The sequence below is a fragment of the Clostridium sp. CM042 genome (assembly GCF_055080995.1).
On the sequence record NZ_CM143646.1, the window covers coordinates 1,440,618 to 1,498,288 of the forward strand.

The window sequence follows — 57,671 nt, forward strand, 5'->3', positions numbered from 1 at the left end:
TAGAATATATAGGCGAGGGAGAGGAAAAACAAGTTTATATTAAGGGGATGGTGTATAATCATTATCCTGATGTAACAAAAAACAGAAGCTTAAATCTTCCATTATTAAAATTAGCTATTAAAGAAAATCCTAATAATAGTAGAAATCTATATTATCTTGGAAGAGAATATATGTTTGATAGCAACTGGGATGATTGCATTTTAACCTTAAAGGAATATTTAGCACTCCCTACATCAAATTGGGAGGATGAAAGATCCTCTTCTATGAGGTTTATTGCAAAATCATACTCTGAAAAAGGAGAAATATTAAACGCTAAAAAATGGTTTCATAAAGCAATAAGTGAATCTATTTTATTAAGAGAACCCTATGTAGGCTTATCTCTATTAGCTTACGCAGAAAAAGATTGGATTAGTGTTTATTATTATGCAAATGAAGCATTAAAAATCAAAGAAAAATCATTTGAGTTCGCTAACGATGCCAATTCTTGGGACTTCACTCCTTATGATTTAGCAGCTTTAGGCTGTTATAATTTAAATATGATAGCTAAAGCCATAGAATTTTCTGAGCAAGCTATTAAGCTTTCGCCTAATGATGATAGGTTATTAAATAATCATAAAATTTATTTAGATAGTTTATAAATACATTCATTTCACTTATATAGATTGAAAATATAGATTATATTTTTAATCTATATTTTTTTTCAAATTTAATATATATGTTTAACACAAAAACAAAGTATCTGAATACCATGTATAGAAAGTAAAAACTCAAATAAAAAAGTACAAGCAATTTAATAAAAAAAAATATAAGTATTTTAAATAAATAAAACACTATTAATAAGGAAGGTGTCTATATTGAGTAACTACAAATCAGATGAATCTTATGACTATTTCATTTCTAGAAACCACGATTGTGATGACAAACACGATTGTTGTGACGAACACGATCGTTGCGACAAACACGATTGCTGTGACAAACACGATTGCTGCGAAAAACACGATTGCTGCGAAAAACACGATTGCTGCCATCCTTGCCAAGTAAAATGTATAGTTGGACCAACTGGTCCTACTGGTCCTACTGGTCCTACTGGTCCTACTGGACGAACTGGACCAACTGGGCCAACTGGCCCAACTGGTGAAACCGGTCCTACTGGACGAACTGGACCAACTGGTCCTACTGGTTCTACTGGTCCTACTGGCCCTACTGGCCCTACTGGTCCTACTGGTCATACTGGTCCTACTGGTCCTACTGGTCCTACTGGCCCTACTGGTCCTACTGGTCCTACTGGTCCTACTGGACGAACTGGACCACTGGTCCTACTGGTCCTACTGGTCCTACTGGTCCTACTGGTCCTACTGGAGCTAATGGAACTAATGGAACTAATGGAGCTACTGGTCCCACTGGTCCCACTGGTCCTACTGGCCCTACTGGCCCTACTGGTCCTACTGGCCCTACTGGTCCTACTGGTCCTACTGGTCCTACTGGCCCTACTGGAGCTAATGGAACTAATGGAACTAATGGAGCTACTGGTCCCACTGGTCCTACTGGTCCTACTGGTCCTACTGGTCCTACTGGCCCTACTGGCCCTACTGGTCCTACTGGTCCTACTGGCCCTACTGGTCCTACTGGTCCAAGTTTTAATTCGTATGCAAATGGTGTTATAAGAACAAATAAAATATCAATTCCAGTTGGAAATACTATTATTTATGATACTGTAGATATCGTAGGACCTGATTTAAGTTATAATTCAGGAACAGGTATATTTACAGTTAATACAACAGGTGTTTATGTAATCGACTGGAAGATGTCTGTTACTCCAAATCCTTTAACCACTGCTATAGAAATAGATTTACAAAAATCACCTTCAACTTTTATTGCTGGTATATCTATTACAGTAACAAATCCAACGATAACCGGCTCTAGTATAATTTACGCTGCAACAGCCGGAGATGCTTTGAGATTTACTAACAATTCAAATGGTCCTATTAGTATCGTACTTGCAGGTCTAGGGGGACCTATTGGAACTGTATCTATTTTTAGAATTGTTTAATAAGATAAAGCTTTATCTTAAACAGTAGCAGATTATAAAATAATTTCATTACCCTAACTGGCTGCCTATCGACGGCAGCCTTTTTACGTAATGAAAAATATTTTAGGAATGGCATACTTACATAAAGTTCACATATTAATTTGATACCGCTGATACAATCAGACCTTTATATATAGTCGCATGTGTAACTCCTGCTTAACCCATTTATTTGAAATACATCTTTTCATTGTAACAGTCAAATGCTAAAAATCCTGTTAACAAAGTAAGTTAACAGGATTTTCAGTCTAATATTTATTAATTTTTAATGTAAATTTTTAATGTAAATTCTAAAAGCATGCTGTTCTATAAAATTATACACACTTGTAGTTATTAGTAACAGTTACTATATATCCATATTATCAGATTTAGTCTCAGTACTGAATATTTCCTTTTTCTTCCAAACAAAGAATCCCATAAGTGCAGGCATTATTAAACTAACAAGTATCATCCAAGGTTTAGTTCCACCACCTACAATTGAATATGATATTTGGGCAACTATAGCAATAAAATAAATATATATCCCTAATTCCTTTTTCATTAAAATCAAAATAACACTTATAGCTAATATTACTGAGAATACCAACCCAATAGTTATACTTAAATTCGTGACTTCTGGAAGAACCATATTTAATACTTCACCCGCAGCTTTATTCGCAGCATTAAGCTCATCTTTCTTAGAAAAGTTTCTTATACTAAATAATCCAAACACACTAACAACTAATTGAATAATCGACATTGTTTTTATCCCTGCGCCTACTTTTGGTTTTTGAACATTTTCCATAATTCTACCTCCGATAAATATATTTTTAAAATAATATAATAATGGCTTTCACCAAGATTTAATTGTAAATCGCCTCAATTGGATCCATTTTCGATGCATTAATTGCTGGTATAATTCCAAAAATTATTCCAATAATAACAGATATTGCAGTTGCTCCTATAACGCTTTCTCCACTCATAACTGGAGGGAATGGCATAAATATACCAATTATTTTACAAAAAATAAATCCGAATAATATGCCAAGTAAACCACCAAGCCCTGTCACCATAATCGCTTCTATAAGAAATTGGAGTAATATACTTTTAGGTTTTGCTCCAATCGCCCTACGTATACCAATTTCTCGTTTCCGCTCAGTTACAGAAACATACATTATATTCATTACACCTATTCCCCCAACAAATAAGGAAATACTACTAATCAATGCTATGAAAGCAGTTAAATAACCAATAACTTGTTCAAATATCTTAGTACTTGCCTGAGGATCCTGAAGCTTATACTCACCTTTTAAATTAGGATGAGCCACTATAAGCTCCTTTTTTACGTTTTCAAAAACCTTATTTTTATCTTCACCAGCTTTAAGATAAACATCTAAGCTTGAAATAGCGGCCTCTGTATTCATATCTTCTTTTGACTCCTTTGAAATTAAACTTGTTCCCCCTGTTAGAGAGAATGCACCCTCTTTTTCTAGAACTCCTGCTACCTCGTATATAATTCCATTTACTGTTATTCCACTACCTATTGCCTTTTCTGGAGATTCGAAAAGTTTTTCTGCTGATTTATAATCCAACATAATTAACTTTTTAGAATTTTCACTTTTTTTGAAAGAACGACCATACTTAATATTTATTTCTTTATCATCATAATCTTCTAGCCCAATGTATGCTTTTTTATCAAAATACACAGCCTCGCCTGATGTATATCCGCCCATTCCTTGCATATCCTTTGATTCCTCAACCTTTTCTACTCCAGCCACTGTTTTAAGAGAATATGGGTCGGATTTGCTAAAGGGTTCAATCAAGGTTAAATCCGCATCAACGTTTTCTGGTTCAAAATTAACATTTATTTTATTTGCGCTTGTATCCGCCATAGATTCATTCATTTTTACCTTTAACCCATTACCAACTGACATAATGGATATTACAGAGCTTATACCTATGATTATTCCTATCATTGTGAGAAAAACCCTTAATTTATGTGATTTTAGACTGTATACTGAAGTTTTGATTAAATTTATTATAGACATATCTAATCCACCTTTGTTATCACTCCATCTTTTAAATGGATTACTTTGCTAGCATATTTAGTTAAATCATCATCGTGTGTTACCATTATTATTGTTTTATTTTCTTCATTAAGTTTCTTTAGTATATTCATAATTTCCTCTCTGGTTTTACTGTCTAGAGCGCCTGTTGGCTCATCAGCTAAAATCACGTAAGGATTGTTAATGAGAGCTCTTGCTATTGCAATACGCTGTTGCTGTCCTCCAGATAATTGTGAAGGTGATTGCTTCTCTTTATGAAGCAATCCTACCGTATCTAAATATTTTTCTACAAGGTGTGCTCTTTCTTTTTTGGGTACATCAGTGCCTTCTTTATAAAGCAAAGGAAGTTCAACATTCTGACCAATAGTCAATGAATCTATCAAATGAAACTGTTGAAATATAAACCCCAGATAACTATTTCTAAGTTCTGATCTTTCATTTTCACTAAGATGAGTAACGTCCTTGCCATTAAATGCATATTTTCCATTATCAAAATGGTCAAGGAAACCAAGAAGGTTTAAAAGTGTAGTTTTTCCGCTACCTGATTTCCCCATTATCATAACAAAGTCACCTTGCTCTATAGTTAAATTTATATCCTTCAATACATGTAATTTGGAATCCTTTAGTTTATAATACTTATTAATATTTGTTAACTCAATAAGATTACTCAACAGAAATACCTTCCTTCATATCTTTAGTAGTTTTTGCTATCCTGTCATTTTCTTTTAACCCGCTAAGCACAACAACTTCTGGCGTTGTAGCTTTTTCATAAGTGATTGCTTGTTTTTTTAACTTTTTATCCACAACTTTAAACACGTATTGCTTTCCAGCTTCCTCAAGTATTGCACTCTTTGGTATTTTCATCTCTTCTTCTTCTTTAAGCTCCACTGTTGCTTGTACATGAAACCCATTGACAACATCTTTTTGTGAATCCAAGGATACATTTGCATCATAATAAGATATAGCAGAAGCTCCACCTGTAGCACCTTGCGCCCCAGCCGCTGCATCTGGCGCTGCTGGACTATTTCCTACACTTTTCACCTTTCCTGTTATGGTTTTATTTATAGCGAATATAAGTATATCCACTTTTTGATTTTCCTTTACCTTTGTTTGATCCTTTTCATTAATACTTCCTTTTACATAAACTGTAGTAGACTCTATTACAATATATGGTTTCGTCATATCTTTAGAATCATTTAATATTACTTTTCCATTTATCGGCGCTTTTATATAAGTGTATTCTTTCTCTTTTGAATTTTTCAACATACCTTTTGAAGTATCAATTTGAGCTTGCACAGCATCTATTTGATCTGAGTAGCCACTAATTTGAGCCTCAGTACCTGCTGCAGCCGACGCACCCATGGCAGCGGGATCGACACCAGCCTGTTCTGCTTGTTGTTTTGCTTCTTCCTTCTGCTTTTCTAAAAGTTTTTTTGCTTCTTCTTGTTTATCAACTAATTTCTTTTTTTGATTGTTAGCATTAGTAATTTCTTGGTTTCCCTTATCTATCTCATCCGTAACCAAACTGTTCCTGTATGTAAAAAGAGCATCACCCTTATTTACTACTTGTCCATTCGTAACCGAAACCTTATTTATAGTTCCTTTTGTTTCATCTCGATATATATTTTCCGTTTTTTCAGGAACAACAACACCATTTACAAATATTTTCGCTTTAGCCGGTATTGTATATAAAGCTACTTCTTTACCTTTATTACCTGCTGAATCTTTATTGTTTTTAACTACATAGGCAATAATTCCAGATAGTATTATTACACCAATAATGCTTAAAAAAATAATATGTTTCTTTTTCATAGATTTCCCCTCCTATAAATGCACTTTAAATAAAAAAATTTGTTAAATTACTAACAACTTTTAAATTTAGTTTACTACATTTTTCTTTAATTTACAACATTTGCAGTAAAAACTTTGTTTAATGATTTTTATGTATACTTAAATATGGTTTTTATTCCTTGTTTAAACAAACTTCATTCGTATTATATTTCATGAAAAGCTATAATTCAATACAAAATGCATTAATCATCATTATTTGGACATAAACGGAAAAATGATTAACTGTATTGGTTATTTTTTTCTCTTATTAATATAATATATAGACATCTAAAGCCCAACCCTTTAAAATGGAAGGAGGAGCTACAATAAATAATTTTATATGAGTATATAAGGGATATGAGGAGACAATATGAACAAAATAGTTATCAAGCCTGTGAAAAATAAAAAAGCATATTTTCAAATAATTGAGACTTTTATTAATTTAATCATTACTAACCAGGTTGAATATGGAGAACGGCTATATAATGAAATAGAATTAATGGAAATTTTAAATGTTAGCCGTCCAACTTTACGTGAAGCCTTGCGAGTTATGGAGTTTTTAGGAATCATAACTGTATCACCAAGGAAGGGAATTATCATTAGTGATCCCAAAAACAATAACTATTATTTACCACTTTCCTATATTTTAGCCTTCGAAAAAACAAGTAATACAGATCTTTTTGAACTTAGAATGGCTATAGAACTGCAAATGGTAAGCCTTGCAACCTCTAGGGGAACAGATGAAAATTTTGCTGAGTTAAAGCAGATTTTCGATGAAATGGTTAATCTTCCTGATGGAGATATTATAAATTTCACTAGATTAGATCAATTATTTCATACCCAAGTCTTGAATTGCGCTAAAAATGAACTATGCTCTAAATTAATGAATACTCTTGATGCGTTAATTTATAATCAATTAGAACAAATCCATAAAGCTCTAACAAATGATGATAGAAAAAACACCATACAAAAACACTATCGTATCTATCAATCATTAATAAATAGAAATGAAGAATCGGCAAGGCTTGCAATGAAAGACCATCTAGAGCATGCCTATAGTGTTACTAAACAACTCCCAAGCATTTTTTTAGGTACCTTTGAAACAAAGTAAAGTTTTATTAAAAAGCCTTCTTTTCACTTATTTAAATGAAAAGAAGGCTTTTTATATATTTTTTATTTTGTTTCATATGTCTTATTAAAGGAGTATTTTATATATAGGAATTATAAATAGACTTAACAACGTGGATAGAGCAATCATAATAGCAGCATATTGGTAATCTGCATCGTAAGATTTAGACACTATTGCAGTAGTAGTCATTACTGGCATAGCTGCTTGAATAATAAATATATTTTTCATGATTTGAGGCAAAGGGATGAATTTACATATTAACACTACCAATAGTGGCGATATTATAAATCTTCCCAATAAAATGCCCCACATATCCTTATTAAAACGTATTCCTTTTAAATTTACATAAAAAATTGTGTTACCTATAAATAACATAGATAGTGGAGTAGTTAAATTCCCCAAATATTTACAAGTGTCCATTAAGAATGTAGGTACAGGAATAGCTAAAAGTATTAATATTATAGCTACTATAAATCCCATTAGAGGAGGTGAAAATATTCTTTTTAAAGTATCCATTGATGCAAATTTATTAGATCCTCCATTTCCATCTTTACTTATTTCAAAAACACCTATAGTCCAAAAGAATGTAGTATTAACTATATAGTATATCAAAACATAAGGAACACATTTTGAACCAAATAAAGCTAGATTTACTGGCAATCCAATAAATATACTATTAGATACAAAGAACATAGATGCAAAAGAACCACGTCTATTTTTCGTAACATTAAAAACTTTTACAAAGATCTTGCCAATTAAATAAGTAAGAGCTATTGAAATTATTGGAACTATAATACCTTTCCCTAAACTTAAAAGCTTTGCCCTGTCAAAGTCCTTCATAAGATTGCTAATCATCAAAGCCGGTAACGCTACATTGATAACAATTTTTGCGAATAGCTTTGCACCGGACTTATCCATCCAATTTTTTTTCGTTAGCCACCATCCAATAGCTATCATTATAACAATACTAAATATACTACCAAAAGCATTTAAAAGTTCCATAAATACCCCCCTTTTAATTGTCGTATTAATTATAATGATTTATTTCTTACATATAGACTTTGTAGCAATAATATCTACGCCAAGCCCTAACACATTGTTAATAATCACTTGTTCAATTTTTATAGGTGCATCAGCTTCTATATTCTTAATTTCTTTCATAACATCAAATATTTTGTTTTTAGGAATAGCTGTTGTTGTCCTTACACTAACCAGTGGCATTTCTCCATTATTTACTTTAACTAATGATGAAATAGTTCTCTTAGGATTTTGTATTTCTTGCGTTGCATATGCTATGCCTTTTTTACAGGAAGCTCCAATTACATTTTTAATAATGTTTTCTTCTAGTTCTAAAGTTAATTCACAACCATTAGGACAAACTATACATGTCATTTCTCTATTCATTGTGACACCACCACCTTAATGTTTTCTTCACTAATAATATCCTCTTTTTTTAGTGTTAAGCGTATCATTTCTGCAGGATTCAATTTTTTAAAGTTCCTTGATTTAATCACTTTTTCGCCCTGCACAATTTCTATAACTCCATCTCTTGAAGGCCTACTAACCCTTAAAGTTATTTCTACATCTTTCTTCCCACTTATTTTTTGTGGAACTACATTATTAATAGTTTTATCTGTTGTTATTAAAATATGGCTTTCATTTTGTTTTTCATTTCTTATATATTTTGCGGCTGCCTCTGCAAGGTTTTCTCCTTCATCAGATACAAAATCCACTAAATCATGCACATGAAGCACATTGCCAGCTGCATAAATTCCTTCTACGTTAGTTTGTAAATTTTCGTCCACAATAGGTCCTTTAGTTCGTCCATCAATTTTCACTCCAGCTTTAAGAGATAACTCATTTTCAGGAATAAGTCCAACAGATAATATTAATGTATCACATTGATATTCTTTCTCTGTTCCTACAATAGCTTCTCCATTCTTATCTAATTCACTTACGTTTACTGCTTGCAATCTTTCTTTTCCTTTAATCTTTGTTACTGTATGACTTAAATATAATGGAATATTATAGTCATTTAAACATTGTTCTATATTTCTTGGTAATCCACTAGGATAAGGTAGTTTTTCTATTACAGCTAGTACTTTTGCTCCTTCTAGTGTAAGTCTCCTTGCCATTATAAGTCCGATATCTCCAGAACCTAGTATAACAATTCTTTTTCCAACCATAATATTTTTTATGTTCATATAGCTTTGAACTACTCCAGCAGTGAATACACCTGCTGGTCTTGTGCCAGGTATACTTATAGCTCCTCTTGTTCTTTCTCTACAACCCATGGTGAGCACTACTACTTTAGCTTTATATTTTTTTAGTCCTTCTCTTGTAACCGCTGTGACCTCTTTGTTATTTGTAATATTTATTACAGTTGCTCCTGTTTGTAATTCAATATTTGCTTTTTTTACCTGTTGCACAAATCTATCCGCATATTCAGGACCGCTAAGCGCCTGCTTAAATCTTTGTAAACCAAAACCATCATGAATACATTGTTTTAATATTCCACCAAGTTTTTCTTCTCTTTCTAATATTAAAACATTTTCTATTCCTTTTTCTTTTAGTTTTAGAGCTGCTGCAAGTCCAGCTGGGCCACCACCAATTATAATCGCTTCCTTTTGAATTACTTCCATTGTCTTACCTCCCCAGAAAACATCTTTCCATTTTCTCTTAAATAAGTTACTTCATTTACTTTTTTATTTTTTTCTTTCATAATTATTTCTGCAATTCTAGTTTGACAATATCCACCTTGGCATCTTCCCATCATTGATCTTGTCCTATATTTAATTCCTGTTAATGTATCTACTCCTAATGGATTCCTTACTGCTTGTAGAATTTCTGCTTTTGTAACGTTCTCGCATCTACAAATAATTTCTCCATAATCAGAATTTTCTTTTATTAGTGAGTCTTGTTTTTCTTCAGATTGTTCTATAAACTTTATTACTGCGTTTCTTATAGGATTGAAATTTTTATTTTCTTTTAAGGTTTCCTTGTTCTTAATTTTTTCTACTACATATTCTGCAATTGGAACTGCTGACGTGAGTCCTGGAGATTCAATTCCAATTAAATTAATTACATTAGGGATTTCTTTTCTTTCTTCTATTACAAAGTCTGCATATCCACCTTTTTCTTTACTAACAAGTTTTGGTCTAATGCCTGTGAAATTTCTAATGAAATGTTCACTTTTAATTTGAGGCAATATTTTTGTACCTTCTTTTATAAGCATGTTCATAACATCCTCAGTTGATGAATAATTATCATTTTCATCTATATACTGAGCACTTGGTCCAATAAATATATTGCCATGGATTGAAGGAGTAAGATGTACCCCAAGACCTCCCTCTTTCTTATTAGGAACTGGATAAGCTGGAATTTCAAGAAACTTGCCTATGCTTTGGTCAAGAATAAAATATTCTCCTCTGCATGGATATATTGTATAATCTGTAACACCAACCAGTCCTGCTATTTTATCAGAATTTAATCCAGCACTATTAATTACCCATCTACTATAATAAGTTTCTCCATTTTTTGTAGTAATCTCATAACAATCTTCTTTTCTTTCAATGTTAGTTACTTCTCTACCTAAATAAAAATCCACACCGTTTTGGCAAGCATTTTCTGCTAATGCAATTGTATATATAAATGGATCCAATACTCCTGTCATTGGAGAATATAAAGCTGCTGTCCCTTCTACATTAGGTGCTAATTCTTTAATTTTTTCACGACCTACAATTTCAAGACCTAGAACTCCATTTTTTTCTCCTAGGGCTTTTAAATCTTTTAATCCTTCCATATCTTCTTCACTAAATCCTATTACGAGTTTACCTGTTCTTTTAAAGGGTATATCTAATTCTTTTGCAACTTTATCAAATCCTAAGCATCCTTGTACACAAAATTTTGCCATAAGTGTTCCAGGTTTGCTGTTAAATCCTGCATGAAGTACGCCACTGTTTCTACCGCTTGTCTCACATACTACATCTAGTTCTTTCTCCAATACACCTATTTTCATTTCATATTTTGAAAGCTCCCTTGCAATTGCACTACCAACTACTCCTGAACCGATAACGATTACATCATATTGTTGCTTTTTCAATTACATCACCCCTTACTCTATTTTCAATAATATAAATATTTAAGTTTTTAGTATTAAGTTCATTGAGTATACTCAATGAACTTAATACTATTTTAACTACTTAAGAATATATTGTCAATAATTTTTTTGAATATTTACCCAATTACGACTATTCAACTAACCTTGTTATCAATAAAAGAAAAACCCTCAAACTAATTAAATAGTCTGAGGGAATGTAATATTAACAATAGGTTGATCCTATTATATTTTAAGAATCTTTTCAAGTTGTATTTGCATCTCATTCTTTGCGCATACAGTTTTATGAAGTAGTGGTCTTGTTTCTATATCCTTTATCCCTGCTGGAATATCCCCCCTTGTTATTTTACTAAGTTCTGCTATTAATTCAAAGTCATTTAGCCCTGTGTATTTTGCATCTATTGATTTCATAACATCTGGCGTAAATTTATATGGACTTGCGGTTGACACAATAACTGTCTTCGCACTATCCTTTGATGCTTTTAAATATTTTTGATATACCGCATAGGAAACTGCAGTATGTGTATCAATTACATAATTAGTAGTTTTATATACCTCGGTTATTGCCTTTGCCGTATCCTCCTCGGTTGCATAACCTCCAAAGAAGTCCTTTAACTCTTTTTTCATATCATCATCAATCTCATATTTACCATCTTTTTTAAGCTTATCCATAAGATCTTTTATTTTTAGCGAATCTTCCCCACTTATAGCATATAAAAGTCTTTCGAGGTTACTTGAAATCAATATATCCATTGAAGGTGACATAGTAATTACAAAATCCCTTACTCTATCATATGTACCTGTATTTATAAAATCAAATAGCACTTTATTTTCATTTGAAGCACAAATTAGCTTTTTAATTGGTAATCCCATTTTCTTTGCATAGTATCCTGCCAATATATCGCCAAAATTACCAGTAGGAACACAGAAATTTATCTCTTCCCCTATTTTGATGTCTCCCATATTACAAAGCTGAGCATATGCATAGAAATAATATACAACCTGTGGTATTAGTCTCCCAATATTTATTGAATTAGCTGATGAGAACATTTTATTGTTTTCTTCTAATCTCTTCAGAAGGCCCTCATCTATAAGCATCTGTTTAACTCCATTTTGTGCATCATCAAAGTTTCCCTCAATTCCTATTACAAAAGTATTATCCCCAGATTGCGTTAACATCTGCCTTTTTTGAATCTCACTAACACCTTCTTGTGGGAAAAAGACTATTATCTTTGTGCCTTCTACATTTGCAAAACCCTCTAGTGCTGCTTTGCCTGTATCCCCAGATGTTGCAGCAAGAATAACCATTTCTTTATCAATGTTTAATTTCTTTACCGCGTTTTTTAAAAGATAAGGTAATATTGATAAAGCCATATCCTTAAATGCTAAAGTTGGTCCATGGTATAATTCTAGAAAATATGATTCACCATGCTTTGAAAGCGGAGCAATAACTTTCGTATCAAACTTTTCATTATAAGCCATATCTATAGACTCTAATAAATCCTTTTCCTCGTAATCAGTTAAAAATTCTTTCATTATAGTAAATGCTAATTCTTTATAATTCATATGACATAATTCAGCAAGTCCTATAGTTAACTTTGGTATTGATGTTGGTACAAAAAGTCCTCCATCTTTGCTAAGTCCTCTTGCAATCGCTTCTGCTGATTTTACTTCCTTTTCATTTCCTCGAGTGCTCTTATAATATATTTGTTTCATAAATTTCTTTCCCCCTATATACTACCTTTTATAAAGTAATCCATTAACTTATATCCTTCCGGAAAATATAGTCCTGTCTCTTTAGCTGTGAATTCATTATAAGCGCCATTTAGGTTGTCCTTTTCTTTATTACTTTGGTATATTAAAAATGGAACCGGCTCACCTGTATGAGTCCGAAGCGACAGTGGTGTAGGATGATCTGGGAGTATTATCATTTTATAATCTTCACCAATTCTATCCATTTCATCTTTTATAACCTTTACTATTTGGTTATCTATATACTCTATGGCTTTATATTTATTTTCTATTTCATATCTATGGCCACATTCATCTGGAGCTTCAACATGTATATAAACAAAATCATTACCCTTTGCCATTTCACCTAGAGCGGCCTCTGCTTTACCTTTAAAATTAGTATTAACATTTCCAGTAGCCCCTTCTACATCAATAACATCCATCCCTGCACACATTCCTATTCCTTTTATTAAATCAACAGCAGAAATTACTGAACCTTTTAAATTATATTTTTCATAAAAACTAGATAAGAGTGGTTTCTTTCCTTCCCCCCAAATCCATATTGAGTTAGCTGGCTTTAGTCCTCTTGCTACTCTCTTTTTATTTATATCATGACTTGCTAAAAATTTGTAGCTTTTTTTCGTCATTTCTTCAAAAATTCCACTACCAAGTCCCTTAGGCATATAGTCCTTTACTTTTTTACCTAGAATATCATGTGGCGGTGTAAGTTTCCAAGAGTATGGTCCATTAGCCCATATCATAAGATGTCTATAGCTAATACCTGGATAAAACTTTATTGCCTCAGTGCTTAAATACTCACTTAATTCTTTTATTAATACCTCTGCCTCAGCAGTTGTGATTTCATCAGAACTATGATCAATCATAGTTTTTTCTTCATATGATAATTCTTCAGATACCGTTACCAAATTACATCTAAATGTTACATCTGTATCTAACATTTGGACTCCCATGCTTGCTGCTTCAAATGGTGAACGTCCACTATAGTACACAAATGGATCATAACCAAAAACGCCCATGTTTGCTGTATCGCTTCCTGCCGGCATACCCTCTGGCACAGTTTTAACCAAGCCTTGAGTGCCGTGCTTTGCCATATAATCCATAGTAGGCGTATTAGCGTATTGAAGAGGTGTTTTGTCGTCAAGCTCCTTCACAGGATAATCTGCCATTCCATCTCCTAGTACTACAATATATTTCATATATACACTCCTTATTATAATTTTTTATTATAATATTTCATAATTAAGCTAATATTTTTGATATATATATAGAAGAACTGCTTTCTTGTAAGAAAGCAGCGCTTTATATTACGATAAGTAAAAAAAAGAGATTTATCAAATTATTGTTTTTCATTATAACTCATATAGAATTAAATTTCAATACAAATATGCACTTTACAAATATTTGTAAAATATATTATATTTGCAATTGTTGTATTTATACTTTATTCTATTATAAAACAGATTGGAGCGTACTATGATAATTGATAAACAAGAAGTATTAAGATATGTGGGCTATAAAAATCAAATTATTAATAAGAGTATTATTGATTTAGTTGATGAATGTTGCTGCGAAATTATTGATATATGTAAAGAAAATTTTGTATATGAAACTTTTGATATTGAAAGAAAAAACGGTCAAATTTTTCTCTTAGGTAGTACGTTAGTTTTAAAAGATACGGACATAAAAAATCTTCTAGTAAATTCAAAAAAATGTGTGGTTATGGCCGCAACATTAGGGATAAATGTGGATAGTAGAATATCTTACTATTCAAGATTTAATATTACAAAAGGTTTAATTATGGATGCCTGTGCAACCACAGCAATAGAAACCTTATGTGATGAGTTGCAAGATGAGATTATGAAAAATGCCTTAATAGATAATTTATATATTACAACTAGATATAGTCCAGGTTATGGAGATTTCTCTATTGATAATGGGGCAGAAATATTAAATGTTTTGGATGCTTATAAAAAAATAGGCTTATCCATTACTGAAAATAGTGTTATGTTACCAAGGAAATCGGTAACCGCACTTATAGGACTTAGTGAAATTGCAAATTTAAAACCTATTAATAAATTTGAAAAATGTAAAAATTGTAAAAACAAAAATTGTGAATTCAGAAAGGATGGTAGATATTGTGTGTAGAAAAATAAACTTTAATGACTTTTTATTATTTGATGGAGCTATGGGAACAATGCTCCAAAAATACGGAATTAAGATGGGTGAATTACCAGAAAGCTATAATATATTACACCCAGAAATCATTGAAAAAATACATGGAGAATACTTAGCTGCAGGAAGTGACGTTATTACCACAAATACATTTGGTGCAAATAGTTATAAGCTTAAAAATACGCAATATACTGTTGAGAGTATTGTTGGAAGTGCTGTTAAAATTGCAAGAAAAGCGGCTGGTGATAATCTTGTTGCACTTGATATTGGGCCTATTGGTCAATTAATGGAGCCACTTGGAACATTATCATTCAATAATGCATATGAGACTTTTGCAGAGCAGATTAAAATTGGCGCTAGGGAAGGTGCTGATATAATTCTTATTGAGACAATGTCAGATATTTATGAAGCGAAGGCTGCTATTCTTGCGGCAAAAGAAAATAGTTCACTTCCAATAATATGTACAATGTCATATCAAGGTGACGGGCGTACATTAACGGGAACAGACCCAATAACTATGGTGAACGTACTTCAGGGTCTTGGAGTAGATGCAATTGGAGTAAATTGTTCCTTAGGACCAAATGAAATGCTTCCAATAATAACAAAAATACTTAAGTACTCAAGTATTCCTGTTATAGTTCAACCTAATGCAGGGCTTCCTAAACTTGTAAATGGAGAAGCAGTTTTTGATGTTGAGGCACAAGAATTTGCGCAGTATGCAAAAATTATGGCAGAAATGGGTGTTACGCTTTTCGGAGGATGCTGTGGAACCGCTTGCGAGCATATAACAGCTATAAAGGCCGAGCTTAAAAAATTAAAACCTGTAAAACGTGATATTAAAAGAATAACAGCCGTAAGTTCTCCCTCTTTAACAGTAGTCCTTGGAGAGAAAATAAAAATTATTGGTGAGCGAATAAATCCTACTGGCAAAAAAAAGTTAAAAGAGGCTTTAAAAAATAACAATATGGACTATATACTTACAGAAGCTATTAATCAAAGAGATGCAGGCGCAGATATCCTAGATGTAAATGTAGGACTTCCTGAAATCGACGAGCAAGACGTTATGATACGAACAATAAAAGAACTACAAAGTGTTATAAACCTTCCCCTTCAAATTGATAGTGTACGGTGTGACGTAATTGAGTCAGCAGTAAGAATATATAATGGAAAACCACTAATAAACTCTGTTAATGGTAAAGAAGACGTAATGGCTTCCATATTCCCAATTGTTAAAAAATATGGTGCGTGTGTAATAGGCTTAACTATTGACAAGGATGGCATTCCAAAAACGGCTGAAGGCAGACTTAAAATAGCCGAGAAAATTGTACAAAAGGCTGAAGAGTATGGAATAGATAAATCAGATATTATAATAGATTGTCTTGTTTTAACTGCATCAGCGCAACAAAGTGAAGTTAAAGAGACAATTCGCGCAGTTGAACTTGTTAAATCTAATCTAGGAGTTAAAACTATTCTTGGAGTAAGCAATGTTTCATTTGGTTTACCACAAAGAGAACTATTAAATAGAACGTTCCTTGCTGCAGCATTAACAGCTGGCCTTGATGCACCAATACTCAATCCTCTATCACAAGATATGATGGCGACTATTAATGCATTTAATGTTTTATGGAATAAAGATAAAGCTTCAAATAAATATATAGATATTTATTCATCCTTTGAAGGAAACCCAACTATTGAAAAAGTTGTCAATGCTAAAGATTTAAATCAAATTATTGTTGATGGTTTGAAAGAAGAAGCTTCGAAAATAACAAAAGAACTTTTAAAAACTATGTCTGAAATAGAAATTGTAAACAAATATCTAATTCCATCACTTGATATTGTAGGTCAAAAATATGAAAGCGGAGAAATATTTCTTCCTCAATTATTACAATCTGCAGAAACCGTAAAGAAATCTTTTGAGGTAATCAAAGAAAGAATGATGGCAAGCACGGATAAAAAACTTAGCAAAGGTACAATTGTGCTTGCAACTGTTAAAGGCGACATACACGATATAGGAAAAAATATAGTAAAAATCCTACTCGAAAACTATGGATTTGAGGTAATAGACCTTGGTAAAGATGTACACGAGGATGTAGTTGTTAATGCAGTTCGCAGCGGAAACATTAAATTAGTTGGTTTAAGTGCACTTATGACCACAACAGTTAGTAGCATGGGGGAAACAATAAAAGCACTTAGGGACAATAATTTGGATTGCACTGTCCTTGTTGGAGGAGCAGTCTTAAATGAAGAGTATGCAAAAATGATAGGAGCAGATTATTATGCAAAAGATGCAACTCAAACTGTAAAATTTGCCAGAAAACTATTCAAATGTGAATAAGGGATGCATACCGTATGAACTATCGACCGCGTGAAGTGAAATAAGAGCTTGAAACGTGAAATTCCATTAAGAAATTCTAATCTTTTGCAAATATTAAATTCTCTGGCGCTCACATTCGGCTAGCGAGAATTTAATATTGGCAAAACAAGAATTTCTAAATGGAATTTCAATGTTTCTGCGCTTCTTATTTCGAGTCACTCTGGTAGATAGTTCATACCATTATGCATATCTATATTCAATGTCGTGACTCTTGCTCGACCCTGGAAGGAAATCGAAGGACGGAAAAACATAATTTAATTAAATGATTCTATTCTTATTATACTTTCTATTTTATTTACATTTCCAAGTTCTTTTATTTTTTCTAATGAATTTCGTATGTTCTTTTCTTCACTCTTATGCGTAATAAATGCTAATATTACATAATCTTCAAGCATTACATCTTGAGTAACTGATACTATGCTAACATTGTTGTTTCCAAAAACTTTCGCTGTATCTCCTAAAACTCCCGCCTTATCTTTAACATTAAGTCTGATATAGAATTCTGATTCATTTTCTTCTGATTTTTTCACTTGTTTAAAATCATCTTTATCACTTAGGTCCCTTGCATCAGAAGGCTTTACATTGTTTCTTAATATGGATATTATATCACCTACAACTGCACTCCCAGTTGGTAAATCTCCAGCTCCTTTTCCATATAGCATTAACTCTCCAACTGCATTTCCTTTTATCATAATCGCATTAAATGCATCGGCTACATTTGCCATTGGGTGGCTCGAAGGTATCATTGTTGGATGTACTCTTAGCTCTAATTTGTTATTTTCTTCTTTAGCTATTGCTAAAAGCTTTATTGTATAACCAAATTTTTCAGCATATTCTATATCTATATCACTAATATTTCTTATTCCTTCTCTATAAATACAATCATGATCAACCTTAGTTCCAAATGCTAGAGAAGACATTATCGCAAGCTTATAAACAGCATCAAAACCATCAACATCAGAGGTTGGATCTGCTTCAGCATAACCCTTTTCTTGAGCCTCTTTTAGTGCCTCATCAAAGCTAATTCCATCCATTGTCATTTTGCTTAATATGTAATTAGTTGTTCCATTTATAATTCCAATTATCTGTTCAATCCTATTTGCTGTAAGGCTCTCATTAATTTCACGTATTATTGGAATTCCACCAGCTACACTTGCTTCATAATAAAATAATACGTTTTCTTCCTCAGCTGTTTTAAATAACTCTTCACTCCAGTTTGCAATAACTAATTTATTAGCAGTTACAATATGTTTTTTAGCTTTCATTGCGCGTATCATGTACTCCTTAGCTTCTTTTCTTCCACCAATAAGTTCAACCACAATTTTTATGCTTTCATCATTTATAATATCATCAACATTATCTGTTAATATTTCCTTAGGTACATCGATATCTCTTTTTTTATCTATATCTTTTACGAGTATTTTAGCTACCTCTATTTCATAATTTGAACGTTTCATTATTTCTTTTCTATTTTCATGGAGTATCTTCCATACACCTGTCCCAACATTGCCAAAACCTAAAATCGCTATTTTTACCTTTTCCATACTAATTTCCTCCTTTTAAATCATCTCATGCAGATCTTACATATTATTGCTTCTCCACAGGTAATGATTAATTTTCAAATGCTTTATAAACTGCCCTAATTGCATTTTCAAGATCCTCGTTTTCTACACCAATAATTATACTTAACTCACTTGCCCCTTGATTGATCATTCTAATATTTATATCATATTTTGATAATGCACTAAGTACTTTAGCAGATATACCCTTCGTTCTTATAATCCCTTCTCCTACCACTGACATTAAAGCCATATTGGGATAAATTATTAATGAATCCGGACTACATTGATTTTCAATTTCTTCTAATATTTCATCAATCTTATTCTCTAATTCGGAATCGTCAATTACCAATGAAATTGAATCTATACCTGATGGAATATGCTCAAAGGATACATTATTACTTTCAAGAATTGAAAGAATCCTGCGACGATATCCTATATCTTTATTCATAAGTGTCTTCTCCATCGCTATTACTGTAAAATCTTTTTTTCCTGCTATCCCTGTAATATTTCCAACTTTAATTTCTGATTTATTATTTAAAATAAAGGTTCCATTGTCTGTTGGCTTATTAGTATTTTTTATGTTTATTGCGATTCCATGATTTTTAACTGGAAAAACTGCCTCTTCATGAAAAACATTTGCACCCATATATGAAAGTTCCCTAAGTTCTTTATATGTTACTTCCTCAATAAGTTTGGGGTTACTAACAATACTAGGATCCGCCATTAAGAGACCTGACACATCTGTCCAGTTTTCATATAGCTTAGCACCTACACCTCTAGCAATTATTGCCCCGGTAATATCTGAACCACCTCTTGAAAATGTTCTTATTTCACCATCTTTGGAAGAACCATAGAATCCTGGTATTACCGCTTTTTCTACTTTTGATAACCTAGTCTTTACGGCATCGTAGGTTGCCTTTTCATCCAAACGTCCACTTTTCTTAAAAAAAATAATCTCAGCAGCATCAATAAATTCGTACCCCAAATATTCAGCTAATATTAAAGCGTTAAAATATTCTCCCCTACTTGCTACAAATTCTTCTGAAGCTCCATTAATTATTTTTTCCTTAAGTTCTCTTAAACATTTTGCCATATCAATAGAAAGCTTTAATTCACTACATAAAACAGTATATCTTTCTTCAATTAATTTAAATAATTCATCGAATGGCAGTGATTTTTTAACATGCTCATGGCATAAATATAAAAGATCCGTAATCTTATAATCACCTTTATTTCTTTTCCCTGGAGCTGATGGCACAACATAACGCCGCCTAACATCCGACAAAACAATATCTTTTACTTTTTGAAATTGTTTACTATCACATACTGAACTCCCACCAAATTTTGCAACTATAACTTCCATAATCTTTACCTCCCAAATGTCTTAACCTTAAAAACTTATGAATTAATGGTAAATTAGCGTTGAATTAATTATACCCGTTTTTCTTAAAATGTCACCTGATTTTTCACATATTTGTGCCCAATTAGCTATTTAAAATTAAATTAGTTATATTTAAAAACTTATATATATTCATAGTTAACATATATATAACATTCTCTTCATTATATTTTCACAATTTTATGTTACTATTTAAATAGTAATTTAAAGCAAAGGTCCCCCTTTACTTTAATAATAAAAGCTGTGAAGTTATACTTCACAGCTTTTTCATTTCTTCTTTTATAAGATTTTCAAACCTTTTATATTTACTACATTAGAAATTAGTTATCTACATTTAATGAAATCAGAAAAACTTATTAGCCTTCCATGGGAAATGATGGCACAGTAACCTTAGCTTTAAAAATGTCCCCATCAATTTCAATACTGAGATTTCCTCCTTGAATCTCTAGGATGCTTTTAGCAATGGAAAGTCCTAGTCCCGATCCTTCAGTAGTCCTTGACTCATCTCCCCTTTTAAATCTTTCAAATATTTCTTCTTCGTCAAAATTCATTTCATAAGAGGCTACATTTTTCATGATTATGATTATTTTAGAATTCTCCTCTATTAACTCAATATATACCCTAGTTTTAGGAAGCGCGTATTTTAATATGTTATTTATAAGATTTTCAAATACTCTCCAAGTCTTTTTCCCATCTAAATTAGCATAAACCTTTTCTTTAGGCATCTTTAACTTAAACGTTAAAAACGAATTGTTAATTTTCTCATCTAGTTCTGCTAAGGCTTGCTGCAAAAGTGCAGTTACATCTACTTTTTCTATATCAAGTTCCACCGCGCCACTAGCCATCTTAGAAGCTTCAAATAAGTCATCTATAAGTATCTTAAGTCTCTGAGATTTTCTATCTAATACTTCTATATACCCTTGTGCTTCTTCCTTCGCTATGCCTTCTTTTTTTAACAAATCAACGTAATTTATAATGGAAGTAAGTGGAGTTTTTAAATCATGAGACACATTAGTTATGAGTTCAGACTTAAGCCTTTCACTTTTCATCTCATTTTCTAGAGATTTTTTGAAAGAAGCCTTCATATTGTTTATATTATGGGCTATTCTAAAAAATTCTCTGTTCCCTTTTTCTTCCACAACGTAATCGAACTTTCCAGAAACTATTTCTTCCGTTCCTTTTATAAGTTTATATAAGAATCCACTTATCTTAAATATATAGAATAACATAATAATTACGTAACAAAGTATATATACCATTAATATTATTCCAGAAGCTGACTGTGCATTTCTCAAAGTAGGTAGACCAATTGAAGCCACTCCAAGTAATATAGTAAGTATAATAGCACCTATTACTTTAAACTTAGTTCTTTGAGCTATAGATCTATCTTTTATAGTAGTTTTTAATCTATGAAACAGGCATCTTTTTATCTCTACTCTAAAATCTTCTTTATTTCTTATTAAATTAAATATCACCCTTACATTAAAAATAAAGTAGACTATATAAACTGCTATTAGAGTCAGTATATAAATTTGCTTAAAATTATATGGTTTGTAGAAAAATCCAACATTATCTGTGTATACATTTATTATAAATGTATATACAACAAATATAAGTATCCTCAAATCGAAGGGTAGATTGTTGATCCTCTTTGATAGCTTTTGAATAAAATACATTTCTTCGTAGTTTTTCTTTAATATATATATTAACATGATAAATCCTATAATAAATGACACAACGCCTATTATTGCCTCTTTAATAATTCTTTGTCCTATAGAATTATAATAAACATAATTCTTATATATATAACTACTGTGATCTATGTCCTTTGGAATAATAAAATATACTTCTGTCCCATTACCTGTAGCCCACTGATTTATTGAGAATAATTCATCATAATTATTTAATAATTGTTTAGGAAATTTTATACTGTACAATGAATTATTTTTTACATATAAATCTATATCTGAAACATTTGCAATATTAGTATCTATAATATTGTTATTCCCTCTTGTTATGAAGTATTTTATTATACTTTTTTCCTTTACAGCGTTTTTAATATTCTCATATTCTTTAGTTTTATATGCCGCTATTTCCTTTTTCATATCCTCTAAAGTTTTTGTATTTTCCTTTTTAAGTTTATCAAGCTCTTCATTTTTTGTATATATTATCTTGCTTAGCTTACCTTTATTACCTTCTTTTTCTGCTGCTAATATATCATATTTATACTTATTGTTTATTTCATCTTCCTTATTCCTCAAGCCAGAATCATACACCATTTTAGATGACATTAGCTCTGTTTCTGTAACCTTTTCATCATCTGATTTCTGTGAATAATCTTTATATACACCATTAAGTGCTTGCATATTCTTAAAATAACCAACCAATTCATTTTTAAAATTTGAACTAGTGAAATAGGAATCCGATCCTATATATTCACTGTTTTTTATAAAGTCTCTTGCTGTCAAGGCTGCAAGTCCAAACATATATACACATATAATAAAAGCTACAATATATACATATTTATTTTTCGATTTTGTAGCCAATACCCCACACCACCTTTAAGTATTTAGGTTCCTTTGGATTTATCTCTATCTTCTCTCTTATTCTCCTTATATGAACTGACACAGTATTTTCTCCATTATAAAATGTTTCTTCCCAAACTCTTTCATATATTTCTTCAATTGAAAATACCCTTCCCTTATTTGTCATTAAAAGTTCTAATATCTTATATTCAATGGCTGTAAGTCTTATTTCTTTTTCATCCACTGTTACCATTTTTGAGTCTTTATTTAATATAAGTCCACGTACATTTATCTCATCTTCTCGTTCTTTATAATTGCCAAGGTTTGTATACCTTCTCAGCCCAGATTTAACTCTAGCTATAAGTTCCATTGGATTAAAAGGCTTTGTAATATAATCATCCGCACCTATATTAAGCCCTAATATTTTATCCGTATCTTCTGATTTAGCTGAAAGCATTATTATTGGAATGTTTTTATTTTCCCTGATTTTAAAGGTAGCTTTAATTCCATCCATTCGAGGCATCATTATATCCATTAATATAAGGTGAATTTCTTTTTCCTTCAAAACCTCCAGTGCTTCTATACCATCTACAGCATGAAATACTGTTATTCCTTCATTTTTTAAATATATTTCAATGGCTTCCCTAATTTCATATTCATCATCTACAATTAAAACGTTAAACTTAGTCATACTAATCACCCCTTGGCTATATTATATATGTTAATAAAGCAACTTTACAACCAAGATTTTCTCATAAAGAATGAAAAAGCATCTTTAGTAGCACCATTGGATTTAGTTATAACATTTATATTCCGAATGTGATAAACTTTACCCTCATAATCTTTTGCTTGATTATCACATATATAGGCATAGTCGTAATTTCCCTCCTTTACCCATTTCATAAATACATATGTATGACTTGGAAAGCCACTCCTATCATCTGTGGTGAAACATATATCTCCAGGCTTTAAGTTTTCATAATCCTTTTGTTTTTTAAATCCCTTTTCCTTAAGTACAGATATAAATTGTGATGTATTGCTTGTTTCCTTGGGCACATTAAAATTGTTTCTCCTTAGGACTTCTGACATAAAATAAACACAGGTATTTTTTGAACTACCCTGATTTAATTCTATGGCTGCATCATAGGCTTCTATTCGATTTCCTTTATCCTCTAGAAAATTATATATATTCTTATTTAAGGATAGATTTCCTGCTTGAGTATATGAATTAGTATTTGTTGAAAATATTATTGCTATACTTGTTATTATTAGAACAATTACAATTAGACTTGCTTTTCTCATTTGATTTCCCTCCTAAATAACTAGCTATAAGTAATTATACAGGGTACTTTTTACAAAATACTCATCATAATTCTTACAACTTTATTAAGAAAATCTAAAACTGCTCTAATAACAGCAAAGCCGCCATCATAAACTCAGATAGCGGCTTTAAATCTATTTAATACCCTTTTTATTTGTTAGTAATATATATTTTGATCATGGTACCACAAAAATATTACTCTTTATTGCGAATATATTTAAGACTTATACTTGGATTGCTAGTTTTTGTTGATCTAATCTCAAAATTTTTTAAGGATGCTACAAAAGGTGTCAGCTTTGCATAACCATAATTTCTAGTATCAAAATCAGGATACCTCTTATTAAGAGTGCTACCTAGTTCTCCTAAAAATGCCCAACCATCTTCATCTGAAATCTCAGTTATAATAGTTTTTATAGCCTCTACTAATTTACCAGAACTTATCATACCACCTTTTGATTCTTCTTGTGTTTGTGCTCCTTTAATAGTCGTTGTTTCAGTATGCTTTGGCGCCATTGAAGCTAATACTTCAAGATATTTAAACTTTTCACAAGCTGAAATGAAAGGTTTTGGAGTTTTCTTTTCTCCCATACCAATAACATACATACCGGCTTCGCGAAGGCGAGCTGCTAGTTTAGTAAAATCACTATCACTCGATACAATGCAAAATCCATCAACATTATTTGAATAGAGTATATCCATAGCATCTATTATAAGGGCTGCATCCGTGGAATTTTTGCCTGTGGTATAACTATATTGTTGTATTGGACTAATAGAATAATTAAGCAATACATTCTTCCATGAAGCTAGTTGAGGTTTGGTCCAATCGCCATAAATTCTTTTATATGTAGGTGTTCCATGATTTGAAATTTCGTCAATTATATACCTTATATATTTTTCAGATACATTGTCAGCATCAATCAAAACTGCAATTTTCTTATCCTTTTCCATCTTTATCTCCTTTACACCTTAATGTCTTTAAATTATTTTTTAATAAATCTATTAACTCATTATTTTAAAATAACATACTAAGTATAACATTCTACAAAATTCCAAATATTCCTTCTATATTTCAATAATTAACTATTAACCTGGTTTTAAACTTCGCTACCCGTTTCATCTGTTCGCTTTGTTATAATCTTTATTAAAAATAGTTTAATTATACCAGCAATAGGTACAGATAAAAGCATTCCAATTATACCTGCTAAACTTCCCCCGATAGTTATTGCCATGATTATGAAAATCGGGTGTAGACCCATGCTATCTCCTACAATTTTTGGTGATATAACTGCACCATCAAGTTGTTGAACCGCAAGAAGCAAAAGCACTGCCCATAGAGCTTGAATAGGATTTGGGCTAAGAATACCCACAATAATTGCTGGAATACAACCAATTAGTGGACCAACATAAGGTATAATATTGGCAATACCTGCTGTAAATCCAATAAGAATAGCAAAATCAATGCCTACAAAAGACAGTCCAATACTGCTAAGTAATCCAACTATTAAACCATCAAGGAGCTGTCCTCTTATAAACCTAGATACAATATAATTAATTTCAAAAAGAGTTTTATTAAGTCTCTTAAATCTACTTTCCTTCATTATAAGGCTCACAGAATTCAAGTATAGCTTTCTAAAAAATTCATAGTCCTTTAATAAATAAAAGGAAATAAACAAACCAATAAAACTGTTTACAATGCTGTTGCTTATACCTGCAAATAGTTTAATTGTACTATCTATAGAAAGTGATAAATATGAGTATACCTGCTTTATAGCTTCTGATAAATACCCCTTTATATCGAGGGAGAAACCACTTTGCGTGATTTTTCTGTTAATATAATCATAGAGCTCATTATAGCGTTTTATATAATCACTAATAGTTGCGAACATAACTGATAAGGTTTCATTGTGACTAATTTGTCCACCAATCATTGCATAGATACTATAAATAAGTATAATAAATAATAAAATCACTACTAAGTATGTTAGTATAATGCTAATCAAATGGGGCTTATATTTAAGTTTTAAGTGATTAACAAGAAAAGCATTTATAATCTTTGATAATGGATATAATAGATAAGCAATTATACAACCAATAATGAGTGGAGAAATCATTGAAAATAAAGAATTGATCGTACTAGTAATATTGCTAAAAACCTCTTTGAAATTAAATACTATATTATAGCTTATAAAAATCAAGGTTGCCGTGAGGGCAACATATAGTACATACTTAAGATACTTTCTGTCTAATCTGTTTTTCATGATTATATCCCCCTTAGTAATTAATTATCTTTGCATTTGTCATATTTATTAATACAAATAAAAAAGCCCGTAGAACAATAAACTGTCCCACAGGTGTATAATTTTAATCCTATTGCCATTTAGGTCCAACTTCACGAACTTTTTTACAAGTTCATCACCTGCTCAGTTTGTACTGTTATTTATATACAATACAAAGAGATTCCCTTAAATTTATCATACAAGGCTATTATATGTCAATATTTTTATTTTTTGTATATGACTTATATTAAAACCTTTGATATACCTGAATATCCGCTTAAATACATCATTGGTGGGTAGTACATTTGAAAATCGAGTATATCCCCTAATTTAATTTCACTATCACAATCTTCAATATCTATAATTAAGTGATCTGAACTACTTCCTATAGTTTTAACACCTTGTTTTTGTGGGATTAGCTTATCGTGTAAGCCAAAGTCCTGTTTTCCCACTGCAAGTAACGCCCTTTTTCTTATTCCTTTATCCTCATAGGTTGGTTTATTTCCAAAAGCATCAATAAATACTTTCCCAATAGGATGTGTAGGCTTATCTTTTATTTCCACAACCTGAGCTTTTAGCACAAAAGTATCTTTATGCATATGTTTCATATCATATCCCCTGAACTCCTCTAAATCTTGTGCCAATAGTATCCCCTCGCCTATTCTTAAATTATTTACTCTTTCAGGCATTTTCCCATCTATTATTAAAGGTATTGAACTTGTAGCACCTCCGGAAATCATCTCTAGTCTCCTGTTTATTTTACTCTCAATTATTTCAGCAATATTACAAAGTCTTCCTAAATTCTCTTCTGTAGGAATTATTGCCCCATAACAACCTAAGTTTGTTCCTACTCCATATAACTCTATATTCTCAAGATTATTTTCTACATATTCCGCTAAATCAATGAATTCGTTTTCATTAAAGACGCCTTCTCTTAAATCTCCAAGGTCAAGCATTAAAACCACCTTATGTTTTTTGCCTTGTAATTCACATTCTTTTTCAATCATATTCAATGTTTCTATTTCAGAATTTAGACTAAGATCAGCATATTGTACCAATTCTTTTATTTCACTAAACATTGGAATTCTAATCATCATAAAAGGTTTCTCTATTCCATATTCCTTTAGTTTAATTATTTGGTCCATTCTTGAACTTGCTATATATGTACACCCTGCATGTGCGAACTGTTCTGCAACCTCTGGTATTGCATTAAACCCCTTAACTACTCCAGCAATGCTTATCCCCTGAGCGCTACATAAACCCACCATGTATTCAATATTTTCGCGTACCTTTTTTAAACTTATTTCTAATATTGGATATTTAATACTTTGATAAGTTTTTTGTTTCATACCAATTCCCCCTAAAATATTTTATGTTTAGAATATATTTCCTAGGTTTTAAATAAGTTTTTAATATGAACTTAATCCTCTTAACTTATCCACATTATAACCCATAATAGGAATAATTTAAATAAGCCATCCAAAATGTATATACATCATCTCAACTGGTTAATTAATTTAAAAATGGATTAATTCATTACAAGCATATGCAAATCAATGCTCATCGTTTGATTTTGTTATAACATTAGAATACTTTTTCACCTCCTCATGAGCATTTTCTACTGCTACACCAAATCCAGAGTTTTTTATCATATCTAAATCATTAAGGTTATCCCCTATTGCCATTTTATTTGACTAAATTAGAAATATAATATAGACTAAATATGCAAGACGAATCTTGCGTCTTTATTCAGAAGAATAATTTTTTATAGTAAAAATTTATTATTAAAATTTAATAACTATTAAAATTAAACCACGAAGGTTTCGACTCTTTTCTTTTTTGAAGAAGGAGCTGAATTTTCGTGTTTTTTGCGTTTTTTATGTTATTTAGGAGAGGATAGAATGTTATGAATAATGTGATTTACATAGAAAAAAAAATAGTACAGTTCATTTTGGTTATATTTCTGCTGTCTATCATTGTCTTTTACATGGCAAGGTTATCACCTGGAGATCCTTTAATGTCTTATTATGGCGAAAGCGTTGAAAGGATGAATACTACACAAAAACTGGATGCAATGAAAAAGCTCGGATTAAACGACCCTATATATAGGCAATATATTAGCTGGTTAGCAAATGCGACTCATGGTGAATATGGTATATCTTATAAATATAAACAGAACGTTACGACAGTAATTAAAGATGTTTATATAAATACAGTTATACTAGGGGGTCTTTCTTATATATTAACCTTTTTATTTGCTCTACTTTTAGGAATTTTTTGCACCTTACATGAGGACAAGCTCATAGATAAAGTTATTTGCAAAATAGGTGTTATAACCACTTGTATTCCATCGTTTTGGGTATCGCTTATACTGATTTTAATTTTTAGTATTAATTTAGAGATATTACCTTCAAGTGGTGCCTATGGGCTGGGGCAATCCAGCAACATTGGAAGTAGAGTAGAGCATCTTCTACTTCCTTTAATTGTTCTGATATTGAGTCACCTTTGGTATTACACATACATGATTAGAAATAAATTAGTAGAAGAAATCAGACAAGATTATGTGTTATTATGCAAAGTTAAGGGTTTAAGTAAAAAGAAAATTTTATATAAACATTGTTTAAAAAATATTATGCCATCTTATATTAGTATTATGTCAATATCCGTTTCTCATATTTTAGGAGGAACTTATGTGGCAGAAAAAGTTTTTTCTTATCCTGGACTTGGCTCTCTATCCTTTGAGAGCGCTAAATATCATGATTATAATATGCTGATGGTACTTTGCTTAATAACAGGGATACTGGTGGTTTTCGTAAATATGCTAGCACAAGTAATTAACGATAAAATAGATCCAAGAATGAAACATGATCGGGGTGAGAGTTGTTGGAACGACAACATAGGGACTTTAAAATAGTTGGAGAAAATTATATTCCAGAGAAAGTAAAAGTACCTGAAAGAAAAAACTTAAAAAAACATATAAAAGAAAGACCTTATATCTCAATAGGAATGTTACTTACAATCATCCTTGGATGTATTTTTTACGGGATAATAACGAAAGTTGATCCTTCTTATATGGACCTAGGTAATATTAATGTAGCTCCTAACAGCACCTTTTACTTCGGTACAGATTCTTTAGGAAGAAATATTTTTACTATGATTTGGTATGGCGGTAGAATCTCTTTATTTATTGGGGTATTAGCTACGATCATATCAACTACAATCGCAATTGTATATGGAAGCCTCAGTGGTGTTGCATCTGAATTATTAGATGATATAATGATGAGATTTACCGAAATCGCACTTAGTATACCATCAATTTTGACCATAATTTTCATTCAAGCAATGATAGGAGAAGCAAATCCAGTATCTCTCTCCATTGTAATTGGGCTAACTAGTTGGATGAACATTTCTAAAATTGTACGAAGTGAAGTAAGGCAAATTAGAAATAGTGAATACATTTTAGCAGCAAAATGTGCTGGAGGTAAATTCTTTTATATTTTAAAAAGGCATCTGCTACCAAATTTCATTTCATCAATAATGTTTATGGTGGTTATTAATATCGGAAGCGCCATTTCAATAGAATCAACTTTGAGCTTTTTAGGGATTGGTCTTCCACTTGAAATTATTTCATGGGGTAGTATGCTCTCCCTTTCGGAAAAAGCATTGTTATCAAATTACTGGTGGATTATCTTGATTCCTGGTATATTTTTAGTGGTTACATTGGTTTGCATAACAAATATAGGAAACTATGTGAGGAAGAAAAACAATAAAGAATTTAGTAATTTATAAATTTATAAAATAATAAATATTAAGGAGAAAAATTATGCAATTAAAAAAACGAATGATTTTAGGAGTGGCGCTGATTATGAGCATGGCTTTATTAGTAGGCTGTGGTGGTGATAGTGATGCTGATAAGAAAGCAACATCGAATGAAAAGGTTTTAGTTTATGGAAGTGGGGATTATTCAAGTATCAATCCCGCATTATATGAACATGGAGAAATTAATTCCCTGATTTTTAGTGGCCTTACGACTCATGACAAAAACAACAAGATTGTTCCAGGACTTGCAAAAAGTTGGAAATATGATAAAGCTGCAAAAACATATACTTTTACATTAAGAAATGATGTAAAATGGCATGACAATGAACCTTTTTCGGCAGAGGATGTGAAGTTTACTTTAGATACAATTATAAATCCTAAAAATGCTTCAGAAATAGCCTCCAACTATGAAGATATTACCAAGATTAAAGTGGTAGACAAGACTACGTTAAAAATAACTTTAAAGGCACCAAATATCGCAATGCTGGATTATTTGACGATTGGTATTTTACCTAAGCACCTCTTAGAAGGAAAAGATATTGCAACAGATAAATTTAATCAATTTCCAATCGGAACTGGTCCATTTAAAATGGAGAGCTGGGATAAAGGACAAAGCATTACTCTTGTAAAAAATAAAGATTTCTATGTAAAAGAACCACAAATTGATAAAGTAGTCTTTAAAATTATAGAGGATACAAAGGCAAGAGCCCTGCAATTAAAATCAGGAGAATTGGATTTAGCGCAGGTTACACCACATGATGCTGGTCAATTTCAAAATAATAAGGAGCTTGTTATCTATGATATGAAAACATCAGACTACAGAGGAATTATGTATAATTTTAATAGTCCCTTATTTAAGTTAAATCCAGAATTACCTAATGCCTTAAGTTATGCTATTGATCGATTAGCTATTTTGGACAGTGTTCTATTAGGACAGGGGAAAGTAGCATATTCACCACTTCAGGCCGGAGAATATAACAACCCTGATATGAAAAAATTTGATTATAATCCTAAAAAAGCGAAGCAAGAGCTTGAAAAGGCGGGCTGGAAGCTTGGCAAGGACAAAATATATGAAAAGAACAATAAGAAAATATCATTTACTGTCAACTGCAATGAAGGAGACCAGGTTAGAGTTGATATGGCAAACGTCTGTGCACAACAGTTTAAAGCAATTGGGGTTGATATGAAGGTTGTGATGCAGGCAAAAATCGATTGGGAGAATCAAGACGCATTCCTGATTGGGTGGGGAAGTCCATTTGATCCGGACGATCACACTTATAAAGTGTTTGTAACAGGTAAAGGTAGTAATTTTAACAGCTATTCAAATGCCAAAGTTGATGCGTTATTACAGAAAGCAAGAGAAACTGATGTCGAAGCTGAGAGATCAAAATATTACAAAGAATTCCAAATCGAATTAGCTAAAGATATGCCATATACATTTATAACATACATCGATGCATTATATGTTTCAAAGCCTAATATAAAAGGGGTTACCCCAGAAACAGTATTAGGTCACCACGGCGTCGGAATATTCTGGAATATTACAGAGTGGACAATTCAGTAGGAAATTAAAAAAAATAAAGAGAAACACAATGGTGCCATAATGTTCCTTTGTGGTTTTTAATGACTAGGAGCGAATATGGACAATTTGTTAGAAGTAAATAATTTAGTCGTAAGCTTTTCAACTAAAGCGGGTGAAGTGAAGGTGGTTAGAGATGTTTCTTTTTCTCTGAAAAAAGGAGAAGTTTTAGCGATACTTGGAGAATCAGGATCTGGAAAAACAGTATTATGTAAAAGCATTTTACGCATACTTCCCGAAAATGGCTGTATAAAAAGTGGAGAAGTTATTCTTAATGGGGAGAACATAACAAATTTATCGGAAAAATCTATGAATAAGGTGAGAGGCAAGGACATATCTATGGTATTTCAAAATTCTACGACTTCTTTAAATCCCACTATGTCTATTGGCAAACAGATCATGGAAGCGGTACTGATTCATCAAAAAATTAGCAAAAGGGAAGCAAAAGTGAAAAGCATAGAATTGATGGAACTTGTTGGGATAGATCATGCAGAAAAAAGATTTAATCAGTATCCGTATCATTTCTCTGGAGGAATGATACAACGAAGTGTTATTGCAATAGCACTGGCCTGTAGCCCTGAAGTATTAATTGCTGATGAACCAACCACTGCTTTAGATGTGACTATCCAAGCACAAATATTAGAGCTTATTCAAGAGTTACAAGTAAAAACTGGGATATCAATCATATTTATCACGCATGATTTAGGTGTTGTTGCAAATATTGCCCAAAGAATTGCAATTATGTATGCAGGTAAAATTGTCGAGATTGGTACAGCTAAAGATATCTTTTACGATCCAAGGCATCCCTATACTTGGGGATTAATGTCTTCTTTACCTAAAATTCATTCTGATGAGGAATTTTTGAATTTCATACCAGGAATGCCCCCTAATTTATTGGACCCGCCAAAGGGTGATGCTTTTTCGGTGAGAAACAAATATGCTTTGAAGATGGATTATCTAGCTGAACCACCAATGTTTAAAATCAGTGATACACATAGTGCTGCAACTTGGCTTTTACACAAAGATGCCCCAAAAATAAATCCCCCATTAAATTTGAGAAATGTGGAGTGATATGAAATGAAAAACGAAAAAATATTAGAAGTTAGAAATTTAAAGCAATATTTCAAATTAGATAGAAATACTTTGATTAAAGCAGTTGATGATATATCTTTTGGGATTTATAAAGGAGAAATATTTGGCTTGGTGGGTGAATCTGGCTCAGGCAAATCAACTACTGGCAGAAGCATTATTAATATTCATAAGCCAACAGAGGGAGAAATCTATTATAGAGGAAATCTTATTTCAGATCCTAAGATTTACAGAGCTCAAAAAAGACTTATAAATAGAAATATGCAAATTATATTTCAAGATTCAACATCATCTCTAAATTCACGAATGACTATAAAAGAAATTATTGAGGAGCCTCTTATAATCCAAAAAATGTATAGGAAGAAAGAAGAGCGCATGGAGAAAGTTTATAAGCTTATGAATTTAGTAGGCCTTGATAAAATCTATAAGGACTATTATCCATTTGAATGCTCAGGTGGACAGAGGCAACGTGTAGGAATTGCACGAGCACTTAGTCTTGATCCCGAATTCATCATTGCTGATGAACCGATTGCATCTTTAGATGTTTCAATTCAAGCTCAAATTATCAATTTATTTAAAAAGCTTCAAAGAGAAAATGGTATGACATGTTTATTTATTTCACATGACTTAGCAATGGTAAGGTATGTCTGCAACCGAGTAGGTGTTATGTATCATGGAAAAATTGTTGAACTCGCTGAAACTTGCGAATTATATCGCAATCCAATTCATCCTTATACTAAGGCATTGTTTTCATCAATACTTGTCCCTGATCCAGATTGTGCAGAAAATAGAAACCGTATCAAGTATAACCCGATTATAGATGATCATTTAGAAGAAAAAAGTCAGTTGGTAGAAGTATCAGAAGGTCATTTTATATATTGTTGCATTTAACTTTATCCAATGATATTCTTAATTGATAAACTCGTTATCTAATTTGTATATCTATTTTGGATATTATTTTTTTATTTTTTGCTATTTATTATAATACTAATTGAAGATACCGCAGTAAGGGAGGTTATTTTAAATGAATAAACTATTATTTCAAGCAAGCAATCTTATTTACAAATCCAATTTAACTTATAATGATGTAAAAGTTCAAAAGGGCATGATTAATTTTATTGTTGGGGAGAGTGGATGTGGTAAAAGCACTTTTTTCAAACTATTAAACCAATCTATAAATCCAACATCTGGTGAATTATTATATAAAGGTACCCCCATTGGCGCATATGACCCTATTACTCTAAGACGTGAGGTAAGCCTAGTTTCTCAGGATGTTTTTCTTTTTGATGAGAGCATAATAGACAATTTTAAAACCTTTTATTCACTAAGACAAAAAACTATGCCTAGCTTAGACTATATTGCCTACATAACCGAGCTTTGCTGTGTAAATGTTCCACTTGACCAAAATACATCTACCCTTTCTGGTGGAGAACGACAAAGAGTTTATATATCAATTTTTTTATCATTATGCCCTGAGGTTATATTACTCGACGAGCCAACCTCTGCTTTAGATGAGACGACCAGCCATAAAGTAATGGAAAATATAATAAATTTCTGCAAAACTAAAAATATTGAAATTGTAATTGTAAGCCACAATAAAACTATTGTTGATGAGTTTTGTGAAAATAAAATTGAAATAGTTAAGGAGGCATAAATATGAAAGGAGCAGTACAGCTAAGTATCTTCCAGTTTTCACTTATTTATTTACTTCTAATTATAGTGCTCATAATTATGAAAAAATCAAAGGTTAATCAAACAAAACTTCTTTTAGTTGCAAGTTTAAGAATGACAGTTCAACTTGTGATTGTGGGTTACATACTTCAATATGTCTTTAGTAATCCAAAGCCTATATTTACTATAATTTTTTTGATAATTATGATAGTATTTTCTATTCATAGAGTAATTAAAAGTAAAAAAGACTTAAATCACAATTTCAAAATTGCAATAGGAGCTTCTTTAACATTTTCGGGACTTTTTATTCTAGTCTTTTTTGTAACTGTAGTTGTTGGTAAATCCATATTCAATCCTCAATACACTATACCTTTAGCTGGTATGATTATTGGCAACTCTATGACGGGAGTAAACATTGCAATAAAAACCTTTATGGATGATATCAGCAAAGAAAAAAATAAAATTAATACTTTACTCAATTTAGGAGTAGAACCTAAAGATATTTTAAAGCCCTTTGCTAATAATGCTTTAGAAACCGCCTTAATTCCTACGATGAATTCCATGCTAGGAATGGGAATAATTTTTTTACCAGGAATGATGACAGGACAAATGTTATCAGGTACATTACCTACCACAGCAATTATGTACCAAATAGCCATTATGATTGCAGTCTGTACTTCTGTTTGTATAACAGTTTTTTTATCCCTCAACTTAGGTTATAAGTCCTTATATAATAATAAAAAACAATTCTTATAGTTTTAATGACAACTTGTAGAAGATGATTTAATTATAAAAGCTGTGAATTTAATTTCACAGCTTTTATAATTAAATTTTTTAAGAATTATTTCTCTCTTTGCAGCTGGTATCAACTGTGTAACTTTGAATCATATTTCCTGAGAATTGAACAGATTTGCCAAACAAATTCTTTTATTCGATACAATTCACTCTCGCGGCTGACAGTCCTCCACTCTATGCAGTAGTCCATCAGCCAATATTCAAGTTTACTAGCCAGTTCATACGGAGTATCCAGCGAATGTACATCCTGACCGTACTCGCGTTCTTTAATGATTAGCGTCAATTCCTGCATCAGTGCTACACCACGAGCAGCAAGATAATACTCTAGCATTTCTTCTTGGCGGTCTGCATAAGAACCACTATCATTTTGTTTAAGGCAATTAATGATTTCGCTGCATTTAGTAACTGCGCCCTTAAGCTGATTCTCTGAAACCAACATCATTTCATTTTTAGCTTTTTCATATAGCGAAGTTCCACGATCATTGTAGGTCTGATTGTACACCTTATAATCCCTGAAAAATGCCAGATCATTAAAAGTGATTATATCTTGACGAGAAAGTTCACGTAGCATTCCCACCAATTTTTTTCCACGATCTTCATATTCAACCAGTGAAATAGCCTTATCTATAGCACTAAAATCCCTGTCGTCATCAACGTTCCAACCCTGTGCTGCACCATAAATCATGCAGGGAATGGCGAGCGCCGGCATATTAATATGGCCGCAATCCCCCCAGTCTGTATTCAAAAATCCAACTGCATGATACTGATCACCTAGCTTTGCCATCTCCCTTATATTAGTAAAACTCATGTCATATGCATTCACCAACCTACTGTAACCTGATACACTAGGACATACATACTGCTTTAAACCATTGTCCGCAAAAATTTTAACAACTTCTTCCTTAGCACCATAATTGTAATACCAGTTAAGGCAGGTAACTTGCGAATTAAGTTTACCCATCTGTTCGTGATGATTCTGCAGAATATCACCCCAAATCATTACCTTTTTACCCTTGCTTTGAAGATATTCCACTAACCTATTCACATAAGAAAGATACATCTCTCCGTAAACCATTCCCTTTGCCATAGGAGCACTCTTCCCCTTACCCAAATCAAATGTTTCATCGCAACAAATATTTATTTTATCACTGCGAAACAATGGCATGTATTGGTCAAGAATGCCTGTGATAAGAGCAAAACTATCGGGGTCAGACACATTAATGATATGGTATCTCATACGGTTATACCAAGTAAATGCCTCACCCTGACCGGTATTCATTTCTCTGTATTTGCCAAAGCTCTCTGAACGGAGTAAATCATACAAATGTCCAAAGGATGCTATGCAAGGTACCAGTTCAATGCCTCTTTTATTGCAGTAACAATCTAGTTCCAAAATTTCTTCCGGAGTAAAAGGATCTGTCTGCGACCAAATTTCCTCAAATCCATCTAGTCGTAAACAGTTTTCCATATACAGTTGAAGTTGATTGATTTTATACAAGGACAACCGATCAACCAGTACTTTCAAACTGTTCATAGTAGGCACCCTTCCGCGGCTAACATCAAGCATATATCCTCTGTTTGAATAAGATGGTTCATCTTCAATATCTGTGCATCCAATTTCCGCACGTGATATCTTGCATATCTGAATTAGCGTAGCTACTCCATACAGGAATCCGCGGCTTGAACAGGCGGTAATTGTAATTTTATTTGATCTCACACTCAGCATGTAAGCTTCTTTTCTTGTATCTATATTGTCATATTTAAAGCAAATGCAGTTTTCATAAAGATTCCCTGCACTCCGTAATACTTTTTTAATAGGAAGGGTAATTGCGATAACCTTTTTAATTTCCTGTTGTAACAGCTTTGCTGTTTCCAAATCATTGTCATCCATTGCCACATCTAACACAATGGCAGTATTGTGACTTATCAAAAATAACCCTTCCCTCTCTGTAATCTTGCGTGGCAATGGGATCAAATACATTCCAATTCCCCCTTTTTATATTGTAATCTTTTGTATTAAATCATCACCTGAGGTGCTGCAATATTAATGACTTCAGAAGGAGATTTATACTCCCACATTACTAAAATATAAAAAAATATATATATACTATTATACACGTATATAACTTTAATGTGATGATTACGAACATGTATTACAACAAAAAACCTGCAGTTAAAATATAAACTGCAGGTTTTATTATTTACTATTTTTCCTTAGCTTCTCTTACCCATTCATGATGGAATGTCCCCCCTTTGTCCACTCTCTCAAAGGTATGGGCACCAAAATAATCTCTTTGTGCCTGAAGTAAATTTGCTGGTAGCTTTGCACTTCTATAACTGTCATAATACATTAACGCACTAGAAAATCCTGGAACTGGAACACCTAAATTTACAGCTGTGGATACTACGAATCGCCAATCCTTTTGATAACTACTAATAATATTTTTGAAATAAGAATCTAACATTAGATTTTTAATATTAGCATTATTTTCATAGGCAACGCTAATTTTGTTAAGGAATTGAGCGCGAATAATACACCCACCTCTAAATATTTTAGCAATTTCACCATATTTAAGGTCCCAATCATATTCTACTGCTGCAGCTTTCATAAGCGCGAATCCCTGTGCATAGGAACATATTTTACTTGTATAAAGCGCTCTTCTTACGGATTCTATAAATTCATTTATATCTCCTTCAAATAATTCATCTGGTCCTTTTAGTATATTACTTGCCAACACTCGTTCATCTTTTACTTTCGAAATGCAACGTGCAAAAACAGCCTCTGTTATTGTAGGTATTGGCAGCGCTAAATCTAGAGCGCTTTGACTAGTCCATTTCCCGGTCCCCTTTTGGCTTGCTTTATCTAAAATAATATCAACCATGTGCTTTCCGGACTCATTATCTTTTTGTGCAAATATTTCACTAGTTATCTCCATTAAATAACTATTCAGCTCACCTTTATTCCACTGCGCAAACACATCATGAATTTTATCATTAGAAAGTCCAATAGCTCCTTTTAAAAGTGCATATGCTTCACAAATAAGCTGCATGTCTGCATACTCTATGCCATTATGAACCATCTTTACATAATGTCCTGCCCCATTTGCTCCAATGTAAGTACAACACGATTCTCCATCTACTTTTGCAGATATAGCTGTTAAAATTGGTTCTACTATTTTATAAGCATCAATCTGACCTCCTGGCATAATTGCTGGGCCTTTTAAAGCTCCTTCTTCTCCTCCTGAAACTCCTGCCCCTATAAATTTAAAACCCAACTCTTCAAGTTTTTTGCTTCTACGTATTGTGTCCACAAAAAATGAATTTCCGCCATCAATTACTATGTCACCCTTTGATATATATGGTATTAATTCTTCTATTGCCTCATCCACAGGCTTTCCTGCTTTAATCATAATCAATATTTTTCTCGGAATTTCAATAGAGTTCACGAACTCTTCTATGGAGTATGTGCCCACAATATTTTTTTCTTTCGCCTCTATCAATAACTCATCAGTGGCAATTTTACTTCGATCATAAACTGAAACAGATAACCCTCTGCTTTCAACGTTTATTGCCAAATTTTTACCCATTACACCAACGCCTATAACTCCAAATTGCTGTTTATTCATAAACTAAATTCCTCCTTTTAAAACTATTAAGGAGAAGAACAGCTTCTCCTATATAAAACTTTATTATACAATCATATTTAGTAATAGAACCATAACTAACCCAACCACAGAGATTATAGTTTCTAATACTGTCCAGGATTTTAATGTTTCTGGTATTGATAGATTAAAATATTCTTTAAACATCCAAAACCCAGGATCGTTAACATGTGAAAATATTAAGCTTCCTGCACCTGTAGCTAATACCATAAGTTCTGGACTAGCACCTGTTGCTACAATTAATGGTCCAACTATACCTGCGGCTGTAAGTCCAGCCACTGTCGCAGATCCTAATGCTATTCTCAAGGTTGCTGCAATTAACCATGCAAGCAAAAGTGGTGACATGCTTGATCCTTTCATAATTAGGGCAACATAATCTGCAACTCCACTATCTACTAAAACCTGTTTGAAGGCTCCGCCTCCACCTATTATTAATAGTATCATAGCTATTGCCGCTATAGATTCAGTTACAGTTTTCATCACTTCAGGCATTTTTTTGCCCCTGTTTAGTCCAAAAGTGAATATAGCCAAAAGTACAGCTAAAAGTAATGCTATTACTGGATCACCTAAGAATGTAGTATAACTTAATATAGGTGATGTTTTTGGTAAACAAATAGTAGCAACAGCTCTTGTTGCCATAAGTATTACTGGCACTAAAGCCGTAAATACACTTACTCCAAAACTAGGCATTTCTTCTTCCGTAAATATCTTAGGGTTAAATAATCCTTTTGGTATATCATGTTCCATATGCTTTAAGAACTTCGTAAGTACAGGGCCTGCAAGAATTACCGCAGGTATAGAAACCACAATACCATAAAGCAATGTCTTACCTAAATCGGCTTTATAAATAGCTGCTATAGCTGTAGGACCTGGATGTGGTGGTAAAAATCCATGAGTTGCTGAAAGAGCTGCTGCCATTGGAACTCCTATATATAAAAGTGGGATATCAGCAGCTACTGCAATTGTAAATACTAGTGGTATTAAAAGTACAAAACCTATTTCATAGAATAAAGCCATACCAACTATAAACCCTGTCATTACAACTGCCAATTGAATTCTCTTTTTCCCAAATTTATCAATTAATGTAATGGCTATTCTTTGGGCTCCACCACTGTCTGCCATGAGCTTACCAAGCATAGCACCAAATCCAAGTACTAATGCAAGTGTACCTAATGTACCACCAACGCCCTTTGTAATAGAAGCTACAACATCAGGCAATGGCATACCTTCCAAAATACCTACTGATAGTGCCACAATAATTAATGACAAGAAACCATTTAATTTAAAAGCTATCATAAGAACTAATAATAACACAACTCCTAAAGCAACAATTAATAATGGCATAATAAAATCCCCCTCTTATTTTTGTAATAAACCAATACTTACAAACTCGTCTTTTAATTTTACGTACAATCTTTCATATATTTCGAAAGTTTTCATGTAAACTTCATGATTTTTTATATTTGGTTTAAATATTTGAGAAATAGGGACTAGCTTTTCTACCTCTTCTATATTATTTATAAGTCCTATTGCCTTCATACCAAGTACTACCGCTCCCAAACAGGAACTTTCATAGCTTTCTGCTATTACTACTTTTTTATTAAATACATCTGCTAACATTTGAACCCAAAGCTCAGATCTAACAAAGCCTCCAGTAGCATAAATTGTATCAATATTACCAGTTGTCTCCTCTAAAGCTTTTCCCACACTATAAACACCAAATATCACACCTTCCAGAAGTGCTCTTAGGAAGTGTTCCCTTTTATGTGTAATGTTTATCCCAAAGAAAACACCCTTTGAGTTTGCATCCCAATGCGGCGCTCTCTCTCCAAGAAGATAAGGCAAAAATATCAAACCATTTGCTCCTGCCGGTACCTTAGATGCTTCCTTTGTTAATAATTCATAAGTATCAACACCTAACTCCTTAGCTTGCGTAAGTTCTAAATGCGAAAAATTATCCCTGAACCATCTAAAAATAATTCCTCCATTATTAACAGGACCTCCAAGAACAAAATGGTCTTCAGTAAGGATATAACTAAAAATCCTTTCACTCTCATCATTTTTTGGTTTATCTGTTATTATTCTTATAGCTCCACTAGTTCCGATTGTAACTGCGGCATCTCCAGGTTTTACAGCATTAGCGCCAAGGTTAGCAAGGCACCCATCGCTTCCCCCAATTACAAAGGCTGTTTCTCTGTCAATTCCCATTAAATCTGCATATTTTTTATCCATACCTTTAAATACTTGCATTGGGGATACCGGTGTAGATAACTTTTCCTTGCTTATACCTGCAACTTCTAATGAATTTTTATTCCATTGGAGTTCATAAATATCAAACAAACCTGTAGCAGATGCAATTGAATAATCCACAACATACTTATGAAATAGTTTAAAGAAAACATACTCTTTAATTGAAATAAATTTACTTGTATTTTTAAATACTTCCTTCATATTATCTTTCATCCATGCCAGTTTACAAAGTGGTGACATTGGATGAATAGGGGTGCCCGTTTTCATATAAATTTCATGACCTATTTTGCTATTTTTTATACTCTGCGAATATTCTGTACTTCTGGTATCTGCCCAAATAATACAATCAGTTAATTTATCTCCATTTTCATTTACAGCAATTATACCGTGCATAGCAGCGCTGAAACTAACACCAAGAAGTTTATTTCCTTTGTTAGTGTTTTCAGTTACTACACATTTAATGGAATTAATAACTGCCTCAAACATCTCCTCAGGACATTGCTCACTCCAAGAAGGTTTAGGGTTTAAAATAGGATAACCTATATTGCATTTTGAAATTACGTTTCCCAACAAATTAAATGCAATTGCTTTAGTACTACTTGTTCCAATATCTAGTCCAATTAAATATTCCATGACATCCCCCTTTGAAATAATTTTTCTTTTTTTCTTAAATGACTGTATAATAGCTATTTTATGAAAATTATTCTCTTTTTTATTATTATATTATAATGTAAAGGTTTAATCAAGCATTCCTTGAAAATATTTTTCATTATTACGCAAAAAAATACACTCCTATTGAGTGTATGAAAATTATTTTAATTATATTCCCGAAGGAAAGTCTCCTACTCCTATAAGGGAGTTCCGTGTTATAATAAAAATAAAACTTCAGTGGGAGTGTAAACCTCCTTCTGAAGTCATTAATATTGAGCTTAGCAGAAGATGATTTAATATCTCTTGTTTGCTATAGCTTCCCTTATCTGCCCTAAAACCTTATAATAATTATCTTTATCCTTTAGACAAGTACCAACAAACATACAATCTATAAGTGATAATGCACTAATCCTTGACTCCATAGCCTCACTTCTTGATAGATTTTCTTTACCATAAGATACGAGAACCACATCTGATACCTTCAATATGGGAGATTTATAATTTGAAGTTATAGATATAATTTTCACTCCTTTTTCCTTTGCAATTCTCAAATTTTCTACTAATTCTATATTACTTCCGGTATTTGAAATAGCTATTATACAGTCATTTTCATCATACATGGAGCTTACCATAGCTTGAAAATGGGAATCATCATGAAATATACAGTACTTCCCTGTTCTCATAAACTTATGATATGCATCAAGAGCTATTGCCGCAGAACCACCCATACCAAAGAAAGCTATTCTTTTTGCATTATGAATATATCCTATAGCTTTATCTAATTCCTTATCGTCGTTTATTCTTAAAGTTTCATTAAGCGAACTTATTGTGGAATTAAATATCTTTTGCATTAAAACCAAGGTATCATCATTCTCTTTTATTTCCTCATGTATATTCACAATAGGTTTTACAATTTCACTAGCAATACTTATCTTTAAATCCTGATATCCTTTAAACCCCAATTTTTTACTAAGTCTAAATACCGTAGCTTCCCCACATTTACAATTTTCAGCTAGCTCAGTTATAGATGAATGAATAATATCCTTTGGATTTTTAAGTATGTATTCTCCAACTCTTTTTTCCGTTCCTTTAAGTTCTGAATATATATTTCTTAATCTTTCTATACCGCCTATGTCATTCATAATATTACCACCTAACAGTATTTTTGACTTTATTTTAACATTAAACCATATATAGTATCAACATTTTTAAATCACAACGAGTTTATTTATGTATTATATTTGCTAATAGAAAAAGGGACTGCCTTTTCTATTGTTTTTAGGACAGTCCTATAATAATTTTGCTATATTTAGTGAATAAACTAGATTGCCTATTTACTATCTTACAGTATAGTTGAATTCATCAGATACTGTAATACCTGCATCATTAACAAGTTCTGCCTTATACACATAGGTTCCTCTTGCTTTCCCTTTAAATGATACGGAATCCGTTTGGGCATTTAATCCACTTACTACTAATGGTTTAGTTGAAATTAGTACTCCATTCTCATATAGCCTCCAAGAAGTACCATTTTCTCCCCACCACATGTTCATAATTATTTTATACTCCGAACCACCGTCCCAGTTATCTTGAGTTAAGCTTGGTTTAGCTGGCAATGTGCCCACTACTTTTGGAACGGTTACTGATACTTTATTAGATATAAGCGGTAATATTCCATCGCTTACTACTACTGTATATTCATAAGTACCTGGCGTTTTATCTATACTATCATATGCTATTGTTTGTGTTGTAGTTTTTCCTGCTACTAATGTGCCCGTTGTTATCGTCTTCGCATTTTCCATTATAGTATATGAAGTTGCGGTATTATTAGCTGGTACTGTTGCTGTTAGTTTATATGCTCCATTGCTTACCACTCCTGCTGTTAAAGTTGCTGCTTGTAGTTTATTTACTACTGGTGGTAACACTATTACACTTACTTGATTTGATGTAATGGTTTTGGTTCCATCAGAAAGTTCTACTGTGTAATCATATGTTCCTGGTTTTTTGTTAACAACTTGCTGAGTTAATGTTACTTCTGAGGTTTGAGGCGTTATTATACCAGTTGCAATTACTCCTGTCTTATCTATAAATTTATATGTACTAGCTGTATTATATCCTGGCACTTTAGCCGTCAATGTAAAGCTACCATCAGCTACTGCACTTGATGAAATAACTGCTTCCTTTAAGGAATAAACTGGATTGACTATTTCATCAAAATATGCGCGATAATTAGTTGAAAACTCATAATTACTTTTAGCATCCCAATTAACTGACCAAGTCATTAAACCTCGAAATCCTGGATAACCTTTTGCGTTTGAAATCGTATATTTACCTCCAAAAGGAATTCCTTTTGTTATATAATCTAATGCCTTTTTCATTTCTGTAGGATTTATATAACCACCGCTTGGAGCTGCTGAAGGACATGATGGTAATCCTATCATCACTTGATCTTCTCTTAATGCAGGAAATCTATTGTTAGGATTTCCTGCTATTGGAAATCCATAAAGTAACATATCTGCCATAGCCACTTCATAATCAGCTGTACCTTGATTGTAAGTTACACCATCCATTCCAGCTCCACTGCCAGCATTGTAATGTTGCACATGGATATAAGTTAATTTATCTTTTACACCATAAATAATTGGTAAGTAAGCACCCCAAATGTTTCCATAATAAGTATATCCACCTTGAACGTATGCAGTTTCAGGCGCCATACTTAATATGAAATCGGGACCATAGTGATCCGAAATAGTTCTTAATCCCGCAATAAGATTTACAATTTGTGGTGTGCTTGGATTTTTAAAATCAGTATCTCCGCCATTCATCGAAATGCCTGATTCTAGATCAACATCAACTCCATCAAAACCATATTTATCTATTACAGCTTCCACAGAATTAATAAATTTTTGTTTTGCAGTAGCATCAGGTAATAATACTACACCATTTTGTCCACCTATTGAAAGTACAACTTTCTTTCCCTTACTTTGCAGATATGCGATGTCAGACTTAAATTCTGACTCTGTGCCATAGCAAGGCGAAAATTCAACTACAGCCCGATCTGCACTTGTTTCACCAAAAGATATATTTAAAATATCCCATTTAGTTGAAACATCTCTAAGTTTAATAATTCCTGTTCCATTATCAAAGTTATGCCAATACCCTACAAGTAATTTTTCACCAGAGATTGGTTTTGCTACGGGCACTATTGCTGATATTTTATTTGATATTTCTTTAATCGTTTTAGCCTCTACATTTGATGTTATCCCTACAGCTACGATTAGCATTAGTGCTGCCATAGTTATACATGAAATAATTTTAGTTCCTTTCATTAATAATCCTCCTAACATATTTGTAACTAGTTGCCTTGGTGGATTCAAATCGACCCGCTTACTAATAGAAAAAGGGACTGCCTTTTCTATTGTTTTTAGGACAGTCCCTATAATATTTTGCTATTTTTAGTGAATAAACTAGATTGCCTATTTACTATCTTACAGTATAGTTGAATTCATCAGATACTGTAATACCTGCATCATTAACAAGTTCTGCCTTATACACATAGGTTCCTCTTGCTTTCCCTTTAAATGATACGGAATCCGTTTGGGCATTTAATCCACTTACTACTAATGGTTTAGTTGAAATTAGTACTCCATTCTCATATAGCCTCCAAGAAGTACCATTTTCTCCCCACCACATGTTCATAATTATTTTATACTCCGAACCACCGTCCCAGTTATCTTGAGTTAAGCTTGGTTTAGCTGGCAATGTGCCCACTACTTTTGGAACGGTTACTGATACTTTATTAGATATAAGCGGTAATATTCCATCGCTTACTACTACTGTATATTCATAAGTACCTGGCGTTTTACCTGTACTATCATATACTATTGTTTGTGTTGTAGTTTTTCCTGCTACTAATGTGCCTGTTGTTATCGTTTTCGCATTTTCCATTATAGTATATGAAGTTGCGGTATTATTAGCTGGGACTGTTGCTGTTAGTTTATATGCTCCATTGCTTACCGCTCCTGCTGTTAAAGTTGCTGCTTGTAGTTTATTTACTACTGGTGGTAGCACTATTACACTTACTCGATTTGATGTAATGGTTTTGGTTCCATCAGAAAGTTCTACTGTGTAATCATATGTTCCTGGTTCCTTACCTGTACTATCATATACTATTGTTTGTGTTGTAGTTTGTCCTGCTACTAATGTGCCTGTTGTTATCGTCTTCGCACCTTCCATTATAGTATATGAAGTTGCTGTATTATTAGCTGGGACTATTGCTGTTAGTTTATATGCTCCATTGCTTACCGCTCCTGCTGTTAAAGTTGCTGCTTGTAGTTTATTTACTACAGGGGTACCCATTTTATTCCATGCTATGGTTGTCATTGGAGATCCTTTTGATAAATCATCATCAGAAGCATCCCAAATAAATACTCCACCATAGCCATTGGCATTTACATAATCACATCTATCACTTAATGTCTTTTCATCTTCATAAGTTAAAAATTCACCCTTTGATGCATTATATAAATATACTGCATTTGCTTTAGTATCATAGTATTTATTCCAACCTGGGGTAGTTTCTAGTTGCTTTAATATAAACCATGGTTCTTGTCCACCTGGTGAGGATGGATTATCCAAGGATCCCGAAGAAGCTCCGGTTGCGCTTTGATATAACCCATCTCCGTTTGGTCCTGGCTTAACACCTTTCCAACCTCTTGAATATAATGGTGATCCCATATTAAGCTTTGATGGAGAAATTTTATAAATATCTCTATAAGCCTTCATTGCATAATCTGAATTATATTTATTCTTCAAATCTGTTGGGGTTGTACCTGATGGATCCTCAGGGTTAGCATATAATGCTGCCTGATGATTCGTAGTTAGTTCCCATGCACCATGAATGTCATAAGTCATAACATTCATGTAATCAAGATATTGTTCATATTTAGATGGTTCTACTAATGCCATCTTATCATAGCCTGCTCCAGCTGCTACAGTTAACATTTTACCTGATAATCCATTTGCATTGTATGCATCCCTTATATCTTTCAATAGTAATGTATAGTTGACTTTATCCTCTGGACCACCTGGACATCCTCTATCATATTGATCATTTGGGTCTGCCTTTCTATCTACACCTGGATATTCCCAATCTATATCGATACCATCTATAAATGGATACTGCTTTAAAAATTCAACAACACTATTTGTAAATACTTTTCTAGTTTCTGCCGTCATAGCCATTGCATGAAAATTTTCTCCTCGTGTCCAACCACCAACAGAAATAAGTATCTTCTTATCTGGATATATGCTTTTATAATACTTATACTCTCCTAAACATCCTTTTAGTGGAGAATCCCACCCTCCTGAATGCTCCATTGTCTTCTCATAGTCCGCATAAGTATCTATTGAAGTGATTTTGAAATCGTTATTTACTGAAAAAAATGAATGATTAATTATATTAACTTTTGTCCATGGTATATCCTTCGGTTCCATTGATTGATGAGCAGAGTTGTACATTGCCCAATTAGGGAAATATGTAATTACATTCTTGTGAGCCATTTCAGTTACTGGCTTAATTTCTTTAATCGTTTTAGCTTCCACATTTGTTGTCATCCCTACAGCTATGGCCATCAGTGCTGCCACAGTTATACATGAAATAATTTTAGTTCCTTTCATAATGATCCCCCTACCATAATTTTTTTGATTAGTTACAGCATCAATAACTAACTTATACCAGCATATAACCACCTCCTTCACATGTCTTTTATCAACGGTATAGGAATATAATATTTTCTTTTCATAATTTTATTTTTATAAAATATTCATGTTTATAAATGCTTACCTTTTTCGACATTTTTATCCTCACCATGTTTATTTTGTCAACTTTTACACTTTACGCTTACACATTTACATATTTACATTTTTTCATACCAATGTCAATGTTTTTTTTCAAATTTCTACCTAAAAAGCGAATTTTCATTATGAAATAAGTTTTCAACACTTACCTATTAATGAAAAAAGGTAACAACAATGAATTTAATCATTGTTGTTACCTTTTTCCTCTTGAATTTTTCTGGTTATACTTTCTATTTAAATACATCCTACACAAAGCGCTGTTCTAACCTTTTACTCATATGTTTTACTACAAGAACATATAAACAATATATGCCTATCAATTATTATTTTATTTTTTGCATAATAATTCGTGGGAATTCCCTAATATCTCCTAGATGTTTTTCTATAATATCTTGTACAATTTTTAAATTAATAGCTTGATAATTATGAACTGCAATATTTCTAAATCCAACCATAGATTTTAACTTATTCATTAAGTCAGTATTAATCATACCATTGCTACATAAAACCTCAAAAGCATCTCTACTATTCTGTGGTATTCCTAGTTTTTTTTCCGAAACTATATGCATTGCTAAATCTATACATGCTTCACAAATCCTTTGTATATTTAATATTATAGAATCTTGTTTTGTATATTCCTTTAAATTTTCAGTATTATTATCATATACTTCATTAATTCTTTTTAAGCATCTTTCAATAATTTCAACCTTATTGTAAATTATATCATTCCCCATATACATTGCCTCTCTTCTTTATGTTTTCTAATATAACTGCTCTTTCTTCATTTAATAAAGCATATTCCTTAAATGTATACATTTCAAAATACATTCTTCTCGTATCATTATTACAATAAATTGTTTTGCCTGTTCCTACTACTTGTGATTTAAATACTGTAGATGATTTTTTTAAATCTACAAGATCAATTTCTCTATTAAGTAAACCTGCAAGCTCTTGTGAAATCATAAATATTTCATATTCACTAAAAGCTCCATCACCTAAAAATGCTATGTCGATATCACTATTCGCGTGTGAAGTTCCTTTTGCATATGATCCAAATATATATATAAGAAATGGTTTTATTTTTTTAATTAAAACTTCTTTTATAATATCCTTATCTTTATCCTTTAGTTCCAAAACTTTCACATCCTTTATAGCAATTATATTTATTATATCAAATTTTTGATTAATATACTAGGCCTAGATAAGTAACAAACAGTAGTTATATATTTAGTTCTTCTAGACACAAAAATGCTCCCCCCAAAGTGGACAGATTTTTGTTTTTTAATCTATCTACTTTAAGGGGAGCATATCATTGTCTACTCTATAAGAAACATTTTATATTGTCTGAGAGAACCTAAAGCACACTCTATTTAATCTTTTCTATTACAATTTGATTATCTTTTGCATCTACACCGATGATAGAACCATCACTTATATCTCCCCTAATAATTTTCTTTGCAATTGATGTTTCTAGGACGTTTTCAATATATCTTTTTAGAGGACGTGCACCGTAGATAGGATCATACCCCTCTTCTGCCATAAGTTGTTTAGCAACACCCGTTACTTTCATTAATATATTTTTATCTTTAAGCCTATTTTGGATATCTGCAAGGAATATATCTACTATTCCTTCTATTTCTTTTGTTTCTAAAGGTTTAAATAATATAATATCATCTAATCTATTTAGAAATTCCGGTTTGAATTTGGATTTTAGTTCACTCATAACCCTGTTACGGATATGCTGCTCTATACCTCCACTTTCTTTGTTTTCCAAGAGGTAGTTGCTACCTATATTTGATGTCATAATTATTATGCAGTTTTTAAAATTTACGATCTTGCCCTGATTATCTGTTAGCCTTCCATCGTCTAATATCTGAAGAAATATATTAAATACATCCTCGTGAGCTTTTTCTATTTCATCAAATAATACTACGCTATAAGGTTTTCGCCTCACAGCTTCCGTAAGCTGACCGCCCTCTTCATAACCTATATAGCCTGGTGGTGCTCCTATAAGCCTTGACACAGAATATTTCTCCATATACTCTGACATGTCTATTCTTATTATATTTTCACTACTCTCAAATAAGATTTTAGCTAACGTTTTAGCAAGCTGCGTTTTTCCGACACCAGTAGGTCCAAGGAATATGAATGAACCAATAGGTCTTCTTGGATCCTTCATTCCTGCTCTTGCGCGAATGACCGCATTTGATACCGCAGTCACCGCTTCTTTTTGACCAATTACCCGCTCAGATAATTCATCTTCAAGTCTTAGGAGCTTTTCTCTCTCGCTTTCTTGGAGATTTGTTACAGGTATACCAGTCCACTTTGATACTATCTGTGAAATTTCTTTTTCGGTTACCTCTTCTTTAAGCATAGCGGTTTCATTATTTTTATGAATTTCTTTTTCTTTTTCTTTTATCTGAGTTTCAAGCTTTGGAATTACTCCATATTTAAGCTCTGCCACTCTATTTAAGTCATATTCTCTTTCTGATTTTTCTATGTCCCCCCTTGAAGCATCGAGCTCTGCTTTCAAATTTCTAATTTCAACTATCTTAGATTTTTCTTTTTCATACTTTGATGTCATTTCATTATCTTTATCTTTTAAATTACTTAGCTCTTTCTCAAGTATTATGAGCCTTTTTTTTGAAGCCTCATCTTTTTCTTTGGATAGTGCTTTCTTTTCAATTTCTAACTGAAATATCTTACGTCTAGTCATGTCCATATCTGTAGGCATACTATCTATATCAGTTCTTATCATTGCACAAGCCTCATCTATAAGATCTATTGCCTTATCTGGGAGAAATCTTGCCGTTATATATCTATCAGAAAGTTTTGCTGCTGCAACAATAGCTGAATCATGAATTCTTATGCCATGGTATATTTCAAACTTTTCTTTAAGACCTCTAAGTATTGACACAGAATCTTCAACTGTAGGTTCTTCAACAGTTACTGGTTGGAACCTTCGCTCTAAGGCTTTATCCTTTTCTAAGTATTTTTTGTATTCATCAAAAGTAGTTGCTCCAATGCAATGAAGACTACCCCTGGCTAGTAATGGTTTTATCATGTTTCCAGCATCCATAGAACCCTCTGATTTACCGGCTCCAACTATATTATGAATTTCATCTATAAATAAGATTATTTTTCCTTCACTATTTTCTACTTCTTTAAGCACTGCTTTAAGTCTTTCTTCAAACTCACCTTTAAATTTTGCCCCAGCAATAAGTGCTCCCATATCTAAAGAAAATATTATTTTATTTTTAAGCCCTTCCGGTACGTCTCCCTTTACAATTCTTTGGGCTAGCCCTTCCACTATAGCAGTTTTACCTACTCCAGGTTCTCCTATAAGTACAGGATTATTTTTAGTTCTTCTAGAAAGTATTCTTATAACTCTTCTTATTTCCTCATCTCTTCCTATCACTGGATCTAATTTATGCTTTTTAGCTTGTTCCACAAGATTTGAACCATATTTCACTAATGCCTCATAAGTGCCCTCTGGATCAGGATTTTCCACTCTCTGATTTCCCCTAACTGTCGATAACACATTTAAAAAATCTTCTTTAGTTATATTAAATTTCTTTAAAATATCTTTAATGTCTTTAACATTTACATCCATAATACCAATCATTACATGTTCTACACTTATAAACGAATCTTTAAACTTTTTAGCTTCATCTTCTGCCCGTGCAAAAACTTCCTCAAATCTCCTCGTAGCATAAACAGAGCCACTGTCTGCACCACTTCCAGTAACTTTTGGCATACTATCTAGAGATTTTTTAATATCCTCATTAAGCCTTGTTATATTCACTCCCATTTTGCTAAATATATTAGGAATGAGCCCGTCCTCTTGAGCTATAAGTGCTGCAAATAAATGCACCGTATCTACCTGTTGGTGATTGTTTTTTACAGCTAATAATTGAGCCTCATTTAATGATTGTTGAACCTTTACCGTTAATTTTTCTACATCCATGTAAATAACCCTCCCTTTAGTTTATTAAATTATTACCCACTATTTAATTTTAATTAAAAAAACACCCATATAAATAAATTAAAAAACCATCTAGCCGTTTTATCAGCATAAAAGCCCTTATTTATGGGTGCCTCAACTTCAGTTTTTTAATTATATCACTAAATTAGTTATATAATTTACGTTTTTCCTTATCACAATTGTACCATATTATCTACTGATAAAACATTCCAAATTATTTTCACTTAACAAATTTTGTTTTGTAATTTTATTTGAGTACTGCCTGTGCTATTCTAACAAGTTGCTCTTTACTTAAAGCTTCGAGATACCTTTGACGTTCATTAAAGGTGCACTCTTCTAAAAGTTTTCTTACTCTGTGAGTTTCTATATATATACCTGAAAGCATCAAGTCTTTACTAGTTGAATCCATGTAATGCCTTCTCCAAATGTTATAATATGTTGTTGCAGTACTCTCACTGTAACCCTTATTTGTTAGTTTCATAATACTCGTTTTTTTATCTTGCTTTTCAAAGCATTCACAAAGTTTATATATTTTCTGAAGCATTATCATCTTTCTTTTCCTTCCTTCTTAAGCATCCAGGAAACATACAAAATACAAGTTTCTTGTTTATTTTTTATCCACACTTAATTTCTAATCATTTTATATTATACCATAATTTAGATAAAATAAACGGTATTTGTACACAAATTGCTATTTTTTTTGGAAAATTACTAACAAAGCACCGATTTATTGTAAGTACGTGTTTTGTTAGTATTTATATATAAAAACTAGTTTATAATATATATATATATTAAAGCGAGTGGAATTCTCCTATTACCACCGTTTAATTAATATTCGAGACTATTCAAAAAACAAAGAGTAGATTTCATCCCTAAATATGGGATGAAATCTACTCTTTATTAAAGGATGTTACATTATTTACTGCATGAAGTGTCATGCTTCCACCTTTAAATATAAAATTAATCAGCTTAAAAATATTATGACGCCTAATTAAAATAGTCTTAGTGTTATGCAAATATCAATTTGTATCACTCCCATTATCCGTAGACATGTTAAGTATTTTAAACAACCCTGAAAATAGCTTACGCGCTGCCGGTACTGCTGTCTGGGCAGCATAATATTTTTCTGGGTTCGGTTCTTCTATCGTAACTATCAAGGTTACCTTTGGATTATTAGCAGGTGCCATACCTGCGAAAGATGTTACATACTTACCAGAATCGTAACCCCCTGCGGTACTGTTAACCTTATTTGCAGTTCCTGTCTTCCCAGCTATGTGGTACCCCTCCATATAGGTCCCCTTTCCAGTTCCTTCTTTAACAACCCTTTCCAAATACATTCTTAATTCAGCTGCTTTTTCTTTGCTGGTTATAACCTTTTCGCCAAGACTATCATATTTTTTGTCCACAACTTTTTTATCTTCCACCATATGTGATATTTCCTTCATAACATGGGGTCTTATCCATGTACCTCCATTAGCTACTGCATTGAAGGCTGCGATATACTGCACTTGGCTAACTGCTACACCTTGCCCATAGGCCATCGTAGCAAGATCAATAGGTTTAATATTATTTAAATCCTTTATTAACCCAGTACTTTCACCTGGTAAGTCTATACCGGTTTTCTGTCCAAAGTTAGCTGCCTTTACGAATTTATAAAAATTTTCCTTTCCAATTTTTTGTCCCAGCTTAACAAATCCAACATTATCGGAATTTTTAATTATATCTGAAAAAGTCTCAACCCCATGATTCTCTTTATTATCATTATACAATGTTGTATCTCCAACCTTAATGCTTCCATCACTTACAAAGCTGTCCTGGTCCGTTACCACATTATTTTCAAGTGCAGCAGCAGCTGTTATAACCTTGAAAATTGATCCTGGCTCAAACACATTACTGATAGCTCTATTCTTCCATATTTCCTGTATTTCACTATCTGTTTTCCCTTCTGCATAAGGCTTATTTAGATTATAGCCCGGTGCATTAGCCATAGCCAAAATTTCACCATTTTGGGGATTCGTAATTATTATACTTACGGACTTGGCACTATTTTCAGCTAATGTTTCTTTTGCTACTATTTCAGCTAGATTTTGAATTTGTTCATCTATAGTTAATGTTAAATCCTTTCCGTCTACAGGTTGAACCGTGGTTGTTTCTTTGTAAGGCAATTCATTATTATTCCTATCTACTTCTTCCACTTTTACCCCCGGAATACCCGCTAATTCCTTATCGTAACTCTGTTCTACTCCACTTATTCCATCCCCGTCCAAATTTGTATGTCCAATAACATGGGATAAAAAGCTATCATTTGGATACATTCTCTCTACATCGTTTGAAATTATTATGCCATTATATTTCAAATCTTTAATCGCATCTACCGCCTTCTTATCAACCTTTCTCTTTAATGATACAAATTTAAGTAGCTTACCATTACTATCTTTGCTATCTATTATTTTTTTAACTTCGCTATTTTCAACATTCAGTTTCTGCGACAATTGTTCAACAGCTTGTTCTTCAGATATTTTTTTATTTTCTAAATGTTTTTTAAATACATTTAAATCAACATCAACCCTATAAACATCTGCACTTAATGCCAATTTTGAGCCGTTTCTGCTCAGAATCTCCCCCCTCTTTGGAGCTATTTTTATAGCTTTTGTCCAATTGTTTAATGCCAGATGTTTATAATTTGAACCATTAATAACCATCAAATAAACCAATCTACTCACAAGACCCATAAATGCTATAGAAAATAATATACCTGCAAAAAAAATCCTTTTCTTTCTCACCTTTTTTATTTTCAATTTGCTCACCAACCTATTATATATATTTCTTCCGACGTTTACGCAATTCCCTTCACTCTGTAAGTCACCAATATATTAGAATTTATTCTAAAATTTATTTGCTTGAATTTTAGTTTAACATAAGTACATAGAAAATACCGAAATATTATATTTTGTATAATACTTCTATCAACGCGTTTTAATTAATATTCGAGACTACTCAAAAAACAAAGAGCAAATTTCATCCCTAAATATGTGATGAAATCTACTCTTAACTTAAAAAGACTTTAATTTGTAATCTAGCCATTTATTAAGTTCTACTAAATTTAGATATATTTCCTTAACCATTCCTTTGTTCCTAAATCAGCAAAGGCTGCATCAACACTATTAAGATAAATTTGTTTATACTCCTCAAAACTAATGTTAAATTCTCTTAATAATACATTACATTCCTTAGTCATATTTGTATCAGATACAGTTCTATTATCAGTATTTACGCTCACCTTAATTCCATCATTATAAAAATCATAAATTGGGTGGTTTTTAAAAGTATCAATTGCTTTAGTCTGGATGTTACTTGTTGGACACATTTCAAGAGTAATTCCTTTATCTTTTACAATGTTATAGGCCTCAATGCAGTCTTTAATAAATACTCCATGACCTATTCTATCTGCCCCTAAAAGTTCCACTGCTTCAAGGACGTTTTTTCCTATTCCTGTTTCACCTGCATGAATAGTTACTCTATATCCATATTCTTTAGCGAGTGTTATAGGTTCTATAAATTTTTCACAAAAGCCTTCTCCTTCTGATCCACATAAATCTATTGCAACTACACCTTTTAATAGATACTTTCTGCCAGCTTTTACAACCTCAAAGGCTTTATCAATAGACATAAATCTCATGCAACAAAGTATTACATTCCCTTTTATATCATATTTCTCTTCTGCATCTTTAATCCCAGATATTACACTCTCTATTACGTCTTCTACACTTAAACCCTTCGTTATATGAAGTAGTGGTGCAAATCTAACTTCAATATATTTTACATTTTCTTTTGCACAATCGCAAAGAAGTTCAAATGTAATTCTTCTTAAACTAAGCTTTGATTGCATTACTAAATTCGGAATTTCAAACCTTTTTAAATACTCATCAAGAGACTTACATTCTGCTGGGGCTGTAAGCTCTTTTTTAATATTTTCAATATCATAGTAGGGAATACTTATACCCTCCTCTTTTGCTATATCAATTATTGATTCTGGTCTTACACTTCCATCCAAATGACAATGCAAGTCAATTTTAGGTAAATTTTTAAATTCCATATTGTCCTCCTTTTTAATTTTAACGATATTTCAGCTCCGCAGGAGATGATTTAATTATCAAAAAATAAAAAATCCTGACCACAAAGAAGATATCCATAATTGTATCTTCTTCGTAATCAGGAATTATAGGTCCCTGGTAGAAACCCCCAAACCATATTATTGGGGTTATACGAGTTTAAACTTTAAAATTTGTGTTTTTTATATTTTATCATAAAGAAAAAAATAGTCAAGCTGTGAATTTTCCTTAGATCAGCTTCGCAGAAGATTATCTAATACCTTAGAACAACCAACACAGTCATAGAAATAAAATATATAACAAGTGGGATATATTGTTTTTTTTCTATATCTATAATTTTTTCTTTTCTTACTATATTTTTTTCTTCAAAGTGCTCTTCTTCTTCAATGAGTTCTAAGCCGTCTTTCTCCTCTTTATACTCTTTTAATTTTCTTATATTTATAAATAATATAGCACCGCCAATCAGAAAAAATATTGAAGATTTGAGGAAAACTACAGTGAAACTATCATTCATTGCACCAGTTGTAGCAGCTGCTTGTGCTTGCGCTTGGTCTATCACACCATTCTTTATTCCAGTTTTCACAAGCTTCATGTAATTCATTGCAACTTTACTTAAAATAAAGGATATTGAATTATTTGCTGCGTGAAGTATCATACTTCCTAAAAGTGATCCTGTATATTCCCTCACCTTTAATAGAACAAATCCCAAAAACATTACATATATAATTTGCATGACATTACCATGAAAAGTTGCAAAGATTGCAGTTATTATAAAATATTTTGTTTTTTTATTTACTCTTTCATAAGCATCTAAAAGAATTCCTCTAAAGAATACTTCCTCAAAAAATGCTGGTACCAAAACTATCACCACTAACCCTAATAATGTTGAACTGCTGTTTAGTAATTTAGATATTGCCATACCATCCTTTATTGCAATGGGGAATAACTTCATGCTTATCATATTAACACCTATTGCAAAAATATAAGTACCGACTGATACACACATAATTAAAATAACTTGCTTTAGAGATATCTTCTTTATTACCATTACCTTATTAAATCTTCTTTTAGTAATCCTGCAATATAATAAAGCAATTCCACCAAGTGCTATAACACTGGTCCCTCCAGAAAGCAGAAGTGAAGTACCGCCACTTATAGAACCATGTAATCTAAATACCCTTATTGCTATTATAGGTATTGAAATAAATAACAATAACGCTCCTAATAATAAACTATTAGCTAGTAGTATTTTTTTATCTTTCATAAATTTTCTCCTTAAAATGTAAAATTTTCTTCGAATTAATGCTTTTTAAGCACAACCTTAACTCCAATAAATATTAATACTCCAATATATATAATAAGCTAATCACCTAGAATAATCAAATTCTTAATTTTCACAACTATCTTATTATCATCACAAACAATTTTAATTTCATTTCCAATTTGTGTTGCTGAATTGCTAATAAGGAAAGCCCCTATAGGCTTATTATGCTTACAGGGGCTTTTTTATTTAAGATTGTTATTTTTAAATCCAACAGTTGAAACCACATTATCATCTTTAATATCAAGATACTTTATTTCCACCTCATCATTTTCCTTTGTTAACACTAT

Annotated in this window: 48 protein-coding genes and 2 riboswitches (2 of these 50 cut by a window edge); of the genes, 13 read left to right on the forward strand and 35 right to left on the reverse strand. The window is 32.2% G+C overall.

Annotated elements, in window-relative coordinates:
* Nucleotides 1–638, forward strand: partial view of a tetratricopeptide repeat-containing glycosyltransferase gene (locus tag ACWJJ7_RS06880; protein ID WP_462964507.1) — the 3' portion only. It extends 448 nt beyond the left edge of the window; only the last 638 of its 1,086 coding nucleotides appear in the window; its start codon lies beyond the left edge, outside the window; its stop codon occupies nucleotides 636–638.
* A gap of 244 nt (nucleotides 639–882) precedes the next feature.
* On the forward strand, nucleotides 883–1,041 hold the full coding sequence (locus tag ACWJJ7_RS06885; RefSeq protein ID WP_462964508.1) for a hypothetical protein: 159 nt from the start codon (nucleotides 883–885) through the stop codon (nucleotides 1,039–1,041).
* Nucleotides 1,042–1,290: 249 nt separating this feature from the next.
* Here the strand turns inward: ACWJJ7_RS06885 and ACWJJ7_RS06890 are convergent, their stop codons facing one another.
* Nucleotides 1,291–1,536, reverse strand: coding sequence for a hypothetical protein (locus ACWJJ7_RS06890; protein WP_462964509.1), 246 nt, complete (start codon nucleotides 1,534–1,536; stop codon nucleotides 1,291–1,293).
* Nucleotides 1,537–1,804: 268 nt separating this feature from the next.
* Here ACWJJ7_RS06890 and ACWJJ7_RS06895 point away from each other — a divergent pair, with 268 nt between their 5' ends.
* The gene (locus ACWJJ7_RS06895) at nucleotides 1,805–2,050 is read left to right on the forward strand and encodes a hypothetical protein (protein WP_462964510.1); all 246 of its coding nucleotides are present in this window, start codon (nucleotides 1,805–1,807) and stop codon (nucleotides 2,048–2,050) included.
* Nucleotides 2,051–2,432: 382 nt separating this feature from the next.
* Here the strand turns inward: ACWJJ7_RS06895 and ACWJJ7_RS06900 are convergent, their stop codons facing one another.
* The 4 genes from ACWJJ7_RS06900 to ACWJJ7_RS06915 are packed head-to-tail and all read right to left on the reverse strand — an operon-like array spanning nucleotide 2,433 to nucleotide 5,943.
* Entirely contained in the window at nucleotides 2,433–2,870 is a 438-nt protein-coding gene (locus ACWJJ7_RS06900) for a hypothetical protein (protein ID WP_462964511.1), read from the reverse strand.
* A 58-nt stretch (nucleotides 2,871–2,928) separates the two neighbouring features.
* On the reverse strand, nucleotides 2,929–4,113 hold the full coding sequence (locus ACWJJ7_RS06905) for an ABC transporter permease (protein ID WP_462964512.1): 1,185 nt from the start codon (nucleotides 4,111–4,113) through the stop codon (nucleotides 2,929–2,931).
* A 2-nt stretch (nucleotides 4,114–4,115) separates the two neighbouring features.
* The gene (locus ACWJJ7_RS06910; protein WP_202881874.1) at nucleotides 4,116–4,805 is read right to left on the reverse strand and encodes an ABC transporter ATP-binding protein; all 690 of its coding nucleotides are present in this window, start codon (nucleotides 4,803–4,805) and stop codon (nucleotides 4,116–4,118) included.
* Nucleotides 4,795–5,943 (reverse strand): efflux RND transporter periplasmic adaptor subunit, encoded by a 1,149-nt coding sequence (locus ACWJJ7_RS06915; protein WP_462964513.1) that lies wholly within the window; start codon nucleotides 5,941–5,943, stop codon nucleotides 4,795–4,797. Before ACWJJ7_RS06915 ends, ACWJJ7_RS06910 begins: the two co-directional genes overlap by 11 nt.
* Before the next feature lie 388 nt (nucleotides 5,944–6,331).
* Between ACWJJ7_RS06915 and ACWJJ7_RS06920 the strand changes: the two genes are divergently transcribed.
* Nucleotides 6,332–7,072 (forward strand): FadR/GntR family transcriptional regulator, encoded by a 741-nt coding sequence (locus tag ACWJJ7_RS06920; RefSeq protein ID WP_462964514.1) that lies wholly within the window; start codon nucleotides 6,332–6,334, stop codon nucleotides 7,070–7,072.
* An 84-nt stretch (nucleotides 7,073–7,156) separates the two neighbouring features.
* Here the strand turns inward: ACWJJ7_RS06920 and ACWJJ7_RS06925 are convergent, their stop codons facing one another.
* From ACWJJ7_RS06925 to ACWJJ7_RS06950, 6 genes are all read right to left on the reverse strand, one after another.
* The gene (locus ACWJJ7_RS06925) at nucleotides 7,157–8,092 is read right to left on the reverse strand and encodes an AEC family transporter (RefSeq protein ID WP_462964515.1); all 936 of its coding nucleotides are present in this window, start codon (nucleotides 8,090–8,092) and stop codon (nucleotides 7,157–7,159) included.
* A 39-nt stretch (nucleotides 8,093–8,131) separates the two neighbouring features.
* Nucleotides 8,132–8,494 carry a DUF1667 domain-containing protein gene (locus ACWJJ7_RS06930; protein ID WP_462964516.1) on the reverse strand — a complete coding sequence of 121 codons (363 nt, stop codon included), beginning with the start codon at nucleotides 8,492–8,494 and terminating at the stop codon, nucleotides 8,132–8,134.
* The gene (locus ACWJJ7_RS06935) at nucleotides 8,491–9,732 is read right to left on the reverse strand and encodes an NAD(P)/FAD-dependent oxidoreductase (protein WP_462964517.1); all 1,242 of its coding nucleotides are present in this window, start codon (nucleotides 9,730–9,732) and stop codon (nucleotides 8,491–8,493) included. Before ACWJJ7_RS06935 ends, ACWJJ7_RS06930 begins: the two co-directional genes overlap by 4 nt.
* Nucleotides 9,723–11,192, reverse strand: coding sequence for an FAD-dependent oxidoreductase (locus ACWJJ7_RS06940; RefSeq protein WP_462964518.1), 1,470 nt, complete (start codon nucleotides 11,190–11,192; stop codon nucleotides 9,723–9,725). Before ACWJJ7_RS06940 ends, ACWJJ7_RS06935 begins: the two co-directional genes overlap by 10 nt.
* A gap of 240 nt (nucleotides 11,193–11,432) precedes the next feature.
* The gene (thrC, locus tag ACWJJ7_RS06945; protein ID WP_462964519.1) at nucleotides 11,433–12,923 is read right to left on the reverse strand and encodes a threonine synthase; all 1,491 of its coding nucleotides are present in this window, start codon (nucleotides 12,921–12,923) and stop codon (nucleotides 11,433–11,435) included.
* Between the two features lie 14 nt (nucleotides 12,924–12,937).
* Nucleotides 12,938–14,155, reverse strand: coding sequence for a cofactor-independent phosphoglycerate mutase (locus tag ACWJJ7_RS06950; protein ID WP_462964520.1), 1,218 nt, complete (start codon nucleotides 14,153–14,155; stop codon nucleotides 12,938–12,940).
* 277 nt (nucleotides 14,156–14,432) lie between these two features.
* Between ACWJJ7_RS06950 and ACWJJ7_RS06955 the strand changes: the two genes are divergently transcribed.
* A complete protein-coding gene (locus tag ACWJJ7_RS06955; protein ID WP_462964521.1) occupies nucleotides 14,433–15,104 on the forward strand; it encodes a vitamin B12 dependent-methionine synthase activation domain-containing protein in 672 nt (223 codons plus the stop codon).
* Nucleotides 15,085–17,466 carry a homocysteine S-methyltransferase family protein gene (locus tag ACWJJ7_RS06960; protein ID WP_462964955.1) on the forward strand — a complete coding sequence of 794 codons (2,382 nt, stop codon included), beginning with the start codon at nucleotides 15,085–15,087 and terminating at the stop codon, nucleotides 17,464–17,466. The genes ACWJJ7_RS06955 and ACWJJ7_RS06960 overlap by 20 nt, the downstream gene beginning before the upstream one ends.
* Before the next feature lie 293 nt (nucleotides 17,467–17,759).
* Here the strand turns inward: ACWJJ7_RS06960 and ACWJJ7_RS06965 are convergent, their stop codons facing one another.
* From ACWJJ7_RS06965 to ACWJJ7_RS07005, 9 genes are all read right to left on the reverse strand, one after another.
* Entirely contained in the window at nucleotides 17,760–19,049 is a 1,290-nt protein-coding gene (locus tag ACWJJ7_RS06965; protein WP_462964522.1) for a homoserine dehydrogenase, read from the reverse strand.
* Nucleotides 19,050–19,116: 67 nt separating this feature from the next.
* Nucleotides 19,117–20,430, reverse strand: coding sequence for an aspartate kinase (locus tag ACWJJ7_RS06970; RefSeq protein ID WP_462964523.1), 1,314 nt, complete (start codon nucleotides 20,428–20,430; stop codon nucleotides 19,117–19,119).
* Nucleotides 20,431–20,822: 392 nt separating this feature from the next.
* Nucleotides 20,823–23,012: a sensor histidine kinase gene (locus ACWJJ7_RS06975; RefSeq protein ID WP_462964524.1), complete on the reverse strand. Its 2,190-nt coding sequence runs from the start codon at nucleotides 23,010–23,012 to the stop codon at nucleotides 20,823–20,825.
* Nucleotides 22,990–23,682 (reverse strand): response regulator transcription factor, encoded by a 693-nt coding sequence (locus tag ACWJJ7_RS06980; protein ID WP_462964525.1) that lies wholly within the window; start codon nucleotides 23,680–23,682, stop codon nucleotides 22,990–22,992. The genes ACWJJ7_RS06975 and ACWJJ7_RS06980 overlap by 23 nt, the downstream gene beginning before the upstream one ends.
* 44 nt (nucleotides 23,683–23,726) lie before the next feature.
* Nucleotides 23,727–24,293 carry a hypothetical protein gene (locus ACWJJ7_RS06985; RefSeq protein ID WP_462964526.1) on the reverse strand — a complete coding sequence of 189 codons (567 nt, stop codon included), beginning with the start codon at nucleotides 24,291–24,293 and terminating at the stop codon, nucleotides 23,727–23,729.
* Nucleotides 24,294–24,507: 214 nt separating this feature from the next.
* Nucleotides 24,508–25,260: an NYN domain-containing protein gene (locus ACWJJ7_RS06990; RefSeq protein WP_462964527.1), complete on the reverse strand. Its 753-nt coding sequence runs from the start codon at nucleotides 25,258–25,260 to the stop codon at nucleotides 24,508–24,510.
* 146 nt (nucleotides 25,261–25,406) lie between these two features.
* Entirely contained in the window at nucleotides 25,407–26,570 is a 1,164-nt protein-coding gene (locus ACWJJ7_RS06995; protein ID WP_462964528.1) for an AI-2E family transporter, read from the reverse strand.
* 80 nt (nucleotides 26,571–26,650) lie between these two features.
* Nucleotides 26,651–26,746, reverse strand: a riboswitch (NiCo riboswitch).
* A gap of 84 nt (nucleotides 26,747–26,830) precedes the next feature.
* Nucleotides 26,831–27,937: an alanine racemase gene (locus tag ACWJJ7_RS07000; RefSeq protein WP_462964529.1), complete on the reverse strand. Its 1,107-nt coding sequence runs from the start codon at nucleotides 27,935–27,937 to the stop codon at nucleotides 26,831–26,833.
* A gap of 204 nt (nucleotides 27,938–28,141) precedes the next feature.
* Nucleotides 28,142–28,273, reverse strand: coding sequence for an HAD family hydrolase (locus ACWJJ7_RS07005; protein WP_462964530.1), 132 nt, complete (start codon nucleotides 28,271–28,273; stop codon nucleotides 28,142–28,144).
* A 221-nt stretch (nucleotides 28,274–28,494) separates the two neighbouring features.
* On the opposite strand from ACWJJ7_RS07005, the gene ACWJJ7_RS07010 reads away from it, so the two are divergent.
* The 7 genes from ACWJJ7_RS07010 (at nucleotide 28,495) to ACWJJ7_RS07040 (ending at nucleotide 35,502) form a co-directional block, all read left to right on the forward strand.
* Nucleotides 28,495–29,502 (forward strand): ABC transporter permease, encoded by a 1,008-nt coding sequence (locus ACWJJ7_RS07010; protein ID WP_462964531.1) that lies wholly within the window; start codon nucleotides 28,495–28,497, stop codon nucleotides 29,500–29,502.
* Nucleotides 29,472–30,377, forward strand: coding sequence for an ABC transporter permease (locus ACWJJ7_RS07015; RefSeq protein WP_462964532.1), 906 nt, complete (start codon nucleotides 29,472–29,474; stop codon nucleotides 30,375–30,377). Before ACWJJ7_RS07010 ends, ACWJJ7_RS07015 begins: the two co-directional genes overlap by 31 nt.
* Before the next feature lie 34 nt (nucleotides 30,378–30,411).
* On the forward strand, nucleotides 30,412–31,971 hold the full coding sequence (locus ACWJJ7_RS07020) for an ABC transporter substrate-binding protein (RefSeq protein ID WP_462964533.1): 1,560 nt from the start codon (nucleotides 30,412–30,414) through the stop codon (nucleotides 31,969–31,971).
* Nucleotides 31,972–32,046: 75 nt separating this feature from the next.
* Nucleotides 32,047–33,057: an ABC transporter ATP-binding protein gene (locus tag ACWJJ7_RS07025; RefSeq protein ID WP_462964534.1), complete on the forward strand. Its 1,011-nt coding sequence runs from the start codon at nucleotides 32,047–32,049 to the stop codon at nucleotides 33,055–33,057.
* Nucleotides 33,058–33,063: 6 nt separating this feature from the next.
* The gene (locus tag ACWJJ7_RS07030) at nucleotides 33,064–33,966 is read left to right on the forward strand and encodes an ATP-binding cassette domain-containing protein (protein WP_462964535.1); all 903 of its coding nucleotides are present in this window, start codon (nucleotides 33,064–33,066) and stop codon (nucleotides 33,964–33,966) included.
* Nucleotides 33,967–34,099: 133 nt separating this feature from the next.
* Nucleotides 34,100–34,729 (forward strand): ABC transporter ATP-binding protein, encoded by a 630-nt coding sequence (locus tag ACWJJ7_RS07035; RefSeq protein WP_462964536.1) that lies wholly within the window; start codon nucleotides 34,100–34,102, stop codon nucleotides 34,727–34,729.
* Nucleotides 34,730–34,731: 2 nt separating this feature from the next.
* Complete coding sequence (locus tag ACWJJ7_RS07040; RefSeq protein ID WP_462964537.1) at nucleotides 34,732–35,502, forward strand: ABC transporter permease; 771 nt, start codon at nucleotides 34,732–34,734, stop codon at nucleotides 35,500–35,502.
* Nucleotides 35,503–35,611: 109 nt separating this feature from the next.
* Here ACWJJ7_RS07040 and ACWJJ7_RS07045 read toward each other — a convergent pair whose 3' ends face one another.
* From ACWJJ7_RS07045 to ACWJJ7_RS07115, 15 genes are all read right to left on the reverse strand, one after another.
* Nucleotides 35,612–37,522, reverse strand: a complete 1,911-nt coding sequence (locus ACWJJ7_RS07045; RefSeq protein WP_462964538.1) for a family 20 glycosylhydrolase — start codon at nucleotides 37,520–37,522, stop codon at nucleotides 35,612–35,614.
* Nucleotides 37,523–37,745: 223 nt separating this feature from the next.
* The gene (gene gndA / locus ACWJJ7_RS07050) at nucleotides 37,746–39,167 is read right to left on the reverse strand and encodes an NADP-dependent phosphogluconate dehydrogenase (protein ID WP_462964539.1); all 1,422 of its coding nucleotides are present in this window, start codon (nucleotides 39,165–39,167) and stop codon (nucleotides 37,746–37,748) included.
* A gap of 63 nt (nucleotides 39,168–39,230) precedes the next feature.
* The gene (locus tag ACWJJ7_RS07055; RefSeq protein ID WP_462964540.1) at nucleotides 39,231–40,547 is read right to left on the reverse strand and encodes a gluconate:H+ symporter; all 1,317 of its coding nucleotides are present in this window, start codon (nucleotides 40,545–40,547) and stop codon (nucleotides 39,231–39,233) included.
* 15 nt (nucleotides 40,548–40,562) lie between these two features.
* Complete coding sequence (gene gntK / locus ACWJJ7_RS07060) at nucleotides 40,563–42,086, reverse strand: gluconokinase (protein WP_462964541.1); 1,524 nt, start codon at nucleotides 42,084–42,086, stop codon at nucleotides 40,563–40,565.
* A gap of 311 nt (nucleotides 42,087–42,397) precedes the next feature.
* Complete coding sequence (locus tag ACWJJ7_RS07065; protein ID WP_165413935.1) at nucleotides 42,398–43,246, reverse strand: MurR/RpiR family transcriptional regulator; 849 nt, start codon at nucleotides 43,244–43,246, stop codon at nucleotides 42,398–42,400.
* Nucleotides 43,247–43,441: 195 nt separating this feature from the next.
* Nucleotides 43,442–45,433 (reverse strand): glycosyl hydrolase family 18 protein, encoded by a 1,992-nt coding sequence (locus ACWJJ7_RS07070; RefSeq protein WP_462964542.1) that lies wholly within the window; start codon nucleotides 45,431–45,433, stop codon nucleotides 43,442–43,444.
* A gap of 154 nt (nucleotides 45,434–45,587) precedes the next feature.
* Nucleotides 45,588–47,783, reverse strand: a complete 2,196-nt coding sequence (locus ACWJJ7_RS07075; RefSeq protein WP_462964543.1) for a glycosyl hydrolase family 18 protein — start codon at nucleotides 47,781–47,783, stop codon at nucleotides 45,588–45,590.
* A gap of 503 nt (nucleotides 47,784–48,286) precedes the next feature.
* Nucleotides 48,287–48,697, reverse strand: coding sequence for a type VII toxin-antitoxin system HepT family RNase toxin (hepT, locus tag ACWJJ7_RS07080; protein WP_462964544.1), 411 nt, complete (start codon nucleotides 48,695–48,697; stop codon nucleotides 48,287–48,289).
* Nucleotides 48,687–49,097: a type VII toxin-antitoxin system MntA family adenylyltransferase antitoxin gene (gene mntA, locus ACWJJ7_RS07085; RefSeq protein WP_462964545.1), complete on the reverse strand. Its 411-nt coding sequence runs from the start codon at nucleotides 49,095–49,097 to the stop codon at nucleotides 48,687–48,689. Before mntA ends, hepT begins: the two co-directional genes overlap by 11 nt.
* Nucleotides 49,098–49,329: 232 nt before the next feature.
* A complete protein-coding gene (gene clpB / locus ACWJJ7_RS07090) occupies nucleotides 49,330–51,930 on the reverse strand; it encodes an ATP-dependent chaperone ClpB (protein ID WP_462964546.1) in 2,601 nt (866 codons plus the stop codon).
* Nucleotides 51,931–52,195: 265 nt separating this feature from the next.
* Nucleotides 52,196–52,492, reverse strand: coding sequence for a hypothetical protein (locus ACWJJ7_RS07095; RefSeq protein WP_462964547.1), 297 nt, complete (start codon nucleotides 52,490–52,492; stop codon nucleotides 52,196–52,198).
* 475 nt (nucleotides 52,493–52,967) lie between these two features.
* A complete protein-coding gene (locus ACWJJ7_RS07100; RefSeq protein WP_462964548.1) occupies nucleotides 52,968–54,746 on the reverse strand; it encodes a peptidoglycan D,D-transpeptidase FtsI family protein in 1,779 nt (592 codons plus the stop codon).
* 305 nt (nucleotides 54,747–55,051) lie between these two features.
* Nucleotides 55,052–56,044 (reverse strand): adenosine deaminase, encoded by a 993-nt coding sequence (gene add / locus ACWJJ7_RS07105; RefSeq protein WP_462964549.1) that lies wholly within the window; start codon nucleotides 56,042–56,044, stop codon nucleotides 55,052–55,054.
* A 93-nt stretch (nucleotides 56,045–56,137) separates the two neighbouring features.
* A riboswitch (purine riboswitch) is annotated at nucleotides 56,138–56,237 on the reverse strand.
* A gap of 76 nt (nucleotides 56,238–56,313) precedes the next feature.
* Nucleotides 56,314–57,324 (reverse strand): lysostaphin resistance A-like protein, encoded by a 1,011-nt coding sequence (locus ACWJJ7_RS07110; protein WP_462964550.1) that lies wholly within the window; start codon nucleotides 57,322–57,324, stop codon nucleotides 56,314–56,316.
* Nucleotides 57,325–57,566: 242 nt separating this feature from the next.
* Nucleotides 57,567–57,671, reverse strand: partial view of a hypothetical protein gene (locus ACWJJ7_RS07115; protein WP_462964551.1) — the 3' end only. The gene runs 1,566 nt beyond the window's last position; the window shows 105 of its 1,671 coding nt (coding positions 1,567–1,671); its start codon lies off the right edge, out of view — the gene reads right to left on this strand; it ends in the stop codon at nucleotides 57,567–57,569.

Bases quoted from the DNA above. Each gene is read 5' to 3' on its own strand.
- gntK (WP_462964541.1), bottom strand. From the start codon at position 42,086: ATGGAATATTTAATTGGACTAGATATTGGAACAAGTAGTACTAAAGCA.
- ACWJJ7_RS06970 (WP_462964523.1), bottom strand. From the start codon at position 20,430: ATGGAAGTTATAGTTGCAAAATTTGGTGGGAGTTCAGTATGTGATAGT.
- ACWJJ7_RS07040 (WP_462964537.1), top strand. From the start codon at position 34,732: ATGAAAGGAGCAGTACAGCTAAGTATCTTCCAGTTTTCACTTATTTAT.
- ACWJJ7_RS06925 (WP_462964515.1), bottom strand. From the start codon at position 8,092: ATGGAACTTTTAAATGCTTTTGGTAGTATATTTAGTATTGTTATAATG.
- ACWJJ7_RS06995 (WP_462964528.1), bottom strand. From the start codon at position 26,570: ATGAAAAACAGATTAGACAGAAAGTATCTTAAGTATGTACTATATGTT.
- ACWJJ7_RS07000 (WP_462964529.1), bottom strand. From the start codon at position 27,937: ATGAAACAAAAAACTTATCAAAGTATTAAATATCCAATATTAGAAATA.
- ACWJJ7_RS07010 (WP_462964531.1), top strand. From the start codon at position 28,495: ATGAATAATGTGATTTACATAGAAAAAAAAATAGTACAGTTCATTTTG.
- ACWJJ7_RS06905 (WP_462964512.1), bottom strand. From the start codon at position 4,113: ATGTCTATAATAAATTTAATCAAAACTTCAGTATACAGTCTAAAATCA.
- ACWJJ7_RS07045 (WP_462964538.1), bottom strand. From the start codon at position 37,522: ATGTATTTGATCCCATTGCCACGCAAGATTACAGAGAGGGAAGGGTTA.
- ACWJJ7_RS06935 (WP_462964517.1), bottom strand. From the start codon at position 9,732: ATGGAAGTAATTCAAAAGGAAGCGATTATAATTGGTGGTGGCCCAGCT.
- thrC (WP_462964519.1), bottom strand. From the start codon at position 12,923: ATGAAACAAATATATTATAAGAGCACTCGAGGAAATGAAAAGGAAGTA.
- ACWJJ7_RS07110 (WP_462964550.1), bottom strand. From the start codon at position 57,324: ATGAAAGATAAAAAAATACTACTAGCTAATAGTTTATTATTAGGAGCG.
- ACWJJ7_RS06895 (WP_462964510.1), top strand. From the start codon at position 1,805: ATGTCTGTTACTCCAAATCCTTTAACCACTGCTATAGAAATAGATTTA.
- ACWJJ7_RS07065 (WP_165413935.1), bottom strand. From the start codon at position 43,246: ATGAATGACATAGGCGGTATAGAAAGATTAAGAAATATATATTCAGAA.
- ACWJJ7_RS06960 (WP_462964955.1), top strand. From the start codon at position 15,085: ATGGTAGATATTGTGTGTAGAAAAATAAACTTTAATGACTTTTTATTA.
- hepT (WP_462964544.1), bottom strand. From the start codon at position 48,697: ATGGGGAATGATATAATTTACAATAAGGTTGAAATTATTGAAAGATGC.
- clpB (WP_462964546.1), bottom strand. From the start codon at position 51,930: ATGGATGTAGAAAAATTAACGGTAAAGGTTCAACAATCATTAAATGAG.
- add (WP_462964549.1), bottom strand. From the start codon at position 56,044: ATGGAATTTAAAAATTTACCTAAAATTGACTTGCATTGTCATTTGGAT.
- ACWJJ7_RS06980 (WP_462964525.1), bottom strand. From the start codon at position 23,682: ATGACTAAGTTTAACGTTTTAATTGTAGATGATGAATATGAAATTAGG.
- ACWJJ7_RS06885 (WP_462964508.1), top strand. From the start codon at position 883: ATGACTATTTCATTTCTAGAAACCACGATTGTGATGACAAACACGATT.
- ACWJJ7_RS07075 (WP_462964543.1), bottom strand. From the start codon at position 47,783: ATGAAAGGAACTAAAATTATTTCATGTATAACTGTGGCAGCACTGATG.
- ACWJJ7_RS06965 (WP_462964522.1), bottom strand. From the start codon at position 19,049: ATGGAAAAGGTAAAAATAGCGATTTTAGGTTTTGGCAATGTTGGGACA.
- ACWJJ7_RS07095 (WP_462964547.1), bottom strand. From the start codon at position 52,492: ATGCTTCAGAAAATATATAAACTTTGTGAATGCTTTGAAAAGCAAGAT.
- ACWJJ7_RS06915 (WP_462964513.1), bottom strand. From the start codon at position 5,943: ATGAAAAAGAAACATATTATTTTTTTAAGCATTATTGGTGTAATAATA.
- ACWJJ7_RS06930 (WP_462964516.1), bottom strand. From the start codon at position 8,494: ATGAATAGAGAAATGACATGTATAGTTTGTCCTAATGGTTGTGAATTA.
- ACWJJ7_RS07005 (WP_462964530.1), bottom strand. From the start codon at position 28,273: ATGGCAATAGGGGATAACCTTAATGATTTAGATATGATAAAAAACTCT.
- ACWJJ7_RS06990 (WP_462964527.1), bottom strand. From the start codon at position 25,260: ATGGAAAAGGATAAGAAAATTGCAGTTTTGATTGATGCTGACAATGTA.
- ACWJJ7_RS07070 (WP_462964542.1), bottom strand. From the start codon at position 45,433: ATGAAAGGAACTAAAATTATTTCATGTATAACTATGGCAGCACTAATG.
- ACWJJ7_RS07025 (WP_462964534.1), top strand. From the start codon at position 32,047: ATGGACAATTTGTTAGAAGTAAATAATTTAGTCGTAAGCTTTTCAACT.
- ACWJJ7_RS06920 (WP_462964514.1), top strand. From the start codon at position 6,332: ATGAACAAAATAGTTATCAAGCCTGTGAAAAATAAAAAAGCATATTTT.
- ACWJJ7_RS06900 (WP_462964511.1), bottom strand. From the start codon at position 2,870: ATGGAAAATGTTCAAAAACCAAAAGTAGGCGCAGGGATAAAAACAATG.
- ACWJJ7_RS07020 (WP_462964533.1), top strand. From the start codon at position 30,412: ATGCAATTAAAAAAACGAATGATTTTAGGAGTGGCGCTGATTATGAGC.
- gndA (WP_462964539.1), bottom strand. From the start codon at position 39,167: ATGAATAAACAGCAATTTGGAGTTATAGGCGTTGGTGTAATGGGTAAA.
- ACWJJ7_RS07035 (WP_462964536.1), top strand. From the start codon at position 34,100: ATGAATAAACTATTATTTCAAGCAAGCAATCTTATTTACAAATCCAAT.
- ACWJJ7_RS06950 (WP_462964520.1), bottom strand. From the start codon at position 14,155: ATGAAATATATTGTAGTACTAGGAGATGGAATGGCAGATTATCCTGTG.
- ACWJJ7_RS07030 (WP_462964535.1), top strand. From the start codon at position 33,064: ATGAAAAACGAAAAAATATTAGAAGTTAGAAATTTAAAGCAATATTTC.
- ACWJJ7_RS06985 (WP_462964526.1), bottom strand. From the start codon at position 24,293: ATGAGAAAAGCAAGTCTAATTGTAATTGTTCTAATAATAACAAGTATA.
- ACWJJ7_RS06955 (WP_462964521.1), top strand. From the start codon at position 14,433: ATGATAATTGATAAACAAGAAGTATTAAGATATGTGGGCTATAAAAAT.
- ACWJJ7_RS07055 (WP_462964540.1), bottom strand. From the start codon at position 40,547: ATGCCATTATTAATTGTTGCTTTAGGAGTTGTGTTATTATTAGTTCTT.